Below are 57671 nucleotides of genomic sequence, written 5' to 3' on the forward strand. Positions count from 1 at the left end.
CGCCGCGCTGGCGCTGCATCGCGACGGACACCGCGTGACGATCTGCGAGGCGACCGCCGAGCTCAAGCCGCTGGGCGTGGGCATCAACCTGCTGCCGCACGCGGTGGCGGTGCTCGACGACCTGGGCCTGCTGCCCGCGCTGCAGGCGATGGCCGTGCCGACCTCGGCGCTGGTCTTCGCCAGCCGCCACGGGCAGACGATCTACGAGGACATCCGCGGCCTGGCCGGCGGCTACAGCCACCCGCAGTTCAGCGTGCATCGTGGCGAGCTGCAACTGATGCTGTGGCGCGAGGCCGTCGCCCATCTCGGCGCGGACCGCGTGATCGCCGGGGAACGCATCACGGGCGCGCGGCTGGACGGGGATCAGGTCGTCGCGCGATTGGTCGATGCCCAGGGCCGACCGCTGGAGCGCCGCGCGGGCGTGTTGATCGCCGCCGACGGCATCCACTCGGCGATCCGCCGTCAGTTCTATCCGGACGAAGGTCCGCCGCGCTGGAACGGGATGATGATGTGGCGCGGCACCTCGCTCGCGCCGCCCTTCCTGGACGGGCGCACGATGGTGCAGGCCGGCCACCGGCGCGCGAAGTTCGTCGTCTACCCGATCGCGCCGCCGCGTCCGGACGGCCTGCAGCTGATCAACTGGATCTGCGACCGGCGTTTGCGCGAAGACGGCCTGGGCGGCGGCCTGACCGCGCCGGGGCGCGAGGACTGGAACAAGCCCGGCTCGATCGACGATCTGCTGCCGACCTTCGGCGGCTGGCGTTTCCCGTGGCTGGACGTGCCGGCGGTGATCCAGGGCGCGACGCAATTGCTGGAATGGCCGATGGTGGACCGCGACCCGTTGCCGCGCTGGCGCCACGGCCGCATCACGCTGCTCGGCGACGCCGCGCATCCGATGTATCCGATCGGCTCCAACGGCGCGACGCAAGCCATCCTGGACGCGACCGCCATCGCCAAGGCGCTGCGCGAGGAACACCGTGTCGAGACCGCGCTGGCCCACTACGAGGCCGAGCGCCGACCGATGTGCGCGCGCATCGTGGAGCTCAACCGGCAGGAAGGGCTCGACTACATCCTCGACATGGTCGAGGACCGCGCGCCCGACGGCTTCGAGCGGCTGGAGGACGTGATCGATCCGGCGGAGGTAGAGGCCTTCGTCAAGCGCTACAAGGCGGCGGCGGGGCATCGGCAGACGCCGGCGGCGACGACGTAGCCGGCCCGTGCCGCCTGCGGCATCACGAAGGTGCCGCAGCTCGTGACAACTTAGGATGCCGGGCGGCGCTCCTCATTCCAGTAGCTGCTTGTCAGCGATCGGGGAGTTTCGCCACCACTTGCGCCAATTCAAGTGAAAGACGCAGCGCGACGCCGTGAGAAGAATGGCGGCTTCATTCTCAAAGAGACTGGAGCAGTGAATGGCCTACGTCTTGCAAGCACCGGCTATGACTCGAAGCCCTCGTCGCCCGATTGCCACCGACCTCAACCGCCTGAACTCGCGACTTCGTGAGCTCGAGCAGTTGCCCCCGAACTGGGACGACGAAGGCGGTGCCTCGATCGCGCGACAAGCACTGGACGCGACGCGCCATTTGCTGAAAGTCCGCCCTCGTCTGAGGGCCGCCTACAAACTCTTCCCGACCCGAATCGGCGGTCTGCTGGTCGAGTTCATCGTCAACGGATGGGACCTGTCCGTGGAGTTCGGACCGGACGGCGGCATTGAACTGTTCGGTTTCGAGGTCGATGGTGACCGCGAGCTGCTGCCTCGGCAGTTCACGCAGTTGGGCTCGGAGTTTCTGGAGGCGTTCGACAAGGCAAGTGGCGGGAAATGGCAGTCCGATTGAACAACGGGGACGAGGTGTTGTTCCGCCAGATTCACCCCGACTCCCTTCAGTCCGGCGAGCCCGGCAGCGATCGTTTCCGGCCCTCGGAGGCTGACTGCGACATGATGTCGGTCGACCGTTCTTCGCTCACGACGGCCGCCGCGGCGCATCGGCTGTATACCACCGTCGGCAAGAGATCCGCTGCGGTTTTCGGGTTGAGCGTTTCCGAGTTCGCGGCACAGGCGATCCCGTGCATGGCGGACCCGGTGATGAACGATCCGCAGCTACCCGACAACCCGGCCCATGCCTTGGCGGACTTCTCCGCACACGACATGAAACAGCAGAAGGTGGTGGCGAAGAAGTTGAAGCGCTACGCGCTGAGCCGAGGCTGTCTGTTCAAGACGTCTTGAGCTACTTGAGGGCTCCTTGCGTTTCTGGCGTTGCCGCGAGGGTCGAACACCCTCAGGTCATGCCCACCCCGTCCTCAACCACCTCGCCCAGTCCTCACGCCCATGCGCGCTCGCCAGCCGGGCTGCCGCCTCATGGTCGTACGGCACGCTGATCAACTCGCAAGACCACCCTTCCGGCCGTTGCTCGATGATGGCGTAGCGCGCGTCCGGGGACCCCGTCTCCGCCACGTGGAAGACGGGATGGTCGTCGTCCCACGCCTGCAGGCCGACGCTGCCGGGATTCACCAGCCACTGGCCGCGTGCGCTGCGCAGCAGCCGCGGCACATGCGTATGCCCGCAGCAGACCACGGTCGATCGTTCGTCGCCGAGGCGCTCCGCCACTTCGTCCGACGCAGCCGTGCGCAGCCTCGCGCCGTCCTGGGTATCGAGGAAGTACTCGATGTCGCTGCGCGGCGTGCCATGGCAGAGGAAGACCTCATCGCTCAACTGGAGCGACTTCGGCAAGGTCCGTAGCCAGTCGAGCTCGGATGCGCCGAGCTGCGCGCGCGCGTACTGGTCCGACGCCCCGCCCGGCTTCTCGTCGGTGATGGCCAGCAACTGCCGTTCGTGATTGCCGGCGATCGTCGGCCACGGCTGCGCCATCAGGTATCGCGCCGTCTCGAGCGGTTGCAGCGGCCCGGACAGGATGTCCCCGAGATTGACGATCCTGTCGGCACCTCGCCGCTCGATGTCGGCCACGACGGCTTCCAGCGCGAGCAGGTTGCCGTGGATGTCGGAGAGCAAGGCGATACGCATGAAAGACCTCCGTGGAGCCCGGCGCCGTCGAGTGGCGAATCCGCAGATGGACGGCTCAATCGATCAAGCGACGCGCGTGATGCGCCAAATGATCCCCGATCACCGTCGCGATGAAGTAGTACCCGTGGTCATACCCGTCATGCCGGCGCAGCGTCAGCGGCTGGCCGACGGCCGCGCAGGCCGATTCCAGCGCTTCCGGGTGCAGTTGCTCGACAAGGAACTTGTCCGCCAGGCCCTGGTCCACCAGGATGCCCGCCGGATACGGCACCGCGCCCTGTGCCTGCATCAACGCGCTCGCATCGTGCGCCGGCCAGGCATCGCGGTCGGCGCCGAGGTAGCCGGTGAGGGCCTTCTCGCCCCAGGGGCAGCGGCTGGGCGCCGAGATCGGCGCGATCGCCGACAGCGACGCGAAGGCGCCCGGATGGCGCAGGGCCAGCGTCAACGCGCCGTGGCCGCCCATCGAGTGCCCGGTGATGCCCGTCCTCGCCGCGTCCAGGCCCAGCGCGGCTTGCACCTGCGGGATCAGTTCCCGCATCAGGTAGCTCTCCATGCGCCAGTGCGTCGCCCACGGCGCCTGCGTGGCGTCGAGGTAGAAACCGGCGCCGATGCCGAAATCCCACGACGCCGTCGCGCCCGGCAGCGAGGAGACGGCCTCGCCGCGCGGGCTGGTGTCGGGCATCAGCAGCGCCAGGCCCAGCTCCGCCGCGTGGCGCTGGGCGCCGGCCTTCATGGTGAAGGTCTCCTCGGTGCAGGTCAGGCCGGCCAGGAACACCAGCAGGCCCTTGGCGCCCTGCGGCGGCACGAACAGCGCGAAGCGCATGGGCAGGCCGATCTCGGCCGAGTCCCGCGTCAGGAACAGCTGCCGGCCGCCGAAGCTGCCGTGCTCGCCGTTCACCGTGCCCAGCGCGGCCGCGGCCTGGAGCTGCTGGCGCGCGTCCATCAGAACTCCACGACGGAGCGGATCGACTCGCCCCGCTTCATGAGGTCGAAGCCCTCGTTGATCTGCTCCAGCTTGAGCTTGTGCGTGATCAGGTCGTCGATGTTGAGCTTGCCGTCCATGTACCAGTCGACGATCTTGGGCACATCGGTGCGGCCGCGCGCGCCGCCGAAGGCGCTGCCCTCCCACTTGCGCCCCGTCACCAGCTGGAACGGCCGCGTCGAGATCTCCGCGCCCGCCTCCGCCACGCCGATGATGATGGACCGGCCCCAGCCCTTGTGCGTGCACTCCAGCGCGTCGCGCATCACCTTGGTGTTGCCGATGCATTCGAAGCTGTAGTCCGCGCCGCCGTCGGTCAGCTGCACGATGTGGTCCACCAGGTTGGGCACGTCCTTGGGGTTGACGAAGTGCGTCATGCCGAACTGGCGCGCCAGCGCCTCGCGGCCCGGATTGAGGTCGACGCCGATGATCTTGTCCGCGCCCACCATCTTCGCGCCCTGGATCACGTTCAGGCCGATGCCGCCCAGGCCGAAGACCACCACGTTGGCGCCCGCCTCGACCTTGGCCGTGAACAGTACCGCGCCCACGCCCGTGGTGACGCCGCAGCCGATGTAGCAGACCTTGTCGAAGGGCGCGTCCTCGCGGATCTTGGCCAGCGCGATGCCCGGCACCACGATGTGGTTGGCGAAGGTCGACGTGCCCATGTAATGGAAGATGGGCTTGCCGTCGATCGAGAAACGTGCCGATCCGTCCGGCATCAGGCCCTTGCCCTGCGTCGAGCGGATGGCCTGGCACAGGTTGGTCTTGCGCGACAGGCAGAACTTGCACTGGCGGCATTCCGGCGTGTACAGCGGGATCACGTGGTCGCCCGGCTTCAGCCAGGTCACGCCCTCGCCCACTTCCAGCACCACGCCCGCGCCCTCGTGGCCGAGGATCGCCGGGAAGATGCCCTCCGGGTCCGCGCCCGACAGCGTGTAGTAGTCGGTGTGGCAGATGCCGGTGGCCTTGACCTCGACCAGCACCTCGCCCGCGCGCGGGCCGTCCAGCGTCACGTCTTCGATGGTCAGCGGGGCACCGGCCTTCCAGGCGACGGCGGCACGGGTCTTGATCATGGGGAACTCCTCGAACGACAGGGAAAAGGGGGAAAAGGGGGAAAAGGGGAAAAACGAGCACACGAAACATCGGGCCCGCAAAAGCAAAGGCGCCGACCGCCGGGCACCCCGCCCCGCGATCGACGCCGTCGTGAGTCAGCGCGGCGCAGCGGCCATCGCCGCCTCCAACGCATCGATGAACACGGCGCCGACGTCGAAGCCGGTCTGCTGCATGATCTCCTGGAAGCAGGTCGGGCTGGTGACGTTGATCTCGGTCATCTTGTCGCCGATCACGTCCAGCCCCACCAGCAGCAGGCCGCGCGCGGCCAGCACCGGCGCCAGCGCCTGGGCGATGCGCAGGTCCGCGTCGGTCAGCGGCTGGGCCACGCCCTTGCCGCCGGCCGCCAGGTTGCCGCGCACCTCGGTGCCTTGCGGGATCCGCGCCAGCGAGAACGGCACCGGCTTGCCGCCGATCAGCAGGATGCGCTTGTCGCCCTGCGCGATCTCCGGCACGAAGCGCTGCACCATCACCGACTCCGCGCCGTTCTTGTTCAGCGTCTCGATGATGCTGCCCAGGTTCAGCGCGTCGGCCTTGACGCGGAAGATGCCCATGCCGCCCATGCCATCCAGCGGCTTGAGGATGATGTCCTTGTGCTCCGCGTGGAAGGCGCGGATCGCCGCCGCGGAACGCGTCACCAGCGTCGGGGTGATGAACTGCGGGAACTCCAGGATCGCGAGCTTCTCGGGGTGGTCGCGCAGCGCCGCCGGCTTGTTGAAGACGCGCGCGCCTTCCCGCTCGGCCTGCTGCAGCAAATGGGTGGCGTAGAAGAACTCGGAGTCGAACGGCGGGTCCTTGCGCATCAGCACCGCGTCGACGTCCGCCAGGGCCAGGTCTTGCGTCTCGGCGATCTCGTGCCAGACGGCCAGCCGGGTGCCGGCCTGGCTGGCGACGGCCTCGGCGGTCAGCGCCAGGCGCCGGGCGCCGTGCGCGGTGACGCGGCCGCCGCTGACCCACATCAGGTCGGCGGCCTCGCAGACCCAGAGCTCGTGGCCGCGCCGGGCGGCCTCGCGCATCATCGCGAAGGTGGAATCCTTGTAGGTGTTGAACGCGGACAGCGGATCGGCGACGAACAGGAGCTTCATGGACAAGGGCTTTCAATGGGGCGTCCCGCCGACTCCCCGGAGGCACCCCGGGCAGGACGACGAGCGGCGATGACAGGCGACGAGGGACTACCTCGCGGAACCGCGGAAGTGTTGCACCAAAAGAGAAACCGCACCGGCGACCACGCCCCAGAACGCCGAGCCGACGCCCAGCATCGAGAGCCCGGACAGGGTGACGAGAAAGGTCAAGATGGCCGCGTCGCGGTGCTTCTCTTCCTTCAGCGCCGCCGACAGGCCGCCAGCGATCGTGCCCAGCAGCGCCAGGCCGGCCACCGCCGCCACCAGCTCGCGCGGAAAGGCCGTCAGCAGGCCGACGACCGCGCCGCCGGCCAGGCCGACAACGATGTAGAACACCCCCGCCATCGCCGACGCCGTGTAGCGCCGCGCCGGATCCTCATGCGCCTCGCGGCCCATGCAGATCGCCGCGGTGATCGCCGCCAGGTTGAAGGCATAACCGCCGAACGGCGCGAAGACGATGGACGCGAAGCCGGTGGTGGCGATGGTCGCCGACACCGGCGTCCGGTAGCCCGAGGCGCGCTGCGCGGCGACGCCGGGCAGGTTCTGCGAGGCCATCGTGACCAGGAACAGCGGCAGCGCCACGCCGATCAGCGCCGTCACCGAGAAGCCCGGCGTGACCCACACCGGCTGCGCCCAGCCCCACTCGACGGCCTCCAGATGCAGCCGGCCCTGCGTCGCGGCGACCGCCACGCCGGCCAGCAGCACCAGCGGCGTCGCGTAGCGGGGCAAGAAGCGGCGCGCGAGGACATACGTCAGCGCCATCGTCAGGACCAGCGTCGGGGCGGACCGGGTCGCCAGCACCGCGTCCAGGCCGAAGCGCGCCAGCACGCCGGCCAGCAGCGCCGACGCGATCGCGATGGGGATGCGGTCCATGATCCGTTCGAACCAGCGGGTCGCGCCGGCGATCAGGATCAGCGCGCCGCAGACGATGAAGGCGCCGACCGCCTCCGACATCGTCACGCCGGAGACCCCGGCCAGCAGCGCCGCGCCGGGCGTGGACCAGGCGGTCAGCACAGGCTGGCGCGTCCACAGCGACAGGCCCAGGCTGGTCAACCCCATGCCCAGACCGAGCGCCCAGATCCACGAGCTGGTCTGCGCCGGTGTCGCGCCCAGCGCCTGCGCGGCCTGGAACACGATCGCCACCGAGCTGGTGAAGCCCACCAGCACCGCGACGAAACCCGCCACCGCGGCGGACAGGGACAGGTCTTGCAGCCAGCGTTTCATGGGCAGGAGCATAACGACCGCGGACGGCCGTCAGATCTCGACCTTCGATCCCAGCTCGACGATCCGGTTGGCCGGCAGATGCAGGAAGTCCGCCGCCGCCGCCGCGTTGCGGTGCATGCTGGCGAAGAGCTTTTCCCGCCACAGCGCCATGCCCGAGCCGATCGTCGGGATCACGATGTCCCGCGACAGGAAGTAGCTGGTCTCCATCTCGTCCAGGTGGACGCCATGGGATTCGAGCAACCTCAGCGCGTCCGGCACGTCGGGCTCGTTCTTGAAGCCGAAGTGCAGCGTCACCTGCCAGCAGTCGTTGTCCAGGCTCTCGACCTCGACGCGGCGGTCGAAGCCGATCCACGGCACCTCGTGATGCTTGACGCTGACGAACAGGTTTTGCTCGTGCAGCACCTTGTTGTGCTTGAGGTTGTGCAGCAGCGCGTTGGGCGTCACGCCCTGCTCCGAGGACAGGAACACCGCGCTGCCGGTGACGCGCGTGGGCGGATTGATGAAGACCGCCTCCAGGAAGCTCTTCAGGTCGATCGCGTCCTCGCGCAGCTTGTTGGACAGCAGCCGGCGGCCCTGCTTCCAGGTCAGCATCAGCGTGAACATGCCGATGCCGATCAACAGCGGGAACCAGCCGCCGTGCGCGACCTTGAGCAGGTTGGACGCCAGGAAGGTGGCGTCGATGACGAAGAACACGCCCGTGGCCACGATGCACAGCCACAGCGGATAACGCCAGCCGAAGCGGATCACGAAGAAGGTCATCACCGTGGTGATCGTCATGTCGATCGTCACCGCCACGCCGTAGGCGCCGGCCAGCTTGCTCGACGAGCCGAAGAACGCCACCGCCATGACGACGAAGGCGAACAGGCCCCAGTTGACGAAGGGCACGTAGATCTGCCCGATGTCCCGCACCGACGTGTGCACGATCCGCATGCGCGGCAGCAGGCCCAGTTGCACCGCCTGTTTCGTGACCGAGAACGCCGCCGTGATCAGCGCCTGCGACGCGACGATCGCCGCCAGCGTGGCCAGGCAGAAGAGCGGGATCTCCGCCCAGGACGGCGCGATCAGGAAGAACGGGTTCTTGATCGCTTCCGGCCGGTCCAGCAGCAGCGCGCCCTGGCCGAAGTAGTTGAGCGTCAGCGCCGGCATCACGAAGCCGTACCAGGCGATGCGGATCGGCTTCTTGCCGAAATGCCCCAGGTCGGCGTACAGCGCCTCGCCGCCCGTCACCACCAGCACCACCGCGCCCAGCGCGACGAAGGCGACCCAGCCGTACTGCACGCAGAACTCGACCGCGTAGAGCGGATTGATGGCCTGCAGCACATGCGGGTTGCGCACGATCTGCGGAATGCCCAGCGCCGCCAGCGCCGAGAACCACACCAGCATCACCGGCCCGAAGGCCTTGCCCACGCCGCTGGTGCCGAAGCGTTGCACCGAGAACAGCCCCGCCAGCACCAGCAGCGTGACCGGCACGATGGCGTCGTCGTACTGCGGCATGTAGACGTCGATGCCCTCCACCGCGCCCAGCACCGTCATGGCCGGCGTGATGACCGCATCCCCGAAGAAGATGGCGGTGCCGAACAGCCCCACCAGCATCAGCCCGCGGCGCAGCGACGGTTTCTCGCGCACGGCCGTGGTGGCCAGCGCCAGCATCGCGATCAGGCCGCCCTCGCCGTTGTTGTCGGCGCGCAGGATCAGCAGCACGTACTTCAGGGAGACGACGATCGTCATCGTCCAGAACAGCAGCGACAGCACCCCGAGGATGTTGTCGTGGTTCAGCGGCACGTGGCCGCCATGGAAGACTTCCTTCAGCGCATAAAGCGGGCTGGTGCCGATGTCACCGTAGACGACGCCCAGGGCGCCGACGGTCATGCCGGCCAGGGCGGCGGGCGAGCGTGCCGCGTTGTGTGAACTCACGAAAAGCGCGCGCGGCCCGGCGGGGCCGCGGGAAGTCGAAAGCACGTATTGTCTGCCGTCCGTTGTGCGGTGCGTCAACCCGGCCTCCCGACGTTGCGGGGGTGGGGTTGACGCGCGACGCCGAGTGCGCTTGAACCCGGAAATTTCACCTGCACCCGGCCTGAAACCCGGCGGAAAGGACGGTCACTGACCGCCCCAGAACCGCAGGGAGGTCCCGCGGAAACCGCATCTCGACATGCCCTTCAGGATTTCGCTCTCCCGCATCCCCTTTCTTTCCTGCACCGCACCGCCCGGCTCGCACAAGCCTCGCGACAAGGCGGGAGAAGCCCGCGAGTTGCTGGAGGTGTTCCGGAGCGAAGGCGCCGACGTTGGGCGGCGACTGGACGCCCAACGGCGAGTGCAACCACCGCCGCGACAGACGCTGCCCGTGCGCAATGCCCCTTTGACGGTGATCGGCCTCGTCATCGAGACGACCGACGGCTTTCGCGACCTGCCCGCCGCCTGGGACCACACACGGCCCTCCAACCAGACCGAGGTGGTGACAGTCGGCTTGGTCGCCAACACCCTGGAGCCGGCGCGTCTGGAGAAGTTGCTGACTCGCATCGATCTCGTGCGACAGATCCCGCACACGGAGATCGGCGTGAGCGCGCCGCCCGGCCTCCTGCTCAAGGAGCTGATCAGCGTGGCCAGCCAGTTGCGCGACACCGCGAAGGCGGGCGCCCTGCCCGACGACGGCAAGGCGGCCGTAATGGCGGCCTGCCTCGCCGTCGCCCCGTCGGCGCAGTTCGACGACATGGATCTCGCCGCATTGTGCGCATACGACCTCTACTGCCGGGCAACGATCCCGGCAGCCAGCCGCCGCCAGTCCGCGATCGCCAAGGCCGCGCAGGGATACCACGGCCGGCGGCCCGAGCCACTGCCGGAGGCGGTGCTCGCGCGTGAAGAGCCCAGGACGATCACCGGCAAGACAACGGTGACTGCCGCCATGCCCTCCTCGCGTCCCTGCCGGCGGTGGCGCTTCCGGCAGAACGCGCTACCGCCTGCACCAATCACTGCGCCCTCGGCCGCGCCGTCGCCCTCGGCGCTGCGCACCATGCGGGCGGTCCAGGCGCGCTGACGCGCGATGCAGGACGGGTAGAACCGAGAAGAGAGGAAGCGGATGAAAAAAGGCCGGCACCTCGGGGAGATGCCGGCCTGCAACGAGGATCCTCCAGGAGCGCCGTCGTCATCGGCGTCCCTGGACTTCACAGCTTCAGACGATCACTGGAACGAGTAGTTCGCGCTCAGCGTGAAGCGGCGACCCAGCACGGCGGTCGAGCCGGAGTCGTAGTAGCTGAACACGGTCGGGATGCCGTTCGCACGGTCGTAGTCGTTGAAGATGTTCAACATGCTGGCCGACAGCGTCAGGTTCTTGACACCGCTGTAGGACGCGCCCACGTCGATGGTCTTGTCACGACCGACGCGGCAGCGATTCAGGTTGGTCAGGAACGCGCGCTGCGCGGCCGTCACCGACGAGCACACCGTGCTGGACAGCGGGTCGGCGTGGTTGAAGCGCACCCAGGCACGGGCCATGTCGGTGGTCCAGCGGAAGGTCGCGCTGGCACGCGTCTTGGAGATGTCCGAGTTGGTCGTGCCGACCTGACGCTGCACGTCCTGACCCTTCACCACCAGCTGGTCGAAGCGGGCGGTGTAGGTGCCGTTGACGTTCATGCTGAACTTGCCCCACGACGTGCCCGGCAGACGCAGGTTCAGGTCGTAGTCCAGGCCCGAGGTCTTGGTCCACTCGTTGTTGCCGTACTGGCGCACCAGCATGATGATCGGGCCGCTGTTGGCCACGCCCGGCAGCCAGGTCTCCGGGTTGGGATCGCGCACCACCTGCAGGTTGCTGCTGCTCGGCGCCGAGTTGTACGTGTCCATGATGTCCACGCCACGCTGCGAGCGAATTTCGTTCTTGCGATGGAAGTACCAGCCGTCCAGCGCCAGGTCCGCCCACTTGCTCGGCGTGAAGATCATGCCGAAGGTGAACGAATTGGACTTCTCCGGCTTCAGGTTCGGATTGGCGCTGATGACGGTCGGGATGCTGCCCGGGTTGGTCGTGCCGGCCGGCACCGCGCTGTAGCCCAGCACGTTGCAGTCCCGGTTGTTGGACACCGGGGCCTTGCTGACCGGCGAGTTCGGGTTGCTCGTGTCGCAACGCAGGCTGTCGAAGACGCGGCGCTCCTGGAAGCTGTGGAAGGACAGCGCGAAGGAGTTGCCGATCTGCGAGATCGCCGGCGCGCGGAAGCCCGTCGCGGCCGTGCCGCGGAAGGCCATCAGCGACGGCAGCGCCGACCACTTGAAGCCCAGCTTGCCGGTGGTGCTGTTGCCGAAGTCGTCGAAGTGCTCGAAGCGGGCGGCGGCCTGCAGCTCCAGCTGCTTGACCACTGGCAGGCTCAGTTCCGAGAACGCGGCCACCGACTTGCGGGAGCCCGACGCGCCGTTGGCCACCAGGCCGATGTAGTCGCCGGTGCGGTAGATGTCGTCCGGAATCGCTTCCAGCTTTTCCTTGCGCACTTCGGTGCCCAGCGCGATCGCGGCGTTGCCGCCCGGCAGCGCGAACAGCTCACGGCTGGCGCGGATGTCCCAGGACATCAGGCGCGACTTGCCTTCGTTGTACGCGGTGGAGGACACGCTGGCGATGCCTTCGGCGGTGTTCTGCTTGCCGAAGCGGTAGCTGCCGTTGGCGATGGCGGCGTTCAGCAGCGAGCTGCGCACGCGGCCTTCCTGGAAACGCTCGTTGTTGTTCTGGCTGAACAGCACGGCGGTGTCGAAGTCCCAGCCGTAGGCCGTGCCTTCCAGGCCCGCGGTCAGGCGGGTCGAGCGCAGGATGTTGATGTCGCCGGTGGGCAGATCTTCGAAGCGATAGATCAACTGCACCTGCTGCGGCGTGGCGGTGCCGTTGGTCGGGTTGTCCGGGTGGCCGACCGGCAGGATGATGGTGTCCTGACGCAGGAAGCTGCCGTCCAGCTTCGGCCAGGTGGTGGCGGTCTTGTTGCCCGAGGTGACCAGGGTCGTCGTCAGCGCGTAGGGGACGCGTTGCTCGACCGTCTTGGTCTTCGAGTACATGACGTCCGCGTAGGCCGTCAGGTTGTTGTTGATCGCGTAGGTGCCGCGCACCATGCCGCTCTGACGATCCTGGGCGGTGATGATCTCGTCCGCGTCGTCGAGGTTGAAGCGGCAGAAGCCGTTGCGCAGCGAGGCGGTCGTGGGCAGGAAGCCGTCCGGACGGTTGGGCACGCCCTTGCCGACGGTGCGCTCGTCCGGGCAACCCGACAGGGTGCCCAGGTAATTGGCGCCCGACAGGTTGGTGTTGGCGACGCTGATGCCGCCGATGGTCGTGGAGCCCGACAGGCTGGTCGGCACGCGGTAGTAGTTGCCGTAGAGCGAGGCCGACGAGTCGGGCGTGAAGCGCGCCAGCGAGCCGTTGGAGGTCAGGTACTGGTTCTGCAGCGCGAGGTTGCCACGATCCTTGAGCTCGTTGGCCATCACGTGATCGCGCTTGGACACTTCCAGGCCGCCGAAGACGTTGAAGCGCTGCGTGTCGAGGTTGCCGAAGCCGAAGGTCAGGGCGCCCTTCTTGGTCGCGCCCACGCCCTTGTCATTGGCGCTGTACGAGCCGCTGGCCTCGATGCCCTGATAGTCCTTGCGCAGGATGTAGTTCACCACGCCGGCCATGGCGTCGGAGCCGTACATCGCCGAGGCGCCGTCCTTCAGGATGTCGATGCGCTCGATCGCTTCCTTCGGGATGGTGTTGATGTTGATCATCGTGCCGCGACCGAAGTTCACGTCCACGGCGGCCACCGGTGCCGTGCGGCGGCCGTTGATCAGGATCAGGGTGCCTTGCGAGCCGAAGCCGCGCAGCGAGATGGTCGAGATGCCACCGACGAAGCCGGAAGCGGCGCCGTCGCCGATGGAGCTCAGGTCGACGGCGGAGTTCGCACGCAGCAGGTCCTCGACGTCGGCATAACCCGAGTTGCGAATGTCTTCACGCGTGATACTTTGGACGACCGACGGGGTCTCCTTGTCGGTCCGCTTGATCAGCGTGCCGGTAACCTCGACGCGCTCAAGCTTCTTGGACTCTTCCGCAGGTGCGGGAGCGGCTTGCTGGGCTTGCGCCTGGCTGGCGAAAGCCAGGACGGCCACCGCGGCCCATTGCAGACGATGGGGCATGCGGTGCTGGCGGGAGAAACAACGACGGTCCATTTTTGGAATCACTCCTGTGACAAGACTCGGGGGAGGCGGCACGGATGCTGTCGCGCAGACGACAGCCCATGCCAGTCACGGTAAAGATGTGTTTCCAGGACGTCATGAAGCTTTGTGATGGAACTGTGAACCTTTGGTTATGAATGAGTCATCCACCTCCCCCGAGGCCGCCGAGCACTTCGTCATCCGCCGCATGACGCTCCGACATGCCCGGGTCCTGCTCGCCTTGCAAGACACAGGAAACATCAGCCAGGCGGCGGATTTCCTGCATGTCAGCCAGCCCGCGGTCAGCAAGACTTTGGCCGAGCTGGAGCACGGGCTGGGACAAACCCTGTTCCTGCGGCGCGGACGCAACATGCAACCCACGCCGCTGGGGCGGCGGCTGCTCGAGCTGGCGCGCAAGCTCGATGCCGACCTGCAACGCGCGGCCGGCGACGTGGCCTCGATGGTGCGTGGCGCCTCAGGGGAACTACGGATAGGCGCGACCAATGCGTCGCTCGCGCGGCTGCTGCCGCAAGCGATCACGGCCATGAAACTCGAAAGCCCGCGCGTGACCGTCAGCGTGCGGACGCATGCGCTGCGGTCGCTGTTCTCGGAGCTCCAATCGGGCGGCCTGGACCTGATCGTGGCGCGCACGATGCCGCAGGACGAGCCGCTCGGGCTGGCCCGCCACCCGCTGGGTCCGCAGCCCGAGGTGCTGACGATGAGCGCCCATCACCCGCTCGCGCGCACGCCGCGCTTGAGCTGGGAGGTCCTGGGCGCGCAGCGCTGGATCTGGCACCTGCCGGGCACGCGCACGCGGATGCTGATGGACCGGCTCTGGCAGGAGATGGGCCTGGCGCCCCCGACCGACCTGATCGAAAGCGGCGACGCGATGTTCGCTGTCAGCCTGATGCACGAGATGCCGCTGGTCGCCGTGATGCCGCACGACCTCGCGATGGCCGCCGCCAAACGCGGCGTCGTCGTGATCCTCCCGCATGCGGTGGACCTTGGCCTGGGACCGACCTGCGTCTGGCATCTGCCCGATACGCAGAACGAAGCGGTGGATCGATTCAAGCAGTTGCTGCTGGAACATTCGGCCTGCGAGCCCGTCCTTGCAGGTTCGCTGGCCTAGCCTCTCGTAGCCAAGGAAAGAACAACTGTTGTCACGAGAACCTGAAGGCGCGACGGGCAACTGAACCTGACAACCATGGGATGGTCCCGTGGGCTTGAAAGGTTCCGCATGCCGATCAGTTCAACGACGTCCGCCGCAAGCGCATCGATCATCGCCGGGGTGTCCTCCGGCGACATCGTCCGCAAGAGTTTCGCGCCCGAGCACGAGGCGCTATGGGCCAGGCTGAACGAGCTCAGCCGGGACCTGCCGGTCGACGGCTGCAAGGCCCGGCGTCTGGCGCCAGGCTCGCCGTTGGGGCTGGATGGGCACCGCATCGGCAACGACACGATCGTGATGGCGGCACCTCACAACGGTGCCGCGAACATGGTGAATTGCGCCACCATGCTGATGGATCAGGTGGTCGGGCTAGTCATCGATTTGAGCGCCGATGCGCGCGCCCGCGGGGCACTCGTCGGGCGTTACGCGAGCCCCAGTCTTGACGTCGTCCATTTCAAGGCTGAACCGGCGAAGCTGCCTCCGGAGCTCCCGAGCAGTGTCTTTCCCACGACGCTGTGCATTCAGACCACCGGCGTGGGCAAGACACGCCGCAAGGCTACTCTTTCGCAGCTACGACTGCCCGGCCTGAGCGCGGCCGACATCGACGCGGCGACGCTTCATCAGCTCGCCAGCTACTGCATGCTCCAACGGGAGCGCCATCCGGATCGCACGATCGTGGTGATGTGCAACGACGGTCGGGGGGTCTCCGCCCGTCTGGCCGCCGCTGAAATGCTGCTGAATCTTCGCAATCGGGGCGTCCTGTTGCCGGAGGTGGTGCCCGAGGCGCTGCTCGACATCGCTCGGAACCTGCGCGTGCAACGGGGACGCGGGACCTTGAGCGCCGATGATCTTGCCGTGCTGCTGGAAATGGGCCGAGACATCGCCAAGCGCCAACCCAACAAGCCGCTGACAAAATCGCGTCCCGCGCCGCCGGTGCCGGTGCCTCGCACCCAGTTGCCAGCGGCATCGACGGCAGCAACGCCGTCAGCTGCTCCAGTGCTGCAGAAAGTACCGCCAAAGCGCCCCGGAACAGCTCCCAAGCGCGTCATCCGTCCAAACCCCTCACCCCAGCATCAACTGCCGGCGGCGGCGAGCAACGCGCCGGCCGCCAAGGCGGCCGCGGACAGCCCCCATTGGAACGCGCGAATGCAAGGTCTCTCGGATTCACCGCCGCGCTCGCGCCGCGCCAGGAACTGGGTACTGGTGAACCCCAGCCATCTGATCGCGCGGATCACGCAGGCGAGCAGCACCTTCGTGTTCACGCCCCAGACCTCGCGCCTGGACGGCGCGAAGCCGCCTCAGGCGTAGTCCTCCGCCTCCGGATCGGTCGTCTCCAGCTCGTAGCTGGCCGCGAGCATCGCCAGGCGGCCGATCACGCCGTACATATAGAAGCGGTTGGGCGCGCTGGCGCCGGGTTTCTCGCCCGGCGCCGGCAGGTGCGACGAATGCGCGAAGGCCAGCGGCACGAAGCTGGAACCGGGCGCGTTGAGGTTCTCGTCCTCGGCGCGCTCGGCGTGCACGCGATAGAAGCCGCCGACCACGTAGCGATCCATCATGTAGACGACCGGCTCGGCCACCGCGTCATGCATGCGCTCGTGCGTGACCACGCCTTCCTGCACCAACACCTGGGACAGCGCCGGCACGCTCTTCAGGCCGGCCAGCTTCTCGCGGGCGCGCGGCGCCAGCGCGTCCAGGTCCTTCGCGTCGCGGATCGTCATGATGCCCAGGCCGTGCGTGCCCGCGTCCGGCTTGACGACGACGAAGGGCTTCTCCTGGATGCCGTATTCCTTGTACTTGCGGCGCGTCTTCGTCAGCACCGCGTCGACCTGCGACTGCAGCGCATCCAGGCCCGCGCCGGTGTTGAAGTCCAGGCCATCGACGGCCACCGACTGCGGGTAGATCAGCCACGGATCCATGCCCAGCAGCTTGGCGAATTTTTTGGAGACTTCCTCGTAGGCCTTGAAGTGCTGGCTCTTGCGGCGGTTCGCCCAGCCGGCGTGCAGCGGCGGCAACAGGTACTGCTCATGCAGATGGGTGAGCAGGTCCGGCACGCCGGCCGACAGGTCGTCGTTGAGCAGGATGGTGCAGGGATCGAAGTCCTTCAGCCCCAGCCGCGACCGCTGGCGCAGCAGCGGCTCCAGCGTCAGCGTGGTCGCGTCGGGCAGGGTGATCGTCGTCGGCTCCTTGATCGACTCATCCAGCGAACCCAGCCGCACGTTCAGCCCCGCCATCGTGAAGATGCGCATCAAGGTCGCGACGTTGGACAGGTAGAAGCTGCCGCGGTTCTTCGCCTCGGGCACCAGCAGCAGGTTCTTGGCCTCGGGGCAGATCTTCTCGATCGCCGCCATCGCCGCCTGCACGGCCAGCGGCAGCATTTCCTGGGTCAGGTTGTTGAAGCCGCCCGGAAACAGGTTGGTGTCCACCGGCGCCAGCTTGAAGCCGGCATTGCGCAGGTCGACCGAGCTGTAGAACGGCGGCGTGTGCTCCATCCATTCGAGGCGGAACCAGCGTTCGATCGCCGGCATCGACTCGAGCACGCGCTGCTCCAGTTCATTGATGGGGCCGGTCAGGGCGGTGATGAGGTGAGGGACCATGATGAGCGACGCCTGGACAGCCGGTTGGGGCGGGTGTTCTGATTCTAGGCACGCGCACATGAGGGTCATCCGCCCCATCTCAAGGGGGCGCTCACGAAGTCCCGTACCCTCCCCCGCCGGGCGTGCGAATGACGAAGACGTCCCCCGGCGCCATCTCGACCTGGCCGATGTGGCCCAGCGTCTCGATGCGGCCATCGGCGCGCTCGACGAGGTTCTCCCCGACCGCGCCCGGCTGCCCGCCGGCCATGCCGAAGGCGCCCAGCGTCCGGCCGTTGCTGAGGATCGAGGCCGTCATCGGCGTCAGGAAGCGGATGCGCCGCTCGCCGCCCTCCCCGCCGCGCCATCGCCCGGCACCGGCCGATCCGCGGCGGATGGCGTAGCTGTCCAGCCGGACCGGGAAGCGGAACTCCAGCACCTCCGGATCGGTCAGCCGGGAGTTCGTCATGTGCGTCTGCACCACCGAAGTCCCGTCGAAACCGGGCCCCGCGCCCGAGCCGCCGGAGATCGTCTCGTAGTACTGGTGGCGTGCGTCGCCGAAGGTGAAGTTGTTCATCGTGCACTGGCCGGCGGCCATCACGCCGAGCGCCCCGTACAGCGCGTTGGTCACGCACTGCGAGGTCTCGACGTTGCCGGCCACCACCGCCGCGGGCGGGCGCGGATTCAGCATGCAGCCCTCCGGCACGATCACGTCGATCGGCTTCAGGCAGCCGGCGTTGAGCGGGATGGCGTCGTCGACCAGCGTGCGGAAGACGTAAAGCACCGCCGCCATCGTGATCGACTTGGGCGCGTTGAAGTTGTTGGGTTGCTGCGCGCTGGTGCCGGTGAAGTCCACCGTCGCGCGCCGCGCCGTCGCATCCACCTTCACCGCGACCTGGATGCGCGCGCCGTTGTCCAGCGGCAGGACGAAGGCGCCATCCTTCAGCACCGGGATCACCCGCCGCACCGAGGCCTCGGCGTTGTCCTGCACATGCCGCATGTAGGCCTCGACGGTGGCGCGGCCGAACTGCGCCACCATCGCGTGCAGCTCCTGCACGCCCTTCTCGTTGGCCGCGACCTGGGCGCGCAGGTCGGCCAGGTTCTGCGCCGGATTGCGGCTCGGATGCGGGCCGGACAGCAGCAGCGCGTTGAACTCGGCCTCGCGCAGCCGGCCGCGCTCGACCAGCTTGAAGTTGTCGATCAGCACGCCCTCCTCCGCGATGTCCCTGGAGAACGGCGGCATCGACCCCGGCGTGATGCCGCCGATGTCGGCATGGTGCCCGCGGCTGGCGACGAAGAAACCCGGCGCCGTCTCGCCGTCGAGGAACACCGGCGTCACCACGGTGATGTCCGGCAGGTGCGTGCCGCCGTGGTACGGGTCGTTGAGCACGTAGACATCGCCCGGCGCCATCGCCGGATTGCGGTCGACGACCGAGCGGATCGACTCGCTCATCGAGCCCAGGTGCACCGGCATGTGCGGCGCGTTGGCGATCAGTTGCCCCTGCCGGTCGAACAGCGCGCAGGAGAAGTCCAGCCGCTCCTTGATGTTCACGGAGTAGGCGGTGTTCTGCAGCCGCAGGCCCATCTGCTCGGCGATGTTCATGAACAGGTTGTTGAACACCTCCAGCACGACCGGATCGGCCTCGGTGCCGAGCGCGCCGGCCCGCGCGCGTTCCCGGACACGCGTCAGCAGCAGGTCGCCGCCGGCCTGCAGCTCGGCCCGCCAGCCGGCGTCGACGACGGTGGTCGCGTTGCGCTCGGCGATGATCGCCGGCCCGTCGATGCGGGCGCCGGGCAGCAGGTCCTCGCGGTGGTGCAGCTCCGCGTCGCGCCAACCGGCCGGCTGCTCGTCGGCCAGGCAATACATGCGCACGCGCTCCCGCGGCGCGGGGTGATGGGGACGGGCGACGACGGCATCGGGCGGTGCTGCCAACGAGGCCCCGGCGGCCAGGCATTCGACGGACACCGCCTCGATCACCAGCGCGCGATCCGGCATCAGGAAGGCGAAGCGTTGGCGATACGCCTGCTCGAAGGCCGCGCGGATCGCGGCGATCGCCGCGGGCGGCGCCTCCTCCAGCGGCAACGGGCAGGTCAGCGCGGTGTCGGTGCCCTGATAGCGGATCTGCGCGCGGGCGATGGTGCGCAGCGCATCGGGGGCGACGCCTTGCCGCGCCAGCTCCCGGGTCGCCTGCTCGCCCAGCGTCGCGGCCGAGGCGCGCGCCGCGGCCAGGCCCGCGTCGTCGAGCAGTTGCTCGATCGACGCCTCGCGCATCGCGATCTGGTCGGCCAGGCCCATGCCGTAGGCGCTCAGCACGCCGGCGAAGGGATGCGCCAGGATGCGCGTCATGCCCAGCGCGTCCGCCACCAGGCAGGCCGCCTGCCCGCCGGCGCCGCCGAAACATTGCAGCGTGTAGCCGGTGACGTCGTAGCCGCGCGCCACCGAGATCCGCTTGATCGCGTTGGCCATCGCGCCGACGGCGATCTGGAGCGCGCCGGCCGCGGCGTCCTCGGCGCTCACGGGCTTGCCGGCGCCGGTCATCGCGGTGGCCAGTTCAGCGAAGCGCTGGCGGACGACCCCGGCGTCCAGCGGCGCGTCGGCCGCCGGCCCGAAGACCTTCGGGAAGTGATCGGGCTGGATGCGGCCCAGCATCACGTTGGCGTCGGTGGTCGCCAGCGGCCCGCCGCGGCGATAGCTGGCCGGGCCCGGGTTGGCGCCGGCCGACGCCGGACCGACACGCAGGCGCGCGCCGTCGAAGGCGATCACCGAGCCCCCGCCCGCCGCCACCGTGTGGATGCTCATCATCGGCGCGCGCATGCGCACGCCGGCGACCTCGGTGTCGAAGGCGCGTTCGAATTCACCGGCGAAGTGGCTGACGTCGGTGGACGTGCCGCCCATGTCGAAGCCGATCACCTTGTCGTGCCCCGCGGCCTGCGCCGTGCGCACCATGCCGACGATGCCGCCGGCCGGGCCGGACAGGATCGCGTCCTTGCCCTGGAAACGGCGCGCCTCCGTCAGGCCGCCGGAGCTCTGCATGAAGAACAGGCGCACGCCGGGCATCTCGGCGGCGACCTGGTCGACGTAGCGCCGCAGGATCGGGCTCAGGTAGGCGTCGACGACGGTGGTGTCGCCACGCGGGATCAGCTTCATCAACGGGCTGACCTCGTGCGACACAGATATCTGGGTGAAGCCGATTGCCTCGGCGAGGCGCCTGGCCGCCAGCTCATGGCCGGGCGCGCGCCAGCCGTGCAGGAACACGATCGCGCAGGCGCGCAGGCCGGCGTCAAAGGCGGCGCGCAGGTCGGCACGCAGCGCGGCCTCGTCCAGCGGCTGCAGCGCGACGCCCTGCGCATCGACGCGTTCGTCGGCCTCGATGACTTGCTCGTAGAGCAGCTCGGGCAACTGGATATGGCGCTCGAAGAGCCTGGGCCGCGCCTGCGTCGCGATGCGCAGCGCGTCCCGGAAGCCCCGCGTCGTCACCAGCAGCGTGCGGTCGCCCCGGCGCTCCAGCAGCGCGTTGGTCGCCACGGTGGTCCCCATCCTCACGCAGTCGACGAGGTCCGCGGTGATGCGCTCGCCCGCGCTCAGTCCGAGCAGCCGCCGGATGCCCTCGACCGCCGCGTCGCGGTAGTGCTCCGGGTTCTCGGACAGCAGCTTGAGCGTGCGCAGGCTGCCATCCGGCGCGCGGCCGACCAGGTCGGTGAAGGTGCCGCCGCGGTCGATCCAGAACTGCCAGCGATCGGGACGGGGGGTGGCTTGCATCGTTGATTCCGCAGGTTCTTCGGGAGGTGGGGGAGTCGGTTCCCCGAATGTTGCAGCAAAAGCGCGAGGACGAAAAAAAGCCGCCCTGGAGGGGCGGCTTCAACATTGCAGGAGACTTCTTGTGTTCGCCCTGTTCCGGCCCCGACACGTCCGCCGAGGGCGATGCAGGGACCGAGCGCTGGGCTCGGGTTCACGAGATCACGAGATCACTTGTGATACGCGGTCTCGCCGTGGGACGAGATGTCGAGGCCTTCGCGCTCTTCCTCTTCGTTGACACGCAGGCCGATGACCAGGTCGACGATCTTGAAGGCGATCACCGAGACCACGCCCGACCACACGATGGTCAGCAGCACGGCCTTCAGCTGGGTGAAGACCTGCGCGCCGATCGAGTAGGCATCCGGCGCGATGGCCGTGGCGGTGACCCAGTCGCCGACGGCCGAGGGGCCGCCCAGGCTGGGCGAGTTGAAGACACCCGTCAGCAGCGCGCCGACGATGCCGCCCACGCCGTGCACGCCGAAGACGTCCAGCGAGTCGTCCGCGCCCAGCAGCTTCTTCAGTCCGGACACGCCCCACAGACAGGCGAAGCCGGCGACCAGGCCGATCACCAGACCGCCGCCGATGCCGACGTTGCCCGCCGCCGGGGTGATCGCGACCAGACCGGCCACGGCGCCCGACGCGGCGCCCAGCATCGAGGCCTTGCCCTTGAGCAGCGCCTCGCCCACGCACCAGGCCAGCACGGCGGCGGCGGTGGCGAACAGCGTGTTGATGAAGGCCAGCGCGGCGAAGCCGTTGGCTTCCAGCGCCGAGCCGGCGTTGAAGCCGAACCAGCCCACCCACAGCAGCGAGGCACCGACCATCGTCAGCGTCAGGCTGTGCGGCGTGAACGCTTCCTTGCCGTAGCCGATGCGCTTGCCGACCATGAAGGCGCCGACCAGGCCGGCGACCGCGGCGTTGATGTGCACGACCGTGCCGCCGGCGAAGTCCAGCGCGCCCCATTGCCAGATCAGGCCGGCCTTGCTGTTCATCTCGTCGACGACGGCGGCGCTGGTGTACGCGTCGGGGCCCATCCAGAACCAGACCATGTGGGCCATCGGCGCGTAGCTGAAGGTGAACCACAGCACCATGAACAGCAGCACCGCGCTGAACTTGATGCGCTCGGCGAAGGCGCCCACGATCAGGCAGCAGGTGATGCCGGCGAAGGTGGCCTGGAAGGCGGCGAAGACGATCTCCGGGATCACGACGCCCTTGCTGAAGGTCGCGCCGTTGACGAAGGTGCCGGCGACGTTGTCCCAGATGCCCTTCATGAACAGCCGGTCGAAGCCGCCGATGAACTTGTTGCCCTCGGTGAAGGCCAGGCTGTAGCCGTACAGGGCCCACAGCACGACGATCAGCGAGAAGGTCACCATCACCTGCATCAGCACCGACAGCATGTTTTTGCTGCGCACCAGGCCGCCGTAGAACAGCGCCAGGCCGGGGACGGTCATGAGGATCACCAGCAGGGTGGAGACCATCATCCAGGTGGTGTCACCCTTGTTGGGGACGGGCGCCGGCGCGGCGGCGGCCGAGGCGGCTTCCGCGGGGGCGGAGGCGGCCGGTGCCGCGGGAACCGCGGCGGGCGCGACGGCGTCGCTCGCCGCGACCACGGACGCCGGCGCGGAGGCCGCGTCCTGCGCCCAGGCCGCGGGGGCCAGGGAGGTGAAGGCTGCCGCGGCCAAGGCCAGGCAGGCAAGGAGTTTCTTCATGATCGGGACTCTCTTCGTTGGATCTAGGGGATCGGCGGAGCGCGCATCGGCTGCGGCGGCTCACCCTCGGACACAGTGACTGCGACGGACTGCGAAGGCGGCTGCCCGGGGGCGGCCGCGGCGCGGATCAGAGCGCGTCCTGACCGGTCTCGCCGGTGCGGATGCGGATCACCTGGTCCAGCGGGGAGACGAAGACCTTGCCGTCGCCGATCTTGCCGGTGCGCGCGGCGTTCTCGATGGCCTCGATGACCTGCTCGACGACGGCGTCGGACACGGCGGCCTCGATCTTGACCTTGGGCAGGAAATCGACGACGTACTCGGCGCCGCGGTACAGCTCGGTGTGACCCTTCTGGCGGCCGAAGCCCTTGACCTCGGTGACGGTCAGCCCCTGCACGCCGATGGCGCTGAGGGCCTCCCGCACTTCATCCAGCTTGAAGGGCTTGATGACGGCGGTGATCAGTTTCATGACGTTTTCTCCTCGACGTGCGTTCCGCCGGACGCCCCGCGCCAGGTCGGCGCGGGGGGCCGGATTCAGATTCAGAAGACCTTCTTGATGGACACGACCACGCCGTTCTTGCCGAGGTCCTTGCCCTTGCCGCCGATGTAGGCGTCGGTGCTGGTGGCGACGAAGCCGGCGCCGAAGGTGAAGCCCTCCCAGTCCTTGTTCACCGTCAGCGAGTAGTCGGTGTAGCTGGAGGCGCTGTTGTTCTTGACCTTCTGGTGGCCGACGTGCGGCGTCAGCGTGAAGCCGGCGCCGACGTCGAAGGTGGCGCTCAGGTCCAGGTAGCCGCTGCCCTTCGAGTCGGCGAAGCCGAACAGGTTGCTGATGCTGTGGGAGTACTTCAGCGTGGCGGGACCGTAGGAGACCGCGCCGTACAGCTCGTTGGTGTTGGCGCTGACGGGGAGCTTGTTGCTGGGGTAGTTGTAGCGCAGGAAGCCGACATCCACCGTGACGCCGGCGCCGACTTCGGTCTTGTAGCCGGCGTAGGTATCGATCTCGACGCTGGCGTCGCCGCCGCTGTCCTTGATCCACTTGATCGTGGAGCCCCAGGCGCCGATGTAGAAGCCGCTCGAATGCGCGTAGTCCACGCCGCCTTGCAGCGCAGGCTGCAGGCGCGTCTGCGAGATGCCGCGATAGCGGTAGTCGGAGGTCAGGCTGGCGTTGAACGACAACGGGTTGGCGGCCTCCTGCGACCGGGCCGGCAAGGCGGTGGCGGCGAGCGCGGCGGCTAGCACGGGGGCGACGACGGCGACGATGGATTTCATGCGCTGGAGCTCCTGTTGATGGGGCGGCGTGGGCTGACTGCTTTCGGATGCAGGCTTTGCAGCTTTTGTGCCAGGGCCGGTCGGCCCCAATCCGGCTCACGAAGAGACGCGCAGTTGCGAACGGCGCCCCGTCAAGCGCCAATCCGCACCAAAACCATGCACGAGCGGGGGATTGGTTAACCCTTGAAACGCCCCAACGGGGTGCTAGGCGTGAAAAGAGTCGCTGGGGACACTGGCGGCCTGGTGACCCGAGTGGGTGAGGAGGAGATGGCGATGAACGCGATGAGAGCGGCTGCGCAGGTCCAGGCTTTGCCGAGGGCGATGGCGCCTGTCCCCGCTCGAATCACGAGCACGGCTGTGCTTCAGAGTGGTCGCGATCGGCCTTGCGGCAGCCGTGCTGGCGCTGATCGCAACCACGCTTCACTGGGTGGTTGCAGCGTTCGTCGACGGCCTGTGGACGCCGGAGTCCCAGCATGCAGCGGTGGCGGTGGCGGTGGCGGTGGCGGTGGCGGTGGCGGTGATCAGTCTCCTGATCGTCGGCGCGATCGTGCGGGCTATAGGCAGGGTCCGCGCCACCTTCCCGCTGACGGTCAGGCGAGACATCGCGTCCCGCGCCGTGTCTACGCCGACCACCGCCCCGTCGCCGGACTTGCCCGGCATCGAGTGGCTCAAGGCGGTCACCGACGCCATCGCCACCGTCCTCAAGGGCATCCCCCCGCGCTGAGTTGAGCGCGATCACCGGCGTGAGCTCATGTCCCTGTCCATCATCCACAGCCGCGCCCTCGACGGCCTGTCCGCCGCGGCGGTCGACGTCGAGGTGCACCTTGCCAACGGCCTGCCGAGCTTCACGCTGGTGGGGCTCGCCGACATCGAGGTCAAGGAATCGCGCGAGCGCGTCCGCGCCGCGCTGCAGAGCAGCGGGCTGGACTTCCCGGCCAACAAGCGCATCACGGTGAACCTGTCACCGGCGGATCTGCCGAAGGAAGGCTCGCGCTTCGATCTGCCGATCGCGCTGGGGCTGCTGGCCGCCAGCGGGCAGGTCGACGCGGACCTGCTCGGCAACATCGAGTGCGCCGGTGAACTCGGGCTGTCCGGCGAGTTGCGGCCGGTGCGCGGCGCGCTGGCGATGGCGCTCGCGCTGCGCGCGGCGAAGCTCGACCGCGAGCTGATCCTGCCGCGCGGCTGCGCGGACGAGGCCGCCCTGGTGCAGGGGCTGGTGGTGCGCGAGGCATCGCATTTGCTGGACCTCGTCAACGCCCTGCAGCCTCGGAGCGACGCACCGCTGACGCGCGTGCAGCGCGATCCGCCCCCAACCCACGAGGCCCTGGCCGACCTGCATGACATCAAGGGGCAGACGGGTCCCAAGCGCGCGCTGGAGGTCGCGGCCGCCGGAGGCCTGAGCCTGCTGCTGGTGGGGCCGCCGGGCACCGGCAAGTCGATGCTGGCGCAACGGCTGCCGTCGCTGCTGCCGCCGCTGGAGGAGGCGCAGGCGCTGGAGTCCGCCGCGCTGCTCAGCGCCAACGGCCAGTTCCGGCCATCGCAATGGGCGAGACGGGCGTTCAGGGCGCCGCATCACAGCGCGTCGGCAGCGGCGCTGATCGGCGGCGGCTGTGAGGTTGCCGAATCGTTGCGACAAATGCGAAATCGCTGCGACCTGAACTCCCACTAAGGGGTTGCAACTCCAGGCGCCGCGTGATGCCGAGGGAAGCGATTAAGACGCCCTACTGCTCGGGGTAGAACTCTTCAACCTGGGCCGCGTTGCATCGTCCAATCCCCAAGCTCGCTGCGCGAGCCTACGTCTTTCACGCGTTCGACCAGCGCCGCGTATTGCTCACCGCAGTGCGCTTGCTACGCAGATCCGCGTTGCAGCCCGCCGTCGACGCGAGCCAGCTCAAGCCGTGCCGCTGGACAAAGCGAGTTCCAGGCACTGAAGGTTGGGTCAAGCCAATGACCGTGGTCGAAGTGGCTTTTTCCGAATGGACGCCAGACGGCCAGATCCGCCACGCGACCTTCAGAGGAGTTCGCACCGATAGGCGGGCAAACACCATCGTGCGGGAAGGCGCGAGCATGCCCGCCGCACAGCTCGCGAAGGGAGCCGCACGCGTCGCACCGCCGCCTTCAGTTGCGAAAGGAAAGTCGGCGTCACCATCTATCAAGATCAGCTAGCGCAGCGAATCGGGGTCGTTCGACCGCGAATTCCGTAGAGGTTGACGTAGGCCACCCTGCCATGCAAGCTTGCCCATAGGTGCATCGTCAGAGTGCATTCAGGGGGCTTGTTCATGTCGATCGTCCATCCCGGTAAATCGGGATCTTCCACCGCGCCTCGCTCGGAGCCCGATGGCCGGCAGCGGCTGGCCGATCGACCTATCTCGTTTGGCATCCGCGCCCGAATGCTGGCGGCGGTAGGTGCCGCCTGCGTGACCGTGCTTGCTTTGACTGGCGCCGTGATAGCCGTCCAGTTGGGCGCCATCGAGACATCAGCCAGGTTAGAGGCTCGCAATCTGGCAGCGTCGGTTGCCTATAGCGTTGCGTTCAATCAGGACTCGTTGCAAGCCTATGTCGAAGGCTTGGACGACCTCTACAAACGCGACCTGTTCATCGTCGATCGTGAGCGGCGGACGATGGCGGACATCGTACAGTCTGAGCTCGGCGAGATATACCGCGAAGACCGCGGTGGAGAAATCGAGGCCACCATGCGCGACGGCGTGGCGCGAGGTTTTGTCGAGATCAGCGCGCAACATCCCAGCGGCGCAAAGCAGCTGGTGGTGCCGCTTCACGACGCGCCCCGGCCGAACGCGCGCATCGTCGGTGCGGTTGTGCTGGAGTACACCGAAATCGCGCGCCAGCTCTTCGAGGCTGAGGTAGGTACGCTATATCTGGTGGGGATAGCCGGACTTGCGGCATCTCTCGGCATCGCGGTCTTCGGCCTGCGCGTCACCAGCAGGATTGTCCGCGGCGTTCGTCAACTCCACCAGGCCGTGCGCGAGTTCTCGCGCGAAACACCCCCACCGCCGCTGACGCCACAGGACCGCGATGAGATCGGCGAACTGACGCTGGCCTTCAACGCCATGTCTGAAGATCTGCAGCAGAGCTACCGCGAGTTGCTGCTGGAGACGGAGATGGCCAACGAGGCCGCCCGCCAGGTGGAGATCCTCGCCTACACCGACAAGCTCACCGGCCTGGCCAATCGAACCCAGTACGCGCGCTCGATGGCGCAGGCGATGGCTGAGGCGGCCCGCTACCAGCGTCGGCTCGCGTTGGTCGTCGTCGACCTGGATCGTTTCAAGAACGTCAACGACACGCTCGGACATGAGGCCGGCGACGCGTTGCTGATAGAGATGGCCGAGCGTCTGAGTCGGTGCATGCGTGAAAGCGACCTGATCGCCCGCATGGGCGGTGACGAGTTCGTGCTGCTGCTTCCCGAAGTGGATCAGCCGGAGCGCTTGGGCGTCGTCGCACGCAAACTGCTGAAAGCGTTGTCGCAGCCACTCCGCCTTGAGGGTCAGGAGTTGCGTGTGACGGCCAGCGTGGGCATCAGCATCTATCCCGAGGACGGCGGCGACGAGCCGACCCTCATGAAGCACGCGGACATCGCGCTGTATCAGGCCAAGGAGGACGGTCGCAACGGCTTCGCCTTCTACTCCCCGGCGCTGAACCGCCATTCGATCGAACGCCTGGCCTTTGAGACGGAACTGCAGCGCGCGTTCGACCAGGGTCAGTTGCAGGTGCACTACCAGCCCAAGGTTCTGGCGGCCGATGGTCGCATCAAGGGCGTGGAGGCCTTGTTGCGATGGCCGCACCCGGAAATGGGCGCGGTATCGCCTGCCAAGTTCATCCCGGTGGCAGAAGAGACCGGCCTGATCGTGCCGCTTGGACGTTGGGTGCTGGAGGAAGCCTGTCGTCAGCAGGTGGCTTGGAAACGTGAAGGTCGGCCGGACTTGGTCATGGCGGTGAACTTGTCCGCGCGACAGTTCTCGGACGAGGCCCTGTTCGACGACGTCGCCTCGATCGTGACTGCGACTGCGATTGATCCGGGCAACCTGGAGCTGGAAATTACCGAGAGCATGCTGATGCGCGACATCGAACGCGCGTCATCGTTGCTGGGACGCTTCAAGCGCATGGGCTTGCGACTGGCGGTCGACGACTTCGGCACGGGATACTCATCGCTCGCCAACCTCAGACGCTTCCCGATCGACACCCTCAAGATCGACCGGGCGTTCGTGCGTGATCTGGAAGGCAGCGGGGAGGATCAAGCCATCGCGCAAGCCATCATCACGATGGCCAAGTCGCTGGGCTTGAACGTCGTCGCCGAGGGCGTCGAAACCCTGCCGCAGGTGGACTTTCTGCGCGACCGGGGTTGCGACGAATTGCAGGGCTTCTATTTCAGCAAGGCGGTACCGGCGCAGGAACTCTTGGCGCTGTTGAGCCGCTGACCCGTTCATGACCGATCCACGATGGAGCAACCGATGAACCAACAGCATTCCGGCGGGCTCAGGGCCGATGGCGCCGCGAGGTCCGACCGCGGCCTGGGGGAATTCTTCCGATACCACGGATGGCTCTCGCCGGGCGTGCGGCTGTTCCGAAGCATCGGCTTTCCGATGAAGGCGCTCCTGCTGTCATCGGCCTTCGTCCTGCCGCTGGTCATCGTGTTGGCCTACCTCGTCGAGGACACGCGTGAGCAGCTTCACCGGACGACGGACGAGCAACGCGGTCTGACCTACTTCCGGCCCGTGCTCGAGTTGCTGTCCGCGACGCAGCAGCTGCGGCTGGCGCAAGCCTCGGGGGCGGATACCAGCACGGCTCGGCAGTCCGTGGACCGGGCAGCCAAAGCCATCGAGAGTCGGCAGGCGGAGTTGGGCCGCGTCTTCGATCTGACCGAGCCCTACAACGGCATGCGTTCGGCCTTGGCGGCGTTGGACTCGGGGGCGGCCGGAGCTGACGGGACCGCCGGGGAGGTGCGAATGGCTGCCCAGTCTCGGCTCGCGGCGGCCGTGCTTGTTCTCGCCAGGGAGGTCGCCGATGGGTCCAGCCTCGCGGTGGATCCCAGCCTGGATACCCATCACCTGGCCAACATCGGCGTACTCGCCGGCGTGCGGTCGATGGAGGCCGCGGCGGCCTTGCGCGATTGGGCGGTGCAGGCGGCCGGCGCCAAGAGCGTGTCGCGGCCGACCCGCGATCAACTGAGCCAGGCGCGGTCCTTGCTGTCCGCCCTGCGCGATGATGTGGCGAATTCGCTGGATGCGGTGTACTCGGCGGCCCCCGCGCTCAAGGGCAGCATCGATCAGCGCGGCACGGATGACGCGCTGAACGCGCTCGTGACCCTGGTGGACGGCAAGATTCTGGCTGGCGATGTGAGCGCCGAGACGACGACGCTGACCGCCGCAGGCAATGCGGCGCTCGAGCGGCAGCGCGCACTGGTCGACGATGCGCTGCATCAGCTTGAGGATCGCTTGACGCAGCGCGTCGGCGAGCTGCGCGCCAGCCTGTGGGGACATCTTGCCGTGGTCGTGTCTTTCCTGTTGCTGGCGGGTTACCTGATGCTGGCCTTCTACCGCGTCATGCAGGGTGGGTTGCGGGAGGTTGCCGGGCATCTGGAAGCCATCACGAACGGCAACCTCACCACCATGCCCAAGCCCTGGGGACGCGATGAGGCGGCGCGTCTGATGGGAACGTTGGGAGAAATGCAGGCCAGCCTTCGGCGTGTGGTCGGCGTCACGCTGGATGGTTCCGCCCATGTGCAGTCGGCGAGCGGCGAGATCGCGGCCGCGTCCATGGATCTGTCGCACCGGACGGAGCAAACCGCCGCCAACCTGCAGCAGACCGCCTCCAGCATGGAAGAGATATCAGCCACCGTGAGACATACCTCGGCGCGCGTGGAGGAGGCGGTCAAGATCGTTCGAGACAACGCCTCCGCGGCCACCCGTGGTGGACAGGTGATCGGGCAGGTGGCGCAGACGATGGACGACATCCGGAACTCGTCCGGAAAGATCGCCGAGATCATCGGCGTGATCGACTCGATCGCGTTCCAGACCAACATCCTGGCGCTTAATGCTGCGGTGGAGGCAGCCCGTGCGGGCGAGCACGGAAAGGGATTCGCCGTGGTGGCTTCCGAGGTCCGCGCGTTGGCGGGGCGCACGTCGACCGCGGCGCGCGAGATCAAACAGCTCATCAACACCAGCGTCGAACGCGTGGAAGCCGGTCACGAGATCACGACAGATGCGGGCCGGACCGTGCAAGTCATCGTCACGAATGCGGAGCGCATCGCTGTGCTGATGGGTGAGATCGCCACGGCAACGCAGGAGCAGAGTTCAGGCATCGCGTTGGTGGACGCGGCGGTGCAGGAGCTGGATCAATCGACCCAGCAGAACGCCGCGCTGGTGGAACAGTCGAGCGCCGCGGCTGGGACCTTGTCGGAGCAGGCGCAGCGGCTATCCGCCGAGATGTCGTTCTTCCGGTTGCCAGCTTGACCGCCTGGGCGACGACGCGCTGCGGTGCGCGCTCGTGCGTCAGATGAGCCAGTGGCAGCTAGAGCCGCAGAAGGTTCACGGTGTCGCCAGCAAGGCGGATCACTGCTTGTTCAGGAGACTCTCCTAGGCCGAGCAGGTCGCCGCCGGCAATGGTCAGCTGCGCTTCTACGCAGTCAACAACAGCCGTCCACCGAATGGATCTGCCGCGCGCGTAGAAGTCAGCAGTGACTGCCACCCATCTTCGGGATGAACGGTGTTCGTGGCGAAACGTGATCTGCGCCATGGGGCAGCCCGGTTTTCGAAGTTCTCGTTTCTACGCGGCGTAGTCTCCGCCGGATCACTCTCCCGCTCAGTCCCGGGACGCCGATCAGCTTCTGGCGGATGACGCACGGCATGCTAATGGTGACCAGGCCAACGCATGGAGATGGCTCATGGCAACTGAAGCTTTCCGATCATCATCTCTGAGGAACTGCGAGAACGGGAAACGTCGCATATTCTTCTAGGAAGAAAATCGGGCTCCGAAGTACTCTTCCTCTCTGGAGGCGCGAAGCGAATGCGGCGATGTGTCAGCAGCCCCCTTGGTTTGCTCGACAAGAGCAATCAAAAAGTCCAAACGTTCGCCGGCAGAAAGCGAGCAGAAAAATTTCTCTACCGCTTCCCCCCAAATGGCTTTTCGCTTGTCCGCAAAATAAACTACGGCGGGCAAGAACGTGTACCATTTCAGCTCTCCTGCGCGCCATCCGGGCACAAGATGTTGATAACCAAGTGCGGTTAGTTGAACTGCACAAAATACGCAACAATATTTATCAATCGATAGTCTTGGGCTTGGAGTCGCAACTCCTAATACTAATCTATTAGTTAGGCGCAACTCGGCGTGGCGTGCCGCTACTGCGCCATACATGCTCTGGCCTGTCGGCAAACCCTGATTTGCCTTAAAGAATTCAATGGCGATTTCACTCAATTTCTCGCCATTTATAAAATTCAAGGCAAAAGCAGTCTTTTGACCAATTTTTAGAACTGCTTTGCAGTTGACGTATTGAGGAATTTGAGGAGTGTTTTGGAGTTGCCAATTTAGTTCGACATAAATTGTGCTTTCCTGGCTTTCAAGTTGAACAATTGTTTGTTGGGCTAGACTCTCGATCATATGATGCCAAGCCATTTTTGAATATTTGGCTATTTCTGCAACAATGCCGGCTCTCATTAGAATAAAATCGTCATCGTAAACTGCGTTTTGGTCTACGGTGTGCCTCCCACTGGTTCCGAGTGAGTGCCATTGGCTTGTTGCGAATGGATCATAATGTTCACCCAAGAGGCGGGTGTAGACAAAATCCTTGGTTTCTTTGTTTAATAGAGCGAGGCCAATGTGCTCAGAAGTTCTTAAGAAGCTAAGAATATTCTTTGTGATCGGATCATGGGCAAATATTGAATTAAGTAGATTTCTATTTGGTGCGAATTCATTCGTCTTCATTCTTTCACTCCCCTGTTGGAAGAATAGTAAGAAGCCGCGCGCGGCAAACGTCAATCAGCAGGTATCGCCGAATTCCTTGTCCACAGTGCTGCGTCGTCGGGCTAGACGACAATCCCTTCGTGCTGTCCAACGGTGCGCACATCTACTTTCTTGGCGCCAACGCAGGTACAGCCCACGTTTAGCAGTACAGCTTTTACTTTGACGACTTGTTTTGGTCGCACCGCTTCGAGGGGCTTAGCAAGGTCGACTCTGGCCTGCAGCCTTATGAGTCCTGGGTTAGTCGGGAAATGGCGGACCCAGTGATTGAAGGATTTCAACGTCTTCGTGAGAAGCTGTAAGACCTTCCAGTGCAACGTTTGCGTGTGGATCCGGCGTCAGCCGAGCCGAATCGCCTCAAGCTGTGGGCCGCTCACTTCCAGAAGTCTGTCGCCCAAGGCCGCAATGCCACGAGCACTAACGTGCGCTACGGCGCACTTCAACATGCTCAGCCCGAAGTCGCGCACCTAGCCAGTGACCGGCGGTGCATGCCGTCTGCCCACCCTGTCCAAGGTCGAAGACTGCTGCCGGCCCTTGCGCACGCCCCATCCCTGACCCCTGTCTCTCGAATCCCATTGCAGATCTCGGCATAGAGCGCAGCCGCTACTGGCACACCACCGCTGTCATCCGGATGAGTGCATCGCGCGAGGTGAATTACATGAGCGGCCGATCGACCAAATGAAAGAACTGAAGTGCTAGCCTGGAGCCAGCAGTAGCGCGCGTAATCCGATGCCCTTGGCGAACTCAAGCAGCGAACCGCTGGGGACACCATTGCCTTGAGCGCCTTGGTATCCACGTCCACCATTTCTGATCGACTCGCTAATTGAGGCAGCCTCAATCCGATCACTAGAAGCGTTTTCACGCGACCTCAGCCTAGTGGAGACGAGCGCCTGACAGAGATTGCGGTCATGTGGCCAGAAAAAACTGCTTCGTCTGCTCGATCTCCTCAATCTTGTGGACGCATTGTTTTTCGGGCCTGGCGATCATCCAGCGCTGTCATCTGGCCATAGCTTCTTGATGCTCATATCGCCGAGGCTCTTAGGTGAAGTCATGATGGGAGGACATGCATATGTCGGTGCTGGACCTGCAGTACAACTTTTCCGGACTGTCACTGAAGGACCTCCTTGAGGCCCGAGACGCCTACCACTTCCACCTATTGAGCAAGGCCAATGTCGTTGGCACGGCTGTGGGCTACTACCTGATCCGCAAAACGGATCCCTGGCCCACGAAATCTGGCGAGAGCCGCTTGGGCCACGGAAAGCCCAAGACCCCTCGCACCCTCGACAACTCTGAGGTTCGCGACTATTCATGGCCTTGCGTTCTGGCCTTCGTCAAGAAGTGGGCGGCCGACGAGGAATTCGGTCCGGCCGGCCAGTACGACCCGTCGCAGAGCCTGCCGAAGACGCTGTATATGCAGGATGGCCGGGCGGTTCCAGTGTGTACTGTTGAGGTCGGTGAAACGCGGACGCACAAGGTGGCGGAGCCGGTGTGGGGGCCTCGGCCTTCGCATCCGTTGGGCGGCGGTTGCCCGATCATCGTGGAGCGCCAAGGGGAGCGTCGCTCCGCAACTGCCGGTTGCCTTGTGACCGACGGTTTCACCACCTATGCGTTGACAGCCAGGCATGCAAGTGGCGACGTGGGAACGATCGTGCGCAGCGTCTTGCGTGAGGGCGAGGATCGAATTGGTGTGAGCTCAGGAGTGAACCTGATGCGGCTACCTTTCAGCGAGGTATATCCGAACTACCCGGGCCGTCGCTCGTTCTCGGCGTTGGATGTCGGCCTTGTCACGCTGGACCGCCTCGAAGACTGGACCAGCAACACGTACGGTTTGCCGGCACTCGGACCTATGGCCGACGTGCATGAGGGCAACCTGTCGCTACGGCTTATCGACCAACCGGTCTTGGGCTACGGTGCGGCGTCAGGGTTGATCCGGGGCAAGCTCAAGGCGCTGTTCTATCGCCACCGGTCTGTCGGCGGGTTCGACTACGTGGCCGACTTCATGATCGCGCCGGGCGACGGCGTAGAGACCCGTCCGGGCGACTCGGGCATGGTCTGGCACCTGGACGTGACACCTCGCGACCAGAGGGTCGACGTCATACCGCTGGCCAAGCGCGACCTGAGGCCGCTGGCCGTGGAATGGGGCGGCCAGGTCCTTGGAGACACCTCGCATAGCGCCAGCTATGCGGTCGCGACTAGCCTCAGCACGGTCTGCCGTCAGCTCAACGTGGAGTTGGTCACCGATGTCGGCCGCGGAGTGTCCGGTTACTGGGGGCGTACGGGCCACTACTCCATTGCCGCTCTGGCAATCACTGCAGTCCGGGATCCGAAACTCAAGGCATTGATGGAGACGAACTCCTCGATCCTGAGTTTCGACCTCGACGCCATCGAGCAGAGCGGGTTCGACGCCTCCGTCGGTGCCTTGAGCAGCGATGACAAGTTCGTGCCCCTCGCTGACGTTCCCGACGAAATCTGGAAGAAGCTGCCCAAGAGCTCTGGCGGCCGCACTGGCGGTCGCGACAGCTCAGGTGGAGGCGGCATGACGAATGGGCCGGAGCATCCGACGCACTATGCGGACATTGATGCAAAGCACCCGGACCAAGCGACCAACCTTCGGGAGCTCTGTCGGACCGACCCGGACACCTACCTCACGATCGAGGCTTGGCAGAATTACTACAAGCGCTTGACCGAAGTAGCAAAGGCCGAGGGGCGGCCGAAGGAGGCCAATCAGTATTCGAACAAATTGAAGAAGGGCCTGTTGCCGTTCCGGCTCTGGCAGTTTTTTGACACGATGGTCGAGTGCCTTAGCCGAAGCGACATCGTCGGTTTCGTAACTGCTGCCGGTATCGCCGCGCACTACATGGGTGATGCATCGCAGCCCCTGCACGGCTCCTATTTGGCGGACGGGGACAAGTACCGCGATGGGCCGCGGGTCGATGCGGATGGCAATGCCATCCCTTATGGCGACGGCGTCCACAGCGCGTACGAAACCAAGATGGTTTCTCGGTTCGCATCGACCCTGCTGCCAGAGGCCGTCAACGAACTCGCGGCGATGAATGAGCTACGGTTGTGTAAGAGCGGTGCACAGGTAGCTCGGGCCACCATTGAGCTGATGCATGTGGTCGCCGAGGAGCTTCCACCCCAGAAGATTCTGGACGTGTTCGAAGAGGCTGGCGGTGGCAGCAAGGTGGCCATGCTCAAGGCTATGAACGATGAGCTTGCCGAACCCACAACAAAGGTTCTGGCTCATGGCGCTCGCTATCTGGCACTCCTATGGGACTCCGCCTGGTTCCAAGCCAGCAGCGCTGGCATGCAGCCTGCGTCGCCCGCGAAGCTGGAACCCAAAGACGTCAGAGCCAAGTACATCAAGAAAACCTTCGTTCCGTCGCTCACCCTCGACGAAGTGGGCGACGTGCTCAAGGTTGCGACTCACTCTCCACCGTCGGGCTGGCACCCATAGCTGCTGGACTCGGGCACATCAACGCTCGCAAGAGGACTAGCGCTTGGCAGGAATGACGTTCCAGCATTCGAGCGAGGTCGGGGTGGAGATGGCGACGTGCAAGACCAGGCGGTAGCGGTCGTCGGGATACACGCGGCGCAATGTCGCGGCGGTCTGCCAAGGCGACAACTTTCAGGACAGCATGTCGTCACGATTCCCTACAGGACACGCTTCGGATCGGGGCGGGTCGGACCTCTGGCAGTCCGTCACAGACACGCCCGTCCGCGCTGCGCCGCTTGCGATTCGTAGGCATCGTTCTTGGCGCATTGCGATCAAGCTCACAGCTAGAAGCTGGCGGGCAACCGGCCAAGCCGTTGGCCGAGCTCGCGCCGCCGCGGCGGCGGCCCGAGATGTCTAGTTCTTCCATCTGATCTCGCTCCTCATAGCCGTCACGCGACGCCTCGAAGTTGCATTCGTTATCGCGGAAGTTCAAGTCGCTGGGATTCCGCACTCCTGTGGCGAAGTCAGCGGACTGAAGGAATGAAGATGATGGCTAGGCCCACCGTCAGCGCGACGCCGATCGCCAGCCCGCCCGCGGCATATATGAGCATGCGCTGCTCAACCTTTTCTTGCTGCGCGTGAATAGCAATCTGGGCCTGGCGCACCGTGCGCTCGAAGGAGTTCGCCAGCTTGACGAGATCTTCCGTTTTGTTTTTCACGTCGGCAGCGATCGTCTCGCTTGCGCCTGTCACTGCTTCGTCAAATCGCTTTGCGACAGCTACGGCTACCTGTGTAGTCAGGCGTTCTTGAAGCGCGTTGGCGCACGCAACCAGACGTTCGCTGGCCTGGGCACTATCCACTGCAGCCTCGTCGAGCCTCTTTACTGAGGCGGCGGCCTGCCCCTGAAGTTCCTCTGCATGGTCCATGATGTCGTCCAGCGCTTGCACGATGGCATCCAGATCACGGCGTGGGGGTCGTGCGGAGGATGGAGCGGGTGGAAGCGGTGCGTTCATGGGCAGGGGTAGGTGATGAGATTTTGGGCTCCAGTGGAGCACCGATGCGTAGACCGCCGTTCAAAATCAATGTTCGCGACCATTGTCCCGGTTGCCAGGCCCGGCCCTTTCGGGAGCGCTCCGGCGCTGCAGGGTGGTCTGCTTCTGCAAGACCCGCGATTGGCGCTCCGCCTCAAGCAAGCGCGCTGTCTCACGCTGGCGAACCTCCTCCAGATACCGCAGCTCTAGCATCCGAGCGGTACCGCGAAGATCGGCAAAGTTGGGCACCGGCAAGTATGTAATCCCCCCAGTACCGCCATCGCCGCCGGCGTTCACTCCGACGAGCAGACCGCCGGCGTTGTAACGTCGCACGCCCGCCAGCGTTTCCACGATCGCCATGTAGTCGGCAAGCTCGTCCTCGTCCGTGAAGCGCCCCTTGCACGCTTGCTGCACCAGGTCTTGCGCGAATGCTTCCATCGGGATCGCCTGATCTCCCGTCTGATGAAGATACGGGCGCACCGTCATCGGGTAATGCTGCGGCGAAGGGGATTGGCCCTGTTGATCGGGTCCGTTGACCAAGTACCAATGCACTTGGCGCGAGATGGCGCGCAGCCGCTGCCGCCCGCGCGCCGGGCTTGTGGCGGCCAGGAACTTCCTGCGTTTGCGATGCTCCTTCTTTTCATCACCTCCGGTGCGCTTGAATTCGATCAGGCGCCACACGCCGGGGAACTGCAGCATGACGTCTCCAAGTACAGGATCGGCCGGCGTCTGCTGCAGCAGGTTGACGCAGGCAGGTGCCGGGCCGGCCTGTCTCCCCATCGCCAGACCCAAGCTGTAGAGGAAGTTGCCAATGATGATGTTCTCGTACGGATGGAACATGCGTCTCCAGCCAATGTTGTCAGGGGCAGGGGCGACAAGACGACCGCGCGTGCTGCGGGTTGGTACCTGTTAGTCCTCTGGATCCGCGACGTAGTCGGAGATACCAAACACCATGTAGTTGAAGTCGACCGGCTGGCCTTGGTCCTTCGCTTGAAGCACTTGCGCATCGGTGTTCCAGACAAACGCGTCCCACTTCCAATCCGCGCTCAGGTTGCTTTGCACCACGAGGTAAGTGCCGAGCTGGAGTCGCGCGGACGACACGTTCGCGCCGAAGTCCAGCCCCAGATCGAACGAGTGAACCTGCTTGTTGAACCGGCGCTTGAGCACGTTCTTCACGACGGCTTCCGCCAGGGACGATAGCGGCTTGAGCGCAGGCTGCGTCGTGGTCAGCAGCTTCAGGCCGCTTTGAAATGCCGGGCTGTCGAGCGTGCTCAAGACAGTTTCGTCGCCGTCGCTGGACACATTGATGGTGCGGCCTTCGAAGGAGATCCCGTTGGCTCCGACCGTGAGGCCGAGGAACAGCGGCACGCCCCCGATCGCGGCGGCGTCCTTGTCACGTGCGCGAAAGCGCAGCGCGAACTGCAGCGGCTCCGCCGCGCTCTTTGCCTGGTTGCGGCCTGCAAACTCACACAGGATGTTGTGCGTGCCAAGACCTGGATAGTTGTGAACGTAGAACTTGTCCAGCGTGATCTTGATGCGTTTGCCCACCAAGGTCTTGTCGCCCGGAATCTGACTGAGGCCGACGATGTCGTGACGGGGACCGACGCCGCCTGGCGGGATGTAGCCGAGTACCGCGCCGGTGTGATCGTAGGGCGAGGCCGCCCCTATAAGCCCTTGCCCGCCAGCCATGCCTCCAACGTAGCGCGCTGCTCCCTTGAGGTCATTGATGCCGGTGAGGTACTCCGAAATCTGAGGCGCCGCTAGCGCGCCAAGCGAGTCTGCGGGGTCGAATTTGCTCATGCTGCCCTCCCTGCGCGCACGGTGTCGCGTTGCTGCGCACGTGCCGCGATTGCCTGTTGAACTTCCTGGTACAGCCCGGTACGCACCGACTGCGCCATCTCCATCGTGATGGCCAGCGCGTAGGGCACTGGCTGCTTGTTGAGCGAGCGGTGCCTCGACATCGCTTGCACGCACACAAAGATGCCGTCGGCGTTGGCCGCTTCAAGCAGCGTGGATCCGCTGAGCTTCACGTGCACCAGGGTGCCTTTCTCGCATGTCGTGATCGTGGGCTGCGTGCTCTTGTCGCGCTCCACACCGTCCCAGAAGTCTCCCTTGCCGGTGCCACTGACCAGCCGCAGGGAGACGCCGCGGTAGTCGATGGTCGTGGGCAGGATCGGGGTGGCCCACGCAAGGGTCATCGTGATGGTGCGGAGTTCCTTGTTGTTGAGCATGGCCTTCGGAATCGGCAGGCGGTACTCATGGCGCTCGTCATGCGCGATCTCATCGTCGGCGAGCAAGGTGATACGGTTGTCGTCGCCGCTGATGACGCGCGTGATGTCGAGATTGCCGTAGCCCAGGAGCTTGGCGATGGCATCGCGTCGTCGCTGCCAGTTCTCCTGGTGCTTGAAAGATTCCTCGAGGGTGTCGCCGATGTCGCCCCAGCTGCTGCCATGCGCCAGCAGCGCCTTGAGGATGACGGCCCGCGTACGTTTGTTCAGCCAGGTCGTCGCATCACCCGCGTAGGCCAGGTCCACAGCGTCGGCGAGTTGCACGCCAGCCCGAGTGACGAGAGCCGCAGCGTTGCTCGTGCCGGCCATGCGCGTGGTGTGACGCAAGTTGCCTGTCGTCGACGGTGCAGCCACCAGTTGGCCCACGCGGACCGACCGGTTCGGGCTGACGGTGACACCGCCGCCGTCGACGTTCGAGGCCACGACCGCGAAGCGGCCGCCCGGGTGCAGCAGATCGGGCTTGAGACTCTTGTTGACGCCGAAGCCCAGCGCGGAGGCCAAGTTGGGCATTTGCTGCGTCGGATAGGGATCGATGCCCGCGCCAAAGTTTTCGGGTGACTCGTCCACGTGCGCGGCGCCGACGGTCAGCCCGTTGATGGACTCCGCAGGAGAGAGGATGCCGCGCTGCCCCTTGGATGCCTCAAGCGAGGTGATGATCACAGCCTCCCGCTCCGCCGCCTCGGCCGCTTCGAACTCGGCGGCGTCGTTGTACTGGTTCAGTGGGAACGCGGAGAAGATGTTTCCTGCGCTGATGACGAACAGCAGTCTGTGGGTGAAGCTGTAGTAATCGAGAAGCGCGGCCCAGGGCGACGGCCGCCTGGCAAACGGAGCAAAGGTATCGCCCAGCGAGTGGTTCACGATCGTGACGTGCCGCAGGTCAGGCTGCGCCTGTGGATCTGCGTTGACGATGGCCTGAAGGGCGCGGTGAATCACGCCGATGGCGAGCTTATTGCGGGGCGTCGACTCCTGAGGGCTCTGAGGGTCGCCGGTCAGCACCGGGATCAAGGCCACCTTGCGCGTGAGTGCGGGCTGGTCCTTGTGGAGGTCGCCATGTAGGACGAGGGACGCCATCGCCGTGCCGTGATGGCGAGACGAGACTGGCACGTCCGCCGTCTTCACATCCACTTCATGCACGGCCAGGCGTCCTTGCAGCGCGGCGTGACCAGCGACTGGATATCCGTCCAAGATCGCTGCGACGCAGGGGCCGGTGAGCACCGGGACATCTCCCAGATCTCGCAGGTTCGCGTCCTGCGGTCGATCGGCGCTGGGCAAGTAGGCCGATTGAGGCCTGATGCTCATGACGTCATCGAGCCGGGCGAGTGATGCGTCCGAACGTTGGACCATGTCCAGCGCCACGGCCGCGGGAAGCCTCACCAGTGCGCCTTGATATCCGATCTCGTGGATTTCGACGAAGTCCACCCGGGCACCGCCCGTTTGCTCGAGCAGCGCGTCAAGTGTGGCCACCGCCCTGTCGCGTTGGCGTTCATCCTTGCGGTACCAGAAGTTGAACTCGATCAAGACCTCCCGGTCGGGCTCCTCCTCCAGCATGGCTTTCACATAACGGGCGATGCTCGGATCCATGCGGTCCCGGACCGACCACGTCCGCAAGTCCAACAAGCAGGAAAACATGTTCCAAAGCGGGGCAAGGCCGCGGGGCGCTTTTCCGCCGAGGAGTTTTTCCTTCTTAAAGGCTTTCCACTGCGCGAGGAGCTTGCTGAGGCTCTCCTGGGTCGGCATGGTCATGTACATGACCTGCGCCTTGGGCGCGGCGGATTCGTCAGTGACGTCTGCGAGATCCTCCATCAGCTGCTCGCCGTCGAGTTCCGCTTCGGTGACGGACGCGTCGGGCAGCTCCTCCTCGATCAACCAGTTGAAGCCGAGGGCCTGCACTGCAACATCAAAGCGTTCGATGGAGCCGCTGACTTCAAAGACCAGGGCGCGCTCGGGCACGACCATGCGCGGATCGGTCGAGACGTCGACCCCGCCGGCTACGTTCTTGAGGGACTGCTCAAGGTCAGCGAACGCTTGCTCGAATCGCTCAATCTGCCTTTGGTACGGAAGCTTCTGAGGTGCCTGAGGGGCTCCGCCCCCCCGCTTCAGGCGAGGCAGTTTTTCGTGCTCTCTTGCGAGGCGCACGATTGGATAGTTTCGGTTCATCTTCCCTGATTTCCGCTTCTTGTGGCGGCCGCACGATGGCGCGGTCCAAGACCTGCCGCACGGCTTCAGGGGCTGACAAACCTCCCTTGGCTAGGACCAGTTTGCGTCGCACGTCCAATGTGAACGCCTCGACCGCAGACATGTTCTCTCCTGCCATGTGGCTTGCAAATTGTTGCGTACTGATACCAATCGGTCCAGCTCCCAGGGATTGCTCAAAGCGTTCAAACCACACTGCAAGTTCCGCAGGGCCGGGGCGCCCAATCTCGAGCTTGATCTCGAACCGGCGCCACACTGCCCGGTCTAGCAGTTCAGGGTGATTGGTCGCGCACACTACGACCGCGTGGCTGGGCAACCGATCCATTTGCATGAGCAGCGTGCTCACGACGCGCTTGATCTCACCAGTTTCCTGCGAGTCGCTGCGTTCCTTGCCCACAGCGTCGAACTCGTCAAAGAACAACACGCAGGGGTTGAGCGTGGCGTGGTCGATCAGCTTGCGAAGACGATTGGAGGTTTCGCCAAGGAAGCTGTCCACGATCGCGTCATAGCGCACCGACAACAACGGTAACGACAGCTCCGCGGCGATGGCCTCGGCCAGGCTTGTCTTGCCATTGCCTGGAGGGCCGACCATCAATATCGTGTGCCGCGGCTCTAAGGAGTGCTCTCTGAGCAGAGCCGCTTGCGAGTATTCGTAAAGGAACTCCTCGATGTCCGTCACGAGCTCAGGGCGCAGCACCAAGTCGGCCAGGCGCCGACGGGGGACTAACTCGTACACGAGTTCCGCAATACGTTCGGGAACGTTGCTGGTACCAACCGGGCTGGACGATTGGGGCGCCGATACAGCTGGCCGATCCAGACCGGGCAATTGACGTTGCGCAGCCTTGCGCTTTGAGTCAGCGATGATGGCCTCCATCGTGCGCTGTAGCGCGCGGCGGTCCCCCTGAACGTTTCCCATCCCTTACTCCCCTTTTTCTTCAATTCGGCTGACCGAAGGTGTTCCGGGACCAGCGACGCTCCACTGCGGCTGAGCGCCTGCTTCCAACGCATCAATGAGCGAGACCACCCGCGTGCACAGATCGCGCAGGCCTTGGAGCTCTGGTGCAAGTCCTGGGCGCGACGCGTGCGGTTTCTGTTGCTCGGCAACACCCGTTCCTGCCGTTTCACTTTGCAGCGCCGACAGGCTGCGGTCCAACGCCAGCCGCGTTCGGGAAATCGCACAGCCGGAGTTTGCAAAACGCCAAAGCGTGACGCGATTGACGCCAAGCTGGCGAGCCGCGGATGCAACACTTCCTGTGAGCAAAATGAACGCCGCTACGCGCGACAGCAGATGATTGTCTCTAGTAACGCTGGGCATTGCGATCCCTTAAACACCTGAGCAGGCTAAACCACGCACGCCGAAAACGCAACCAAAACGCAACCAAAACGCAACCATCACCCGTGCACCGTTTCACTTTTCGGAAATCTGAATTGGCGCGGTCGCATGCGTACGATGCCTACGCAGATTGCCAACGAAGGTCAGTAGACGTCACCGGGAGGGCAATTTCGACGCAACAGCACGTACCCTTGGCCCATGGACGCTGAACAGTTTTGGGCAGATGTGCAGGTGCAGGAGAGCGAAGACGGCACCTTCTATCCCGTTTTGGTGGTCGGCATTGGCAAAGACCCCAGTCAGACAGTTCGCGTACCGTTGGCGGGCACGTACAGACTGCCGGACGATGCGCGCGACGCGGCGCGGGAAGCCATCGCGACCATGTCACTTGAGGGAGACATGAGCCGAAGCATCGAAGACGATAAGCGTCCGCCGCAGGCGTAGTACTGCGTGAGGACTTGGCAGCTCGCGGCCCGAGACGCCGTGGCGAGGGGCGCCGCTCATCCCGCGACCGATATACTGTATGCAAATACAGTTATCCATGCTGGTCTATGCCCTCCGCCTTCGCCGCGCTGGCGTCAAACTGACGCCGGTGGAAGTTCGCGGGCAGACGCCATTGTTGGGAAATCTCGCCTTCCGACGCAGCTTCTACGAGGGGCGGGACGATCGCGGCCCGATGGTGTGCCTCCTTACCCCCCAGAGGGGTGAGTGCGGCTGGCATGTTGAGCTGCTCAATGCGCAGGTGCTGCGCATTGAGCCTCGCGGGATGTTGATCGCCGGCGAGGAGGATGAGTGGGTGCGCAAGAAGCGAACTAGCCACAGACAAGCGATATGGGCATGGCCCGCAGGTGCCGCACCGCAGACGGCGCCACCGGCTGGTTCCACACTCGAGTCCGTGAAGTTTCTGGCCGCTCTGGAAGCGCTGGTGTGACACACCGCTGTCGCTGGCCTCGACGCAATCGGCGGTTTTCGACCCCGTGTTCCGAGAAGACGCGAGCGATGTCCGATCGGCTCGCGGCCTAGCCAACGTCGGCGATCGCCTGGTCCCGCACCTGCGTGGCTCAACCGCTCTACCCTTGCGTTGGGAGCGGCCTTTGCCGAGGACTAAATCGACCGTGCTGCTGTGCCACGAGGCTCTGGAGGAGAACTCACATGGCGCCCAATACTTTGCATCGACTCAAGGGGCGTGTGCTCTTTATCGAGGACAACGAGGTGAACATCCGGCTCATGCAGTGCTGGGCCGAAGGGTTCTCGGGACTGACGTTGACGGTCGCAGAGAACGGGCTCGATGGCATCGCCGCCTATGAAAGAGAGCAGCCGGATGCCGTCATCCTGGACATGAATCTGCCCGACCTCGGAGGCGTGGAAGTGCTGCGTCGACTGCTCGCTCTTTCGTCGCCCCGGGCAGCCCCCATCGCCCTCTTGACCGGCAACGTGGATGCGGAGAGCGTCCAAGCGGCAGTCAGAGCCGGCGCTTGCGCCTTCTGGTTCAAGCCCGTGGACTTCAGACAGCTGGAGACGGAACTAGGCGACTTGCTTGCCGCGGGATGCCCACCCTCTGACTGAGCGAACCGGGGCCAGTAAGGGCGCATAAAGCCCAGGATGCAGATCACGCCGTCCGGAAGCGCTCCATGAGGGTCACGAGACGCTGCGACTGCGTGCGCAGGCTCTCCGCGGCCGCTGAGGTCTCCTCCACCAGCGCAGCGTTCTGCTGAGTGCCTTCTTCGATGCGTACGATGGCTTCGTTGACGTGACCGACGCCAATGCTCTGCTCGCCGCTGGACAGGCTGATCGCCTGAACGAGTCTGGACAGATTGACGATAGCCTCTTCGACCCTTTGCATGGTGGCGCCCGCACTTTGCACTTCGCCGGCGCCTGCTTCAACGCGCGACGAACTGGCCAGGATCAGCTCCCGGATCTCCTTCGCGGCGCTGGAACTGCGTTGAGCCAGCGTTCGCACTTCTCCGGCCACGACCGCAAAACCGCGCCCCAGCTCACCGGCGCGAGCCGCCTCGATGGCCGCGTTGAGCGCCAGGATGTTGGTCTGGAAGGCGATCCCGTCGATCACCTCAATGATGTCCACGACACGTTGGGAGGCATCCTGAATGCTGGTCATCGTCCCGACCACCGCGCCGATGGCCTTGCCGCCTTCGGTGGCGATGTCGCTGGCCTTGGACGCAAGATCGTTGGCCGCCCTGGCGTGTTCAGCATTGCTGCGAACCGTGGTGGCGAGTTGGTCCATTGACGAAGCAGTGACCTGCAGCGCGGACGCTTGATGCTCGGTACGCGCGGCCAGGTCACCGTTGCCCGCCGCGATTTCAGAACTCGCCGAGGCCACCTGCTCGGCGTTGCCACGCACCTCGATCACCAGCTCGCGCAGCTGCATCTGCATAGCCGACAGCGACTGCAGCAGATGACCCACTTCGTCGCTTCGGCTCGTTTCGATGCGCTGCGCCAAGTTGCCCTGTGCGACTTCTTCCGCGACAAAGACGGCCTGCTTGAGCGGCTTCACGACGGCGCGCGTGATGAGGATGCCGATGAGCACGCCCAAGGCAGTGGCCGTAATCATCAGCACGAAGCTCAACCGCGTGGCCTGAGTGCCTTGGGCGTAGGCGTCGCTGGCCACCGCTTCACTGCGCTGAGCGATGGTCGCAGCCAGCTCTCGGAGCAACTTCGCCGGTTCCCGGTCCACGCCCCGCACCGCCATATCGCCGACGGAAGCATCCATGCCGGAGTTCTGGAACTTTTCCAACCCGCTGCGATAGCCGGCCGCCATCTTGCGATGCTGTTCCAGGAAGCGCTCGGTCAATTGCCGCAGCTCCGGATCATCGAGCATCGTCAACAGGCGGCCTGACTTGTCCTGCACCGCCTTCTCCTCGTCCTGGAACGCTTTCCAATGCTTGTCCAGGAGCCCGGCATCCGAGCCGCGCAGCAGAACGTTCTTCCACTCCTGAACTTGGGTCTTGAAGTGGCTCTCGAGTTCGGCCGCCATGCGCTCTTCCGTGACGTGGCCTTGGACCTCGGTCTGGAAGACCTGGAGCGATCGGTGGGCTGTCCACAGCCCGAAAAAGCCGGCGGCCAGTGTGAGCAGCAATGCTGTGGCGATGGCCAGTGGAAGCTTGCGACTGAGATTCATGTGCGTACTGCGTAGGTCGTCGACTGGAATGCAGGTGTTGTCGTCGACTCAGTAATTACCCTGTGAAGCGCATTCTGAAGGGCGATCTTTAACGCTTCTATCACCGCAAAGTGACAAAAGTGAACTTTTTCGCGGGTGACGCGGATGACTGCATGTTGTCCGCTGAATTGCCAAACGCTTGCGGAGGGTTTCCCCGCGTGGAGCCCTGTCATCCTGTTCCCCAGACTCTGCCCGGTCTGACCCACTGCACCCCCGTGCCTACCAGCCCCTCTGACGGCATTCCGGCGCATCGCGCCGCCGCCCTGATACCAAGAAGCTTCCATGCCGCCGCCGCGGCAGGTATCCCCTTGCGCGCGATTTTCGAGATCGCGGAGGAGAGCAAGGACGGGGAGGTGTCCGACCGAGCCCTTGATATTGCCGGCTCTTGTCTGGGTGGGTGGTTGCGGCATGCGCATCTCGCCGAACTCGAGCTCCCGCCATCGGCCAAGGAGTTTGCGGACGTCGAGGCACGGCGGCGCCATGTCTTCCACGAAGTTGCCACAGTGCTCGCGATCGTGGAGGCGTTTCAAAGGCGCGCTGGCCCACTCTGAATAGACGTGGTGGCCGCAATACCGGCGCTGGCTGGGCAGAACCACGGCAAGGGCGTGACTTTGGGGTTTCTACTTAATCCACTTGCTCTTGAACTCGCCTCGACAAGTTCCTAAATCCGTGTCGAACCGCCATCCATCGATTCGGATGAGGACTGGACCATGGCCAAGCAACTACCTGATGCCACCGATGTTTCGGAAGAGCCCGTCTCCCGGCGCAAAAGGCTCCCGTTGAGCCCGGCACAGCTTCAAGCCTACCTGCTCGCACGCGAGACGCTGCGACGGCTGAAACCCACGTCGGGACCCTGTTTCGCGCGTCACCCAGCAGCCCTGAGGCCCGCTGGTGAGCGCCTCTGCGACAAACGCTGAACCGCGGTCGCTGATCGGCACGAGAGCTGAGCTTTAGCGTCGCCATCGGCATGAGCCGGCGCAAGGCCCGGTCGCAACAGCCCACGGCTTCATCGCGGCTCGAAACGCCAGCGCCGACGCCTACTGTCGACTCATCGATCAACGAAAGGATTTCTGATGTTCGACACCGCTTTCCACCGTCCCCAAGGGTTGCTGGAGCAACTCGCGCAGCTGCAGCAGGCACTGTCGCGCTCCCGCTCGTCCGACGGATTTGCGGACGGCATCCGGTCCTCGACCGCCGCAAGCTTCCCGAGCCTGAACATCGGACGCACCGAACGGTCCATCGAGGTCTACGCTTTTGCGCCGGGCTTGGATGCCCAGGCCATCGACGTGACCGTGGAGCGCGGCGTGCTACGGATCTCCGGTGAGCGCAAGCAGACTGAGCGCAGCGCGTCGGAGGCGGTGCAGCTGTACGCCACGGAACGCTGGCACGGCCGCTTCAGCCGCGCAGTCACGCTACCCGACGAGGCAGATACCGGGAGCGTCGAGGCGCAATACCGCGACGGCGTGCTTCGCGTGAGCGTCGGTCTTCGCGAAGCGGCTCGGCCGCAGCGCATCAACGTTCAGTGATCGGTTGAATCAAGTTTGCAAGGAACCACCATGTCTGCTCAAACGCAACTGACCCGCACCGAGCCGGTACACGCACAACTCTCGGCGTCCGATGCCAGCGCGTCGGCGGCCAACCGATCGGCGACCTCTCGCGAGGCCGCCGAGCCCGCGGTTGAGATCTTCGAAGACGCGGCGAGCATCACTGTCCTTGCGGATATGCCGGGCGTTCCGCGCGAAGGCTTGGATGTCCGGCTGGACGGCCAGACGCTGGTGATCGAGGGCGAGGTGGCTGTCATCGCGCCCGAGGGCATGCGTGGCATGTGGGCCGAGCTCAACGTGCCGCGCTACCGACGTGCCTTCACCCTCAGCCGTGAACTCGACACGGCCCGCATCGAGGCAGGCGTGAAGGACGGCGTGCTGACGCTGCGCATTCCGAAACAGGCGCATGCCCAGCCGCGACGCATTGCCGTTTCGGTGGTTTGAGGTCCTGAACGTTGGACGGCGAACTCACCCAACCAGAACTACAACCATACGCTGCACCATGGAGTGCTATCGCATCAAAGTGCCAGCGGGCGTGCGACTGGCCGGCTACACCGTAGCCGGCCGACGCGTGCCCATCCTGCCTGGGGAGTACCACGTGCACCGCATGCGTCCCAAAGTGCCGATGCCGGGTCCTGGGCGCGCACATGCGTTGCGATTCGTCGGCGCATATGGACCGGACGCGGACATTCATGTTCCACTGCCCGAAAGCGCTGACGTAAGCGTCGCGCTTCCTCCGGAGGTGACCGCCGACGCGATCTCTTGATGGACGGACGGTGGGCAATCACGCGTCGCGGCGTCTAAGTCGCGCCTGTGCAGCGTAAGTGGAAGTGGGTGTGCCAATGAAGCGAGTCAAGGTCGCACCGGGGAAGTTCGTCTTGATCAGCGACGAGCTGGCCAACAAGGCAGCCAAATTGCGCTTTCCCACGAAGGCACAGATGACCGCCGTGGCGCTGCTGGAACCAAAGTCGGCCGGCGGACCGATGCTTGGGAACAAGCTACGGCACAGACGCAAGCCTAAGCGAGGCTGAAACGAAGCGTCCGGTGCGCCATCATCCCACCAGCCTCGCCAACGCTCATCCAACGCCCGTTTGGCTGCGTCAACCCTAGCGCGCGTTCGCGCGCGCACCTCGGTGCTGAAGGTCCTTCCTGGCAAGCTGCCGCCGGGCATCCATGAGCTCGCTCACCAAGCTCCGGGACTGCTCCGGAGGCACGGCAGGATTTGATCGGCGCCAGAGTCGTCCCATCATTACGAAGTACCGACCGTCAGGAGTCACGGGGTGCTTGTCCGACATCGGTGCTTTGCTCCACTCGAAGCGCATTCTTGTTCAGTTCAGCATTCGTCGTCGATCGGGTGCCCCTCAGATGTACTTCAACATCGCTGGCCTCTTTGCCGACATGTCCGACCGACTCGCGAACCTGCGCTTCGGTAACGCCCAACTTTTCGGGCCACGATCAACACATCAGCGCATTTCAGGCGACAACGCCTGACCACTAACTGGCCGCATGCGGGCCGCCCAGGAGCGTTCAGTTGCTGGTGGCCACCTGATGCGCAGTGGGCTGCCAGCCGCCACCAAGCGCCTTGAACGACGCGATCGCGGCTCGGGCGGATTCAGCTGACGCCTGGGCGCGCGCATCAGAAGCCTGCAGTAGTTTTTCGTCTGCATGTAGTACTTCGATCAGGCTCACGACGCCCTTCTCGTACGCGGCGAACGTCGCGGCACGTGAACGGGTGAGCGCGTCGACCGCCCGCGTGAGCTCCGCCACCTGGGCCTCCCTGTATACGAGGTTAGCGAAAGCGTTCTCGACGTCCTCTGTCGCCTTCAGGGCGGCCAGCCGATAGCTGGCCAGCAGCTCGGCTTCCTGGCCCTTGGCCTGCTCGATCTGCGAGTTGATGCGACCGAAGTCGAACAGCCGCCATCTCAGGCCGAGGACGCCTGCGTACTGGCTCGCGCCGCCGGTGAAGAGGTTGCCGCCGGAAATGGAAGTGGCACTGCCGACCAGACCGCTCAGCGAGAACTTCGGGTAGTACTCGGTGATTGCCACACCGATACGGGCATTGGCCGCAGCGAGGCGGCGCTCGGCCACGATGAGGTCTGGGCGGCGACGCAGCAACTCGGCAGGGGCGCCGGAAACGCCGATCTGCGGGGCCGCCGGGATGGCGCCGCCAGTCGATAGCGCGGCGCTGTAGGTGCCCGGTACTGCACCCAGCAGCACATCCAATGCATTCATGGCGGTCGACAAGCCGGCCTGGAGCACCGGGATGGACGAACGCACTTGCGACAGCTCACCGACGACCTGATCGACCTGCAGCTCGGCGGCCAGACCCTTGCCGTAAAGCAACTTGACCTTGGCGAGAAGATCCTGCTGGGTCTCGACCTGGCGGAGCGCGATCGACAGGCGGGTCTGTAGTCCGCGGATGCTCACGTAGACGTCGGCGGTCTGGGCCGCAACGACGAGCCGCACGGCGACGGCACCGGCTTCCGACGCCTGGTAGTCGGCCAGGGCCGCCTCTTTTCCGCGCCGCAGTCCGCCAAACACGTCGAGTTCCCAGCCGGCGGTGGCGTTGGCTTCATAGGAGCTGCCGTAGCGATCAAAGTTCGGGTTGGAGTTCAGCACCCGGCCAAGCGGCGTCTCCACCGACTGGTAGGCCCGAGCGGCTTGTGCGCCGACGGCGGCGGACGGCAGCAGAGCGGCGTTTGCCATACCCACCGCGGCGCGCGCCTGGGTAACCCTGGCAGTCGCTTGAGCCAGATCCAGGTTCTGCTCCAGTGCAATCTTGACCAGTTGCGCCAATTGCGCGTCGTCGAAGGCCGCCCACCACTCGGCAAGATCGGCGCTGCCGGTGGCGGTCCGGTGTTCCACTGGCGCCTGCCCTTGAAAGTGGTCAGGGATGGCGACGCTGGGGCGGGTGTAAGTCGGGCTGACGGCGCACCCGACGGTCAGGCTGGCAATAAGGAGGGCGGCGAAAGCGAGCCGGGAGTGCATAGAGCGCGTCCTTGAATCTTGAGTGACCATAATACCAAATGGTCACCATTTGTCCAACCACGCTTGTCTGCCGTAAGCTGACACCCTATGACCCAAACGAGTTCATCAACTGCGCCGGCACGCGGACCGGTAGACCATGATGTGCGCGATCAGATCGTGGCAGCCGCCACGGAGCACTTCAGCAGGTACGGCTACAGCAAGACCACGGTTTCCGACTTGGCGAAGGCCATCGGCTTCTCCAAGGCCTACATCTACAAGTTCTTTGAATCCAAGCAGGCGATCGGCGAAATGATCTGCGCGAACTGTCTCGCGGAGATCGAGGCGGACGTCTGCCAGGCAGTGTCGGAAGCGACCCTGCCACCTGACAAGCTCAGGCGAATTTTCAAAGTCATCACAGAGGCAAGCCTTCGCCTCTTCTTCCAGGACCGCAAGCTTTTCGAGATCGCCGCTTCCGCCGCGACCGAGGATTGGCAGGCCGTCGTGGAGTACGACGCCCGCATGCGCCAGCTGCTCTTGGACGTTTTGCAAGAGGGGCGGCAGTCAGGTGACTTTGAGCGCAAGACCCCTCTGGACGAGACGGTGACATCCATCCACTTGGTCATGCGCCCCTTCCGCAATCCACTGCTGCTTCAGCACAGTATGGAGGGCAGCGAAGAAGCGCCGGCATTGCTGGCGAGCCTCGTATTGAGAAGTCTGTCGCCTTAGCATCCATGTGACCATTGACTGAATTGGTCACTGGTACCAAAATGAAGGTCCTGATTAGTCATCAAAGGGACCTTCATGCGCCGGCGTCGCCTCGCTCTCTCTGCAGTCTTCTGCGTATTGCCGCTGGCCTTGGTCGCCTGTGGCGAATCAACGGCCATCCCGGATGCGCGTACCCAGCTGCCGCTGGTGCGTACCGCATCCGTCCAAGACGCCTCGGGCTCATCGCGATCTTTCACGGGAATCGTGGCGGCTCGGGTCCAGAGCGACTTGGGCTTCCGGGTGCCGGGCAAGGTGCTGGAGCGGCTGGTCGACGCTGGCCAGACCGTGAAACGCGGTCAGCTCCTGATGCGTATCGACCCCGAGGACCTGAAGCTGGCGGCCGAGGCCCAGCACAATGCGGTCGCGGCAGCCAAGGCTCGCGCTCAGCAGACTGCTGACGACGAACTCCGGTATCGCGATCTTCGCGGCACCGGCGCCATCTCGGTTGCGACCTACGACCAAGCCAAGGCAGCGGCCGATGCGGCCAAGGCGCAGCTCAGCGCCGCCGAAGCCCAAGCCAGCGTCGCGCGCAACGCAAGTCGCTACGCTGAGCTGGTCGCCGACGCTGACGGCGTCGTCACAGAAACGCTGGCCGAGCCCGGCCAGGTGGTGGGTGCTGGTCAACCGGTGGTGCGTCTGGCCCATGCGGGACTTCGTGAGGCAGTTGTCCAACTCCCCGAGACGCTGCGACCGGCGATCGGCTCCAAAGCCGAAGCGCGGCTGTTCGGCAGTGAAGGCGCCGCCAGCCCCGTCAAGCTGCGCCAACTCTCAAGCGCGGCCGACCGGCTCACCCGCACGTTCGAAGCGCGCTACGTGCTGGACGGCCCGCTGGGCGATGCCCCGCTGGGCGCCACGGTCACGGTGGGCATGATGACCGAGGCATCGAATGGCCAGACCGCCCTGCAGGTGCCGATCGGCGCGCTGTTTGACGCCGGCAAGGGCCCCGGGCTATGGGTCGTCAGCGGTTCGCCGACGAAGGTCAGTTGGCGGCCGGTTGCCGTCAAGCGCGTCGACGATGACCGCGCTCAGATCGCGGGCGACATCAAGCGCGGCGATGTGGTTGTCGCGCTCGGCGCGCACCTGCTGCGCGATGGTGTCCAGGTTCGCGTGATGGACCAGACCGCGGCCGCGGTGAAGACTGGGAGCCACCCGTGAGCGAGGGCCGCTTCAACCTGTCGGCGCTCGCGGTTCGCGAGCGCGCCATTACTGTCTTTCTGCTGCTACTGGTCTCCGCGGCAGGGGTGTTGTCGTTCTTCAAACTCGGCCGCGCCGAAGATCCTGCCTTCACGATCAAGGTGATGACGATCGTCACTGCCTGGCCGGGCGCCACCGCGCAAGAGATGCAGGACCAGGTCGCCGAGAAGCTCGAGAAGCGCATGCAGGAGTTGCGCTGGTACGACCGTACCGAGACCTTCACCCGACCGGGCCTCGCCTTCACGACACTGACGCTGCTGGACAAGACGCCGCCCGCGGAGGTCCAGGAGGAGTTCTACCAAGCTCGCAAGAAGGTGGGCGATGAGGTGAGGAACCTCCCTCCTGGCGTAGTTGGTCCGTTCGTCAACGACGAGTACTCGGATGTCACTTTTGCCCTGTACGCGCTGAAGGCCAAGGGCGAGCCGCAGCGCGCTCTCGTGCGTGACGCGGAGAAGCTGCGCCAGCGCCTGCTGCACGTGCCGGGCGTCAAGAAGGTCAACATCGTCGGCGAGCAATCCGAACGCATCTTTGTCGAGTTCTCCCACGAGCGCATCGCTACCCTGGGGCTCAGCCCGCAGGACGTGTTCGCCGCCTTGAATGGCCAGAACGCACTGACGCCTGCCGGCTCCGTCGAGACGCACGGCCCCGAAGTCTTTATTCGCGTCGACGGCGCGTTCGACGACTTGCAGAAGATTCGCGATACCCCGGTGGTCGCCCAGGGCCGCACGCTGAAGTTGTCGGATATCGCCACCGTCAAGCGCGGCTATGAAGACCCCGCGAGCTTCCTGATCCGCAGCGGCGGCGAGCCAGCACTGCTGCTCGGCATCGTCATGCGCGACGGCTGGAACGGCCTGGACCTCGGCAGGGCGCTCGACGGTGAGATGCAAAGCATCAACGCCGAACTGCCCACCGGCATCAGTCTCACCAAGGTCACCGACCAGGCCGTGAACATCAGTTCGGCCGTGGACGAGTTCATGGTGAAGTTCGTCGTCGCCTTGCTGGTGGTGATGGTGGTGTGCTTCGTCAGCATGGGCTGGCGCGTTGGCGTGGTGGTGGCTGCCGCGGTGCCCCTGACGCTGGCGGCTGTCTTCGTTGTCATGCTGGCGACGGGCAAGAACTTCGACCGGATCACGTTGGGATCGTTGATCCTGGCACTAGGCCTGCTGGTTGACGACGCCATCATCGCCATCGAAATGATGGTGGTGAAGATGGAGGAGGGCTACAGCCGCCTGGCCGCCTCGGCCTACGCCTGGAGCCACACCGCGGCGCCCATGCTGTCCGGGACGCTCGTGACGGCCGTCGGATTCATGCCCAACGGCTTCGCGCGCTCCACCGCTGGTGAATACACCAGCAACATGTTCTGGATCGTCGGCATCGCGCTGATCGCATCTTGGTTGGTCGCGGTGTTCTTCACGCCATACCTGGGCGTTAAGCTGCTCCCGAACTTCAAGACCGTCGAGGGCGGGCACGAGGCGCTGTACGACACGCCGCGCTACAACCGCTTCCGCAAGACCCTGGGCCGCGTCATCGCGCGCAAATGGCTGGTCGCCGGCTCGGTCGTCGGGTTGTTCGTGCTGTCCGTGGTCGGAATGTCCGTGGTGAAGAAGCAGTTCTTCCCCATCTCGGATCGGCCTGAAGTGCTGGTCGAGGTGCAGATGCCCTACGGCACGTCCATCAGCCAAACCAGCGCAACGGCATCCAAGGTCGAGGCCTGGCTGTCCAAGCAGGCCGAGGCCAAGATAGTGACAGCCTACGTTGGGCAGGGCGCGCCACGCTTTTACTTCTCAATGGCGCCCGAGCTGCCCGATCCGTCGTTCGCCAAGATCGTCGTGCGCACGGACAACCAGAATGAGCGCGAGGCACTGAAGTTGCGTCTGAGACAGGCCATCGCCGATGGCTTGGCCCCTGAGGCTCGCCTGCGCGTCACCCAGCTGGTGTTCGGTCCCTACTCGCCGTTCCCGGTGGCCTACCGGGTGACCGGTCCCGATCCCGAGGTGCTGCGCAAGGTCGCGATGGACGTGCAGCACGTGATGGACCTCAGTCCCATGATGCGCACAGTCAACACGGACTGGGGCACGCGCACGCCGACGCTGCACTTCACACTGCAGCAGGAGCGCCTGCAGGCCGTGGGCCTGAGCTCGAGCTCGGTCGCTCAGCAGCTGCAGTTCCTGCTCAGCGGCGTGCCGGTCACCACAGTTCGCGAGGACATCCGAACGGTCCAGGTGGTCGCGCGTTCCGCCGGCAACGTGCGCCTCGATCCGGCCCGAATCGGTGACTTCACGCTGGCAGGTGCCAACGGTCAGCGCATCCCGCTGTCCCAGGTTGGCGTCGTCGATGTTCGCATGGAAGAACCCGTCATGCGCCGCCGCGACCGGATGCCCACGATCACGGTCCGTGGCGACATCGCTGAAGACTTGCAGCCGCCGGATGTGTCAACGGCCATCACGCAGCAGCTCAAGCCCATCGTGGACAAGCTGCCGGCTGGCTACAAGATCGAGGAGGCCGGCTCCATCGAGGAATCAGGCAAGGCGATGGTCGCGATGCTGCCGATCTTCCCGATCATGCTGGCGGCCACGCTGCTGATCCTCGTGCTGCAAGTCCGCTCGCTGGCTGCGATGGTGATGGTCTTCCTAACCAGCCCACTAGGTCTGATCGGCGTGGTGCCGACGCTGCTCGTGTTCCACCAGCCCTTCGGCATCAACGCGCTGGTCGGCCTGATCGCGCTGTCGGGCATCTTGATGCGCAACACGCTCATCCTGATCGGTCAGATCCACCACAACGAGCAGGCCGGGTTGTCGCCCTTCCATGCGGTGGTCGAAGCGACCGTGCAGCGCGCCCGACCGGTGATCCTGACCGCGCTGGCAGCGATCCTGGCCTTCATCCCACTCACCCACTCGGTGTTCTGGGGGACGCTGGCCTACACGCTGATCGGTGGCACCTTGGCCGGCACCGTCCTGACGCTCGTCTTCCTGCCGGCGATGTATTCGATCTGGTTCCGCATCCGACCCGGCGGAGACAAGGTGGTGAACGGCGCTCCGTTGGCAAGCCACGCCCCGGCTGGCGACTCCTCGAGTCACGTTACCTGACCAAGCCGCCGCGAGACCGACCCGCGGCCCTCCCAACCACAAGGCGTCACGCGTGCGCAGGTACGCGTGGAGGCCGAGCTTCGCCCTGCCTCAGCTCGCTAACCAGAGATTTCCATGACCAGTCAACCTGTCGTCCTGATCACAGGCGTTTCATCCGGAATCGGACTCGCCACGGCCAAGAAGTTCGTCGCGAGAGGTAGTCGCGTCTTCGGTACGGTGCGCGACCTGGACAAGGCCGCGCCGATCACTGGCGTCGAGCTGGTTGAGATGGATGTGCGCGATGACGCCTCCGTGCTGGTCGGCGCGCTGAAGGTGATCAGCCGTGGGGGGCATGTCGACGTCCTGGTCAACAACGCCGGCGTCAACCTGCTGGGGTCGGTGGAGGAGACCACGCCTAAAGAGGTGGCCACCTTGTTCGACACCAACCTGCTCGGTGTTCTCCGCGTGACGCAGGCGGTCCTGCCGCACATGCGCGAGAAGCGGCAAGGTCGGATCATCAACATCAGCTCGGTGGTGGGCTTCCTTCCGGCCCCGTACATGGGGCTGTACGCGGCATCCAAACACGCCGTCGAGGGCATGTCGGAATCGCTGGACCACGAACTCCGCCAGTTCGGCGTCCGGGTGACTCTGGTCCAGCCCACCTACACCAGGACAAACCTTGAGGCGAACACGCATCGGGCAGCGACGCTGATCGACGCTTACGACCGCGAACGCAGCTTGGTCACGCGGGCTGTTTCGGCCAGCCTCAACGGTGGCGATGACCCCGAGAAGGTCGCCGCGACCGTCGTCGCTGCGGCCTTCGGCACCTGGCAGATGCGCCGTCCGGTTCCCGGCCAGGCCGGCCTGCTGAGCAAGCTGCGGCGCTTCATGCCGGCCGGCCCCGTCGCCACGAGCCTGCGCAAGCAATTCGGGCTGGACTGAGATCAGGCCAGCACGCCCCATCGGCAACTCACTGCCGTACGACGCCCCACCGGGCAAACCTTGAAGGAGCTACCCATGAAGACTTACCTCCGCGTTTCTCTCCTGGCAGTGCTCGCTGCTCTTACCGGCGGCTGCGCAGCACCGGGAGACAAGAAAGCCTGCGATCCGCCCAACGTCCAGCGTGAGCTCGGCTACACCCCGCCGGGCTGCGAGCTGAACCCCTGAGCCCGAACGCGGCCAGCGCCACGCGTTGGCCCGTCATTCAAACCAGAACATTCCGGGGACAAGCATGAGGATTCGAACTCGAGTCGGCCTTGCGGCCGCTCTTTCCGTTGGCGCTGGCGCGGCCAGCGCGCAGACCACCCTAAAGCTATACGGGAACATCGACACCGCGATCGACACGACGCACAAGACGACGGGCAGCGTCGGCACACCCACGGGTGCGTCCACTGCGTTGATCTTTCCGCCGGGGAGCGCCGGGACCAAGACCCGCGTGACGCAGAGCCTCTCGCGCACCAACACTGTGGGCTTCAAGGGACGCGAGGACCTGGGCAGCGGCTACGCCGCTGGCTTCGTGCTTGAGTCGCAGCCCGGCAGCGACGACGGCACGTTGTCGCAGGATGGCCGTTTCTTCGGCAAACAAGCCATGGTCTACCTGACGACGCCCGGCGGTGAGGTTCGCCTGGGTCGCCAGTACGCGCCGATCTTCATCTCCTTCGCCGCGGGCACTCCGGATGGCCTCGCTGGCACCGATCTTTTCACCGCCGGCCTTGTCACGAACACGCTGCAAGTCAGGCAGGACAACCAGATCAGCTATTGGGCCCGCGTCGGTGGGTTTGCCGCCGCAGTTTCCTACAGCCCCAACGCGGGTGTCTCGCGCATCGTGAGCCCGGCGCGCGGCAGCGCCGTGACCACCTCCACCGGATCGATGCTTGGCGGTGCCACTTCAGGCGTCGAAGCATCGGGCTCCGAGTCCGGCGGCAAGCGCGGGCGTTCCGGTGGCCTGTTCCTTGGCTATACCGCACCGACGTTCAGCGTGAGCGCAGGCTTGCACTACAACGAGTTCGATGTGCCGGTGTTGTCGCAGGGAGGCTCGATCTTCGAACTGGATCGTTACTGGGGCGTCGCGCTGTCGGGGAAGTACATGCTGTCGGTCGACGGCGCGTCGTTGCACGCCATGTACCACGCCGGCCGCTACTTCGATGGCGACGTGCTCAACCTGCCTGGCCAAGCGCCGCTCAACCTGCCTGGTGCCGGTAGCTTCGATCCAAAGATCCAGACCTTCGTCGTCGGCGCGCGTGTGCCGGTCGGCAACTTCGTCTGGATCGCCGAGGCCGGCGAGAGTCGCTTCACGAACTTCACGCGCGGCAAGAACCTTGGCGTCTCGCTGGGCGTGGACTACCAGCTATCAAAGCGGACGGTGATCTATTCGCGCTTGGCCGTGGCAGAAGACCGGCAAGGCAACGTGTTGCCCATCGTGGGCGTGACGCCCACGGGCGCGCGGCCGATCAACGTATCAGGTGGCCCCGACGCGATCCTCGCCGCGCTGGGGCTGCGCGAGACGCCCGCCTTCAACGGCGTCGGCATCTCACCGGGCGGTAGGTCCAGCATCCTTGCGCTTGGCATCCGGCACAGCTTCTGAGATGACTCTGAATCGCCTCAACGCACCCAAGATGGGT

General features: G+C 65.4%; 46 protein-coding genes and 1 pseudogene (1 of these 47 only partly in view). 23 read left to right on the top strand and 24 right to left on the bottom strand.

The window, feature by feature from the left end:
• From CDN99_RS23700 to CDN99_RS23710, 3 genes are all read left to right on the top strand, one after another.
• A protein-coding gene (locus tag CDN99_RS23700; protein ID WP_238139682.1) for a flavin-dependent oxidoreductase crosses the window boundary here: on the top strand, nt 1-1210 show its 3' portion. Its footprint begins 47 nt before the window's first position; the window shows 1210 of its 1257 coding nt (coding positions 48-1257); its start codon lies off the left edge, out of view; it ends in the stop codon at nt 1208-1210.
• Between the two features lie 199 nt (nt 1211-1409).
• Nucleotides 1410-1832: a hypothetical protein gene (locus CDN99_RS23705; protein ID WP_141100943.1), complete on the top strand. Its 423-nt coding sequence runs from the start codon at nt 1410-1412 to the stop codon at nt 1830-1832.
• Nucleotides 1829-2221: a hypothetical protein gene (locus CDN99_RS23710; protein ID WP_141100944.1), complete on the top strand. Its 393-nt coding sequence runs from the start codon at nt 1829-1831 to the stop codon at nt 2219-2221. Before CDN99_RS23705 ends, CDN99_RS23710 begins: the two co-directional genes overlap by 4 nt.
• A gap of 57 nt (nt 2222-2278) precedes the next feature.
• Here CDN99_RS23710 and CDN99_RS23715 read toward each other — a convergent pair whose 3' ends face one another.
• The 6 genes from CDN99_RS23715 to CDN99_RS23740 all read right to left on the bottom strand — a co-directional run bounded on the left by CDN99_RS23715 (nt 2279) and on the right by CDN99_RS23740 (nt 9316).
• Complete coding sequence (locus CDN99_RS23715; protein ID WP_088387439.1) at nt 2279-3016, bottom strand: metallophosphoesterase family protein; 738 nt, start codon at nt 3014-3016, stop codon at nt 2279-2281.
• Between the two features lie 55 nt (nt 3017-3071).
• Complete coding sequence (gene fghA, locus CDN99_RS23720; protein WP_088387441.1) at nt 3072-3956, bottom strand: S-formylglutathione hydrolase; 885 nt, start codon at nt 3954-3956, stop codon at nt 3072-3074.
• The gene (locus CDN99_RS23725) at nt 3956-5062 is read right to left on the bottom strand and encodes an S-(hydroxymethyl)glutathione dehydrogenase/class III alcohol dehydrogenase (protein WP_088387558.1); all 1107 of its coding nucleotides are present in this window, start codon (nt 5060-5062) and stop codon (nt 3956-3958) included. The genes fghA and CDN99_RS23725 overlap by 1 nt, the downstream gene beginning before the upstream one ends.
• Before the next feature lie 138 nt (nt 5063-5200).
• Nucleotides 5201-6187 (bottom strand): glutathione synthase, encoded by a 987-nt coding sequence (gshB, locus tag CDN99_RS23730; RefSeq protein ID WP_088387443.1) that lies wholly within the window; start codon nt 6185-6187, stop codon nt 5201-5203.
• A gap of 87 nt (nt 6188-6274) precedes the next feature.
• Complete coding sequence (locus CDN99_RS23735; protein ID WP_088387560.1) at nt 6275-7447, bottom strand: benzoate/H(+) symporter BenE family transporter; 1173 nt, start codon at nt 7445-7447, stop codon at nt 6275-6277.
• Between the two features lie 30 nt (nt 7448-7477).
• Entirely contained in the window at nt 7478-9316 is a 1839-nt protein-coding gene (locus CDN99_RS23740) for a potassium transporter Kup (protein WP_088387445.1), read from the bottom strand.
• 280 nt (nt 9317-9596) lie between these two features.
• Here CDN99_RS23740 and CDN99_RS23745 point away from each other — a divergent pair, with 280 nt between their 5' ends.
• The gene (locus CDN99_RS23745; protein ID WP_141100945.1) at nt 9597-10478 is read left to right on the top strand and encodes a hypothetical protein; all 882 of its coding nucleotides are present in this window, start codon (nt 9597-9599) and stop codon (nt 10476-10478) included.
• 143 nt (nt 10479-10621) lie between these two features.
• On the opposite strand, the gene CDN99_RS23750 is transcribed toward CDN99_RS23745, so the two are convergent.
• Nucleotides 10622-13603 (bottom strand): TonB-dependent receptor plug domain-containing protein, encoded by a 2982-nt coding sequence (locus CDN99_RS23750; RefSeq protein WP_088387449.1) that lies wholly within the window; start codon nt 13601-13603, stop codon nt 10622-10624.
• 139 nt (nt 13604-13742) lie between these two features.
• Between CDN99_RS23750 and CDN99_RS23755 the strand changes: the two genes are divergently transcribed.
• Nucleotides 13743-14717, top strand: coding sequence for a LysR family transcriptional regulator (locus tag CDN99_RS23755; RefSeq protein ID WP_088387451.1), 975 nt, complete (start codon nt 13743-13745; stop codon nt 14715-14717).
• Between the two features lie 159 nt (nt 14718-14876).
• Nucleotides 14877-16061, top strand: a complete 1185-nt coding sequence (locus CDN99_RS23760; RefSeq protein ID WP_141100946.1) for a hypothetical protein — start codon at nt 14877-14879, stop codon at nt 16059-16061.
• Here CDN99_RS23760 and gshA read toward each other — a convergent pair.
• From gshA to CDN99_RS23785, 5 genes are all read right to left on the bottom strand, one after another.
• Complete coding sequence (gene gshA / locus CDN99_RS23765; protein WP_088387455.1) at nt 16052-17347, bottom strand: glutamate--cysteine ligase; 1296 nt, start codon at nt 17345-17347, stop codon at nt 16052-16054. The two genes, CDN99_RS23760 and gshA, sit on opposite strands and share 10 nt — an antisense overlap.
• Nucleotides 17348-17438: 91 nt before the next feature.
• The gene (locus CDN99_RS23770; RefSeq protein WP_088387457.1) at nt 17439-21083 is read right to left on the bottom strand and encodes a hydantoinase B/oxoprolinase family protein; all 3645 of its coding nucleotides are present in this window, start codon (nt 21081-21083) and stop codon (nt 17439-17441) included.
• A 206-nt stretch (nt 21084-21289) separates the two neighbouring features.
• A complete protein-coding gene (locus CDN99_RS23775) occupies nt 21290-22825 on the bottom strand; it encodes an ammonium transporter (RefSeq protein WP_088387459.1) in 1536 nt (511 codons plus the stop codon).
• A gap of 127 nt (nt 22826-22952) precedes the next feature.
• Nucleotides 22953-23291 carry a P-II family nitrogen regulator gene (glnK, locus tag CDN99_RS23780; RefSeq protein ID WP_088387461.1) on the bottom strand — a complete coding sequence of 113 codons (339 nt, stop codon included), beginning with the start codon at nt 23289-23291 and terminating at the stop codon, nt 22953-22955.
• Between the two features lie 71 nt (nt 23292-23362).
• The gene (locus CDN99_RS23785; protein ID WP_088387463.1) at nt 23363-24091 is read right to left on the bottom strand and encodes a TorF family putative porin; all 729 of its coding nucleotides are present in this window, start codon (nt 24089-24091) and stop codon (nt 23363-23365) included.
• 394 nt (nt 24092-24485) lie between these two features.
• On the opposite strand from CDN99_RS23785, the gene CDN99_RS28775 reads away from it, so the two are divergent.
• From CDN99_RS28775 to CDN99_RS23810, 5 genes and pseudogenes are all read left to right on the top strand, one after another.
• Nucleotides 24486-24815 (top strand): hypothetical protein, encoded by a 330-nt coding sequence (locus CDN99_RS28775; RefSeq protein WP_158218942.1) that lies wholly within the window; start codon nt 24486-24488, stop codon nt 24813-24815.
• Nucleotides 24816-24842: 27 nt separating this feature from the next.
• A pseudogene (locus tag CDN99_RS23795) lies at nt 24843-25700 on the top strand (magnesium chelatase domain-containing protein); the annotation flags it as partial.
• 230 nt (nt 25701-25930) lie between these two features.
• Nucleotides 25931-26257 carry an ATP dependent DNA ligase gene (locus tag CDN99_RS29680; RefSeq protein WP_310732495.1) on the top strand — a complete coding sequence of 109 codons (327 nt, stop codon included), beginning with the start codon at nt 25931-25933 and terminating at the stop codon, nt 26255-26257.
• A gap of 113 nt (nt 26258-26370) precedes the next feature.
• On the top strand, nt 26371-28524 hold the full coding sequence (locus CDN99_RS23805) for a putative bifunctional diguanylate cyclase/phosphodiesterase (RefSeq protein ID WP_141100947.1): 2154 nt from the start codon (nt 26371-26373) through the stop codon (nt 28522-28524).
• A gap of 33 nt (nt 28525-28557) precedes the next feature.
• Nucleotides 28558-30558 (top strand): methyl-accepting chemotaxis protein, encoded by a 2001-nt coding sequence (locus CDN99_RS23810; protein WP_158218943.1) that lies wholly within the window; start codon nt 28558-28560, stop codon nt 30556-30558.
• 58 nt (nt 30559-30616) lie between these two features.
• Here the strand turns inward: CDN99_RS23810 and CDN99_RS28435 are convergent, their stop codons facing one another.
• A complete protein-coding gene (locus tag CDN99_RS28435) occupies nt 30617-30841 on the bottom strand; it encodes a hypothetical protein (protein WP_141100948.1) in 225 nt (74 codons plus the stop codon).
• Nucleotides 30842-31057: 216 nt separating this feature from the next.
• Nucleotides 31058-32026, bottom strand: a complete 969-nt coding sequence (locus CDN99_RS28440; protein ID WP_141100949.1) for a hypothetical protein — start codon at nt 32024-32026, stop codon at nt 31058-31060.
• 1105 nt (nt 32027-33131) lie between these two features.
• Between CDN99_RS28440 and CDN99_RS23815 the strand changes: the two genes are divergently transcribed.
• Nucleotides 33132-35519 (top strand): phospholipase C/P1 nuclease family protein, encoded by a 2388-nt coding sequence (locus CDN99_RS23815; protein ID WP_141100950.1) that lies wholly within the window; start codon nt 33132-33134, stop codon nt 35517-35519.
• A gap of 503 nt (nt 35520-36022) precedes the next feature.
• On the opposite strand, the gene CDN99_RS23820 is transcribed toward CDN99_RS23815, so the two are convergent.
• The 6 genes from CDN99_RS23820 to CDN99_RS28445 form a co-directional block, all read right to left on the bottom strand.
• The gene (locus tag CDN99_RS23820; protein ID WP_088387477.1) at nt 36023-36445 is read right to left on the bottom strand and encodes a hypothetical protein; all 423 of its coding nucleotides are present in this window, start codon (nt 36443-36445) and stop codon (nt 36023-36025) included.
• A 132-nt stretch (nt 36446-36577) separates the two neighbouring features.
• Complete coding sequence (locus tag CDN99_RS23825) at nt 36578-37369, bottom strand: hypothetical protein (protein ID WP_088387479.1); 792 nt, start codon at nt 37367-37369, stop codon at nt 36578-36580.
• 69 nt (nt 37370-37438) lie between these two features.
• Nucleotides 37439-38329, bottom strand: a complete 891-nt coding sequence (locus tag CDN99_RS23830; protein WP_141100951.1) for a hypothetical protein — start codon at nt 38327-38329, stop codon at nt 37439-37441.
• The gene (locus CDN99_RS23835; protein ID WP_158218944.1) at nt 38326-40773 is read right to left on the bottom strand and encodes a S8 family peptidase; all 2448 of its coding nucleotides are present in this window, start codon (nt 40771-40773) and stop codon (nt 38326-38328) included. The genes CDN99_RS23830 and CDN99_RS23835 overlap by 4 nt, the downstream gene beginning before the upstream one ends.
• Nucleotides 40774-40855: 82 nt before the next feature.
• Nucleotides 40856-41926 carry an AAA family ATPase gene (locus tag CDN99_RS23840; protein WP_238139683.1) on the bottom strand — a complete coding sequence of 357 codons (1071 nt, stop codon included), beginning with the start codon at nt 41924-41926 and terminating at the stop codon, nt 40856-40858.
• Nucleotides 41927-41929: 3 nt separating this feature from the next.
• A complete protein-coding gene (locus CDN99_RS28445; RefSeq protein ID WP_141100952.1) occupies nt 41930-42325 on the bottom strand; it encodes a hypothetical protein in 396 nt (131 codons plus the stop codon).
• A 216-nt stretch (nt 42326-42541) separates the two neighbouring features.
• Between CDN99_RS28445 and CDN99_RS23845 the strand changes: the two genes are divergently transcribed.
• From CDN99_RS23845 to CDN99_RS23855, 3 genes are all read left to right on the top strand, one after another.
• A complete protein-coding gene (locus tag CDN99_RS23845; RefSeq protein ID WP_088387485.1) occupies nt 42542-42784 on the top strand; it encodes a hypothetical protein in 243 nt (80 codons plus the stop codon).
• A 97-nt stretch (nt 42785-42881) separates the two neighbouring features.
• Nucleotides 42882-43271: a VOC family protein gene (locus CDN99_RS23850; protein WP_141100953.1), complete on the top strand. Its 390-nt coding sequence runs from the start codon at nt 42882-42884 to the stop codon at nt 43269-43271.
• Between the two features lie 221 nt (nt 43272-43492).
• Nucleotides 43493-43906 (top strand): response regulator, encoded by a 414-nt coding sequence (locus CDN99_RS23855; protein ID WP_088387489.1) that lies wholly within the window; start codon nt 43493-43495, stop codon nt 43904-43906.
• A 43-nt stretch (nt 43907-43949) separates the two neighbouring features.
• Here the strand turns inward: CDN99_RS23855 and CDN99_RS23860 are convergent, their stop codons facing one another.
• Together CDN99_RS23860 and CDN99_RS28450 are read right to left on the bottom strand one after the other, a co-directional pair.
• On the bottom strand, nt 43950-45476 hold the full coding sequence (locus tag CDN99_RS23860; RefSeq protein ID WP_088387491.1) for a methyl-accepting chemotaxis protein: 1527 nt from the start codon (nt 45474-45476) through the stop codon (nt 43950-43952).
• A complete protein-coding gene (locus CDN99_RS28450) occupies nt 45473-46111 on the bottom strand; it encodes a hypothetical protein (RefSeq protein WP_141100954.1) in 639 nt (212 codons plus the stop codon). Before CDN99_RS28450 ends, CDN99_RS23860 begins: the two co-directional genes overlap by 4 nt.
• Before the next feature lie 477 nt (nt 46112-46588).
• Here CDN99_RS28450 and CDN99_RS23870 point away from each other — a divergent pair, with 477 nt between their 5' ends.
• Both CDN99_RS23870 and CDN99_RS23875 read left to right on the top strand, forming a co-directional pair.
• Nucleotides 46589-47041, top strand: coding sequence for an Hsp20/alpha crystallin family protein (locus CDN99_RS23870; RefSeq protein ID WP_088387495.1), 453 nt, complete (start codon nt 46589-46591; stop codon nt 47039-47041).
• A gap of 30 nt (nt 47042-47071) precedes the next feature.
• Complete coding sequence (locus CDN99_RS23875; protein WP_088387497.1) at nt 47072-47503, top strand: Hsp20/alpha crystallin family protein; 432 nt, start codon at nt 47072-47074, stop codon at nt 47501-47503.
• A gap of 822 nt (nt 47504-48325) precedes the next feature.
• Here CDN99_RS23875 and CDN99_RS29775 read toward each other — a convergent pair.
• Entirely contained in the window at nt 48326-48499 is a 174-nt protein-coding gene (locus CDN99_RS29775; RefSeq protein ID WP_141100955.1) for a hypothetical protein, read from the bottom strand.
• An 87-nt stretch (nt 48500-48586) separates the two neighbouring features.
• Nucleotides 48587-50047, bottom strand: coding sequence for an efflux transporter outer membrane subunit (locus CDN99_RS23885; RefSeq protein ID WP_088387499.1), 1461 nt, complete (start codon nt 50045-50047; stop codon nt 48587-48589).
• 87 nt (nt 50048-50134) lie between these two features.
• Here CDN99_RS23885 and CDN99_RS23890 point away from each other — a divergent pair, with 87 nt between their 5' ends.
• From CDN99_RS23890 to CDN99_RS23910, 6 genes are all read left to right on the top strand, one after another.
• On the top strand, nt 50135-50752 hold the full coding sequence (locus tag CDN99_RS23890; RefSeq protein WP_088387501.1) for a TetR/AcrR family transcriptional regulator: 618 nt from the start codon (nt 50135-50137) through the stop codon (nt 50750-50752).
• A 75-nt stretch (nt 50753-50827) separates the two neighbouring features.
• Nucleotides 50828-51946 carry an efflux RND transporter periplasmic adaptor subunit gene (locus CDN99_RS23895; protein ID WP_088387503.1) on the top strand — a complete coding sequence of 373 codons (1119 nt, stop codon included), beginning with the start codon at nt 50828-50830 and terminating at the stop codon, nt 51944-51946.
• Nucleotides 51943-55071, top strand: a complete 3129-nt coding sequence (locus CDN99_RS23900) for an efflux RND transporter permease subunit (protein WP_088387505.1) — start codon at nt 51943-51945, stop codon at nt 55069-55071. Before CDN99_RS23895 ends, CDN99_RS23900 begins: the two co-directional genes overlap by 4 nt.
• A 114-nt stretch (nt 55072-55185) precedes the next feature.
• Nucleotides 55186-55992 (top strand): oxidoreductase, encoded by an 807-nt coding sequence (locus CDN99_RS23905; RefSeq protein ID WP_088387507.1) that lies wholly within the window; start codon nt 55186-55188, stop codon nt 55990-55992.
• Between the two features lie 75 nt (nt 55993-56067).
• On the top strand, nt 56068-56217 hold the full coding sequence (locus CDN99_RS28785) for a hypothetical protein (RefSeq protein WP_158218946.1): 150 nt from the start codon (nt 56068-56070) through the stop codon (nt 56215-56217).
• A 64-nt stretch (nt 56218-56281) separates the two neighbouring features.
• On the top strand, nt 56282-57634 hold the full coding sequence (locus CDN99_RS23910) for a porin (RefSeq protein WP_088387509.1): 1353 nt from the start codon (nt 56282-56284) through the stop codon (nt 57632-57634).
• Nucleotides 57635-57671: the final 37 nt, after the last annotated feature.

It is taken from the genome of Roseateles aquatilis (assembly GCF_002205645.1).
Lineage (GTDB): Bacteria > Pseudomonadota > Gammaproteobacteria > Burkholderiales > Burkholderiaceae_C > Roseateles > Roseateles aquatilis.

Excerpts from the sequence above, each read along its gene's own strand:
- CDN99_RS23705 (WP_141100943.1), top strand. The coding sequence starts at position 1,410 with ATGGCCTACGTCTTGCAAGCACCGGCTATGACTCGAAGCCCTCGTCGC.
- CDN99_RS23715 (WP_088387439.1), bottom strand. The coding sequence starts at position 3,016 with ATGCGTATCGCCTTGCTCTCCGACATCCACGGCAACCTGCTCGCGCTG.
- fghA (WP_088387441.1), bottom strand. The coding sequence starts at position 3,956 with ATGGACGCGCGCCAGCAGCTCCAGGCCGCGGCCGCGCTGGGCACGGTG.
- gshB (WP_088387443.1), bottom strand. The coding sequence starts at position 6,187 with ATGAAGCTCCTGTTCGTCGCCGATCCGCTGTCCGCGTTCAACACCTAC.
- CDN99_RS23735 (WP_088387560.1), bottom strand. The coding sequence starts at position 7,447 with ATGAAACGCTGGCTGCAAGACCTGTCCCTGTCCGCCGCGGTGGCGGGT.
- CDN99_RS23740 (WP_088387445.1), bottom strand. The coding sequence starts at position 9,316 with ATGACCGTCGGCGCCCTGGGCGTCGTCTACGGTGACATCGGCACCAGC.
- CDN99_RS23745 (WP_141100945.1), top strand. The coding sequence starts at position 9,597 with ATGCCCTTCAGGATTTCGCTCTCCCGCATCCCCTTTCTTTCCTGCACC.
- CDN99_RS23750 (WP_088387449.1), bottom strand. The coding sequence starts at position 13,603 with ATGGACCGTCGTTGTTTCTCCCGCCAGCACCGCATGCCCCATCGTCTG.
- CDN99_RS23755 (WP_088387451.1), top strand. The coding sequence starts at position 13,743 with ATGAATGAGTCATCCACCTCCCCCGAGGCCGCCGAGCACTTCGTCATC.
- gshA (WP_088387455.1), bottom strand. The coding sequence starts at position 17,347 with ATGGTCCCTCACCTCATCACCGCCCTGACCGGCCCCATCAATGAACTG.
- CDN99_RS23770 (WP_088387457.1), bottom strand. The coding sequence starts at position 21,083 with ATGCAAGCCACCCCCCGTCCCGATCGCTGGCAGTTCTGGATCGACCGC.
- CDN99_RS23775 (WP_088387459.1), bottom strand. The coding sequence starts at position 22,825 with ATGAAGAAACTCCTTGCCTGCCTGGCCTTGGCCGCGGCAGCCTTCACC.
- glnK (WP_088387461.1), bottom strand. The coding sequence starts at position 23,291 with ATGAAACTGATCACCGCCGTCATCAAGCCCTTCAAGCTGGATGAAGTG.
- CDN99_RS23785 (WP_088387463.1), bottom strand. The coding sequence starts at position 24,091 with ATGAAATCCATCGTCGCCGTCGTCGCCCCCGTGCTAGCCGCCGCGCTC.
- CDN99_RS23805 (WP_141100947.1), top strand. The coding sequence starts at position 26,371 with ATGTCGATCGTCCATCCCGGTAAATCGGGATCTTCCACCGCGCCTCGC.
- CDN99_RS23810 (WP_158218943.1), top strand. The coding sequence starts at position 28,558 with ATGAACCAACAGCATTCCGGCGGGCTCAGGGCCGATGGCGCCGCGAGG.
- CDN99_RS28435 (WP_141100948.1), bottom strand. The coding sequence starts at position 30,841 with ATGGCGCAGATCACGTTTCGCCACGAACACCGTTCATCCCGAAGATGG.
- CDN99_RS28440 (WP_141100949.1), bottom strand. The coding sequence starts at position 32,026 with ATGAAGACGAATGAATTCGCACCAAATAGAAATCTACTTAATTCAATA.
- CDN99_RS23815 (WP_141100950.1), top strand. The coding sequence starts at position 33,132 with ATGTCGGTGCTGGACCTGCAGTACAACTTTTCCGGACTGTCACTGAAG.
- CDN99_RS23825 (WP_088387479.1), bottom strand. The coding sequence starts at position 37,369 with ATGTTCCATCCGTACGAGAACATCATCATTGGCAACTTCCTCTACAGC.
- CDN99_RS23830 (WP_141100951.1), bottom strand. The coding sequence starts at position 38,329 with ATGAGCAAATTCGACCCCGCAGACTCGCTTGGCGCGCTAGCGGCGCCT.
- CDN99_RS23835 (WP_158218944.1), bottom strand. The coding sequence starts at position 40,773 with ATGGTCGTGCCCGAGCGCGCCCTGGTCTTTGAAGTCAGCGGCTCCATC.
- CDN99_RS23840 (WP_238139683.1), bottom strand. The coding sequence starts at position 41,926 with ATGGGAAACGTTCAGGGGGACCGCCGCGCGCTACAGCGCACGATGGAG.
- CDN99_RS28445 (WP_141100952.1), bottom strand. The coding sequence starts at position 42,325 with ATGCCCAGCGTTACTAGAGACAATCATCTGCTGTCGCGCGTAGCGGCG.
- CDN99_RS23845 (WP_088387485.1), top strand. The coding sequence starts at position 42,542 with ATGGACGCTGAACAGTTTTGGGCAGATGTGCAGGTGCAGGAGAGCGAA.
- CDN99_RS23850 (WP_141100953.1), top strand. The coding sequence starts at position 42,882 with ATGCTGGTCTATGCCCTCCGCCTTCGCCGCGCTGGCGTCAAACTGACG.
- CDN99_RS23855 (WP_088387489.1), top strand. The coding sequence starts at position 43,493 with ATGGCGCCCAATACTTTGCATCGACTCAAGGGGCGTGTGCTCTTTATC.
- CDN99_RS23860 (WP_088387491.1), bottom strand. The coding sequence starts at position 45,476 with ATGAATCTCAGTCGCAAGCTTCCACTGGCCATCGCCACAGCATTGCTG.
- CDN99_RS23870 (WP_088387495.1), top strand. The coding sequence starts at position 46,589 with ATGTTCGACACCGCTTTCCACCGTCCCCAAGGGTTGCTGGAGCAACTC.
- CDN99_RS23875 (WP_088387497.1), top strand. The coding sequence starts at position 47,072 with ATGTCTGCTCAAACGCAACTGACCCGCACCGAGCCGGTACACGCACAA.
- CDN99_RS23885 (WP_088387499.1), bottom strand. The coding sequence starts at position 50,047 with ATGCACTCCCGGCTCGCTTTCGCCGCCCTCCTTATTGCCAGCCTGACC.
- CDN99_RS23890 (WP_088387501.1), top strand. The coding sequence starts at position 50,135 with ATGACCCAAACGAGTTCATCAACTGCGCCGGCACGCGGACCGGTAGAC.
- CDN99_RS23895 (WP_088387503.1), top strand. The coding sequence starts at position 50,828 with ATGCGCCGGCGTCGCCTCGCTCTCTCTGCAGTCTTCTGCGTATTGCCG.
- CDN99_RS23905 (WP_088387507.1), top strand. The coding sequence starts at position 55,186 with ATGACCAGTCAACCTGTCGTCCTGATCACAGGCGTTTCATCCGGAATC.
- CDN99_RS28785 (WP_158218946.1), top strand. The coding sequence starts at position 56,068 with ATGAAGACTTACCTCCGCGTTTCTCTCCTGGCAGTGCTCGCTGCTCTT.
- CDN99_RS23910 (WP_088387509.1), top strand. The coding sequence starts at position 56,282 with ATGAGGATTCGAACTCGAGTCGGCCTTGCGGCCGCTCTTTCCGTTGGC.